At 56.0% G+C, this 57,671-nt stretch carries 53 protein-coding genes (2 of these 53 cut by a window edge); 20 read left to right on the forward strand and 33 right to left on the reverse strand.

The window, feature by feature from the left end; all coding sequences use genetic code 11:
* Together H7K52_RS16800 and H7K52_RS16805 are read left to right on the forward strand one after the other, a co-directional pair.
* Positions 1–301, forward strand: the end of a protein-coding gene (locus H7K52_RS16800) for a Tex family protein (RefSeq protein WP_182630242.1). 2,027 nt of this gene lie to the left of the window's left edge; only the last 301 of its 2,328 coding nucleotides appear in the window; its start codon lies beyond the left edge, outside the window; its stop codon occupies positions 299–301.
* 127 nt (positions 302–428) lie between these two features.
* Positions 429–2,114, forward strand: a complete 1,686-nt coding sequence (locus H7K52_RS16805; RefSeq protein ID WP_003853018.1) for an alpha-amylase family glycosyl hydrolase — start codon at positions 429–431, stop codon at positions 2,112–2,114.
* Here the strand turns inward: H7K52_RS16805 and H7K52_RS16810 are convergent, their stop codons facing one another.
* Together H7K52_RS16810 and bioH are read right to left on the reverse strand one after the other, a co-directional pair.
* Positions 2,115–2,384: a YdgH/BhsA/McbA-like domain containing protein gene (locus H7K52_RS16810; protein WP_003853019.1), complete on the reverse strand. Its 270-nt coding sequence runs from the start codon at positions 2,382–2,384 to the stop codon at positions 2,115–2,117.
* A gap of 171 nt (positions 2,385–2,555) precedes the next feature.
* Positions 2,556–3,332 (reverse strand): pimeloyl-ACP methyl ester esterase BioH, encoded by a 777-nt coding sequence (gene bioH / locus H7K52_RS16815; RefSeq protein ID WP_003853021.1) that lies wholly within the window; start codon positions 3,330–3,332, stop codon positions 2,556–2,558.
* Positions 3,333–3,366: 34 nt separating this feature from the next.
* On the opposite strand from bioH, the gene gntX reads away from it, so the two are divergent.
* Positions 3,367–4,047 (forward strand): DNA utilization protein GntX, encoded by a 681-nt coding sequence (gene gntX / locus H7K52_RS16820; RefSeq protein ID WP_182630243.1) that lies wholly within the window; start codon positions 3,367–3,369, stop codon positions 4,045–4,047.
* 58 nt (positions 4,048–4,105) lie between these two features.
* Complete coding sequence (nfuA, locus tag H7K52_RS16825; protein WP_003853024.1) at positions 4,106–4,681, forward strand: Fe-S biogenesis protein NfuA; 576 nt, start codon at positions 4,106–4,108, stop codon at positions 4,679–4,681.
* Positions 4,682–4,716: 35 nt separating this feature from the next.
* Here the strand turns inward: nfuA and malQ are convergent, their stop codons facing one another.
* The 5 genes from malQ to glpE form a co-directional block, all read right to left on the reverse strand.
* Positions 4,717–6,798: a 4-alpha-glucanotransferase gene (gene malQ / locus H7K52_RS16830; RefSeq protein WP_182630244.1), complete on the reverse strand. Its 2,082-nt coding sequence runs from the start codon at positions 6,796–6,798 to the stop codon at positions 4,717–4,719.
* Positions 6,799–6,807: 9 nt separating this feature from the next.
* Positions 6,808–9,213 carry a maltodextrin phosphorylase gene (gene malP, locus H7K52_RS16835; protein ID WP_182630245.1) on the reverse strand — a complete coding sequence of 802 codons (2,406 nt, stop codon included), beginning with the start codon at positions 9,211–9,213 and terminating at the stop codon, positions 6,808–6,810.
* 160 nt (positions 9,214–9,373) lie between these two features.
* Positions 9,374–10,132: a DeoR/GlpR family transcriptional regulator gene (locus tag H7K52_RS16840; protein WP_003853028.1), complete on the reverse strand. Its 759-nt coding sequence runs from the start codon at positions 10,130–10,132 to the stop codon at positions 9,374–9,376.
* 30 nt (positions 10,133–10,162) lie between these two features.
* Entirely contained in the window at positions 10,163–10,984 is an 822-nt protein-coding gene (gene glpG / locus H7K52_RS16845) for a rhomboid family intramembrane serine protease GlpG (RefSeq protein ID WP_033743324.1), read from the reverse strand.
* Positions 10,985–11,013: 29 nt separating this feature from the next.
* Entirely contained in the window at positions 11,014–11,340 is a 327-nt protein-coding gene (gene glpE, locus H7K52_RS16850) for a thiosulfate sulfurtransferase GlpE (RefSeq protein WP_039660831.1), read from the reverse strand.
* A 227-nt stretch (positions 11,341–11,567) separates the two neighbouring features.
* Between glpE and glpD the strand changes: the two genes are divergently transcribed.
* The 9 genes from glpD to mdcH all read left to right on the forward strand — a co-directional run bounded on the left by glpD (position 11,568) and on the right by mdcH (position 20,495).
* Entirely contained in the window at positions 11,568–13,073 is a 1,506-nt protein-coding gene (glpD, locus tag H7K52_RS16855) for a glycerol-3-phosphate dehydrogenase (protein ID WP_003853033.1), read from the forward strand.
* A 359-nt stretch (positions 13,074–13,432) separates the two neighbouring features.
* Positions 13,433–15,088 carry a malonate decarboxylase subunit alpha gene (gene mdcA / locus H7K52_RS16860; protein ID WP_003853034.1) on the forward strand — a complete coding sequence of 552 codons (1,656 nt, stop codon included), beginning with the start codon at positions 13,433–13,435 and terminating at the stop codon, positions 15,086–15,088.
* Entirely contained in the window at positions 15,088–15,948 is an 861-nt protein-coding gene (locus tag H7K52_RS16865; RefSeq protein WP_039660832.1) for a triphosphoribosyl-dephospho-CoA synthase, read from the forward strand. Before mdcA ends, H7K52_RS16865 begins: the two co-directional genes overlap by 1 nt.
* 8 nt (positions 15,949–15,956) lie before the next feature.
* Positions 15,957–16,256: a malonate decarboxylase acyl carrier protein gene (gene mdcC, locus H7K52_RS16870; RefSeq protein ID WP_008926277.1), complete on the forward strand. Its 300-nt coding sequence runs from the start codon at positions 15,957–15,959 to the stop codon at positions 16,254–16,256.
* Positions 16,249–17,082, forward strand: coding sequence for a biotin-independent malonate decarboxylase subunit beta (locus tag H7K52_RS16875; protein WP_078805134.1), 834 nt, complete (start codon positions 16,249–16,251; stop codon positions 17,080–17,082). The genes mdcC and H7K52_RS16875 overlap by 8 nt, the downstream gene beginning before the upstream one ends.
* Positions 17,082–17,882 (forward strand): biotin-independent malonate decarboxylase subunit gamma, encoded by an 801-nt coding sequence (gene mdcE / locus H7K52_RS16880; RefSeq protein WP_003853040.1) that lies wholly within the window; start codon positions 17,082–17,084, stop codon positions 17,880–17,882. The genes H7K52_RS16875 and mdcE overlap by 1 nt, the downstream gene beginning before the upstream one ends.
* 135 nt (positions 17,883–18,017) lie before the next feature.
* Complete coding sequence (locus H7K52_RS16885; RefSeq protein WP_182630246.1) at positions 18,018–18,977, forward strand: AEC family transporter; 960 nt, start codon at positions 18,018–18,020, stop codon at positions 18,975–18,977.
* Between the two features lies 1 nt (position 18,978).
* Positions 18,979–19,596 carry a malonate decarboxylase holo-ACP synthase gene (locus H7K52_RS16890; RefSeq protein WP_008926280.1) on the forward strand — a complete coding sequence of 206 codons (618 nt, stop codon included), beginning with the start codon at positions 18,979–18,981 and terminating at the stop codon, positions 19,594–19,596.
* Positions 19,593–20,495: a malonate decarboxylase subunit epsilon gene (gene mdcH / locus H7K52_RS16895; protein WP_008926281.1), complete on the forward strand. Its 903-nt coding sequence runs from the start codon at positions 19,593–19,595 to the stop codon at positions 20,493–20,495. The genes H7K52_RS16890 and mdcH overlap by 4 nt, the downstream gene beginning before the upstream one ends.
* Here the strand turns inward: mdcH and H7K52_RS16900 are convergent.
* The 7 genes from H7K52_RS16900 to asd all read right to left on the reverse strand — a co-directional run bounded on the left by H7K52_RS16900 (position 20,476) and on the right by asd (position 32,525).
* Complete coding sequence (locus H7K52_RS16900) at positions 20,476–21,411, reverse strand: LysR family transcriptional regulator (protein ID WP_008926282.1); 936 nt, start codon at positions 21,409–21,411, stop codon at positions 20,476–20,478. The genes mdcH and H7K52_RS16900 overlap by 20 nt on opposite strands.
* Before the next feature lie 215 nt (positions 21,412–21,626).
* The gene (gene glgP, locus H7K52_RS16905; RefSeq protein ID WP_008926283.1) at positions 21,627–24,074 is read right to left on the reverse strand and encodes a glycogen phosphorylase; all 2,448 of its coding nucleotides are present in this window, start codon (positions 24,072–24,074) and stop codon (positions 21,627–21,629) included.
* Between the two features lie 19 nt (positions 24,075–24,093).
* Positions 24,094–25,527, reverse strand: a complete 1,434-nt coding sequence (gene glgA / locus H7K52_RS16910) for a glycogen synthase GlgA (RefSeq protein WP_003853048.1) — start codon at positions 25,525–25,527, stop codon at positions 24,094–24,096.
* A gap of 63 nt (positions 25,528–25,590) precedes the next feature.
* On the reverse strand, positions 25,591–26,883 hold the full coding sequence (gene glgC / locus H7K52_RS16915) for a glucose-1-phosphate adenylyltransferase (RefSeq protein ID WP_003853050.1): 1,293 nt from the start codon (positions 26,881–26,883) through the stop codon (positions 25,591–25,593).
* Between the two features lie 10 nt (positions 26,884–26,893).
* Positions 26,894–28,876 (reverse strand): glycogen debranching protein GlgX, encoded by a 1,983-nt coding sequence (glgX, locus tag H7K52_RS16920; RefSeq protein WP_003853051.1) that lies wholly within the window; start codon positions 28,874–28,876, stop codon positions 26,894–26,896.
* Positions 28,873–31,056: a 1,4-alpha-glucan branching enzyme gene (gene glgB / locus H7K52_RS16925; RefSeq protein ID WP_003853052.1), complete on the reverse strand. Its 2,184-nt coding sequence runs from the start codon at positions 31,054–31,056 to the stop codon at positions 28,873–28,875. Before glgB ends, glgX begins: the two co-directional genes overlap by 4 nt.
* A gap of 359 nt (positions 31,057–31,415) precedes the next feature.
* Entirely contained in the window at positions 31,416–32,525 is a 1,110-nt protein-coding gene (gene asd, locus H7K52_RS16930; RefSeq protein WP_003853053.1) for an aspartate-semialdehyde dehydrogenase, read from the reverse strand.
* A gap of 217 nt (positions 32,526–32,742) precedes the next feature.
* Here asd and H7K52_RS16935 point away from each other — a divergent pair, with 217 nt between their 5' ends.
* Positions 32,743–33,336 carry a YhgN family NAAT transporter gene (locus H7K52_RS16935; protein WP_003853054.1) on the forward strand — a complete coding sequence of 198 codons (594 nt, stop codon included), beginning with the start codon at positions 32,743–32,745 and terminating at the stop codon, positions 33,334–33,336.
* Positions 33,337–33,614: 278 nt separating this feature from the next.
* Here H7K52_RS16935 and H7K52_RS18980 read toward each other — a convergent pair whose 3' ends face one another.
* A complete protein-coding gene (locus H7K52_RS18980; RefSeq protein WP_238329316.1) occupies positions 33,615–33,824 on the reverse strand; it encodes a hypothetical protein in 210 nt (69 codons plus the stop codon).
* Between H7K52_RS18980 and H7K52_RS16940 the strand changes: the two genes are divergently transcribed.
* Positions 33,777–33,992 carry a DUF805 domain-containing protein gene (locus H7K52_RS16940; protein ID WP_259400768.1) on the forward strand — a complete coding sequence of 72 codons (216 nt, stop codon included), beginning with the start codon at positions 33,777–33,779 and terminating at the stop codon, positions 33,990–33,992. The genes H7K52_RS18980 and H7K52_RS16940 overlap by 48 nt on opposite strands.
* Positions 33,993–34,016: 24 nt before the next feature.
* Here H7K52_RS16940 and gntU read toward each other — a convergent pair whose 3' ends face one another.
* From gntU to H7K52_RS16960, 4 genes are all read right to left on the reverse strand, one after another.
* A complete protein-coding gene (gene gntU / locus H7K52_RS16945; RefSeq protein ID WP_008926287.1) occupies positions 34,017–35,357 on the reverse strand; it encodes a gluconate transporter in 1,341 nt (446 codons plus the stop codon).
* A gap of 2 nt (positions 35,358–35,359) precedes the next feature.
* On the reverse strand, positions 35,360–35,896 hold the full coding sequence (gene gntK / locus H7K52_RS16950) for a gluconokinase (protein WP_003853059.1): 537 nt from the start codon (positions 35,894–35,896) through the stop codon (positions 35,360–35,362).
* A 140-nt stretch (positions 35,897–36,036) separates the two neighbouring features.
* On the reverse strand, positions 36,037–37,032 hold the full coding sequence (gene gntR / locus H7K52_RS16955) for a gluconate operon transcriptional repressor GntR (protein WP_003853061.1): 996 nt from the start codon (positions 37,030–37,032) through the stop codon (positions 36,037–36,039).
* 102 nt (positions 37,033–37,134) lie between these two features.
* Positions 37,135–37,830, reverse strand: a complete 696-nt coding sequence (locus tag H7K52_RS16960) for a pirin family protein (protein WP_003853063.1) — start codon at positions 37,828–37,830, stop codon at positions 37,135–37,137.
* A 498-nt stretch (positions 37,831–38,328) separates the two neighbouring features.
* Here H7K52_RS16960 and H7K52_RS16965 point away from each other — a divergent pair, with 498 nt between their 5' ends.
* Positions 38,329–39,612 carry an HAAAP family serine/threonine permease gene (locus H7K52_RS16965; protein WP_003853066.1) on the forward strand — a complete coding sequence of 428 codons (1,284 nt, stop codon included), beginning with the start codon at positions 38,329–38,331 and terminating at the stop codon, positions 39,610–39,612.
* 60 nt (positions 39,613–39,672) lie between these two features.
* Positions 39,673–41,040: an L-serine ammonia-lyase gene (locus H7K52_RS16970; protein WP_003853069.1), complete on the forward strand. Its 1,368-nt coding sequence runs from the start codon at positions 39,673–39,675 to the stop codon at positions 41,038–41,040.
* Positions 41,041–41,118: 78 nt separating this feature from the next.
* On the opposite strand, the gene H7K52_RS16975 is transcribed toward H7K52_RS16970, so the two are convergent.
* Complete coding sequence (locus H7K52_RS16975) at positions 41,119–41,562, reverse strand: helix-turn-helix domain-containing protein (RefSeq protein ID WP_003853070.1); 444 nt, start codon at positions 41,560–41,562, stop codon at positions 41,119–41,121.
* Between the two features lie 500 nt (positions 41,563–42,062).
* On the opposite strand from H7K52_RS16975, the gene H7K52_RS16980 reads away from it, so the two are divergent.
* Positions 42,063–42,557 (forward strand): GNAT family N-acetyltransferase, encoded by a 495-nt coding sequence (locus tag H7K52_RS16980; RefSeq protein WP_039660840.1) that lies wholly within the window; start codon positions 42,063–42,065, stop codon positions 42,555–42,557.
* A gap of 250 nt (positions 42,558–42,807) precedes the next feature.
* Here the strand turns inward: H7K52_RS16980 and ggt are convergent, their stop codons facing one another.
* Positions 42,808–44,559: a gamma-glutamyltransferase gene (ggt, locus tag H7K52_RS16985; protein ID WP_182630247.1), complete on the reverse strand. Its 1,752-nt coding sequence runs from the start codon at positions 44,557–44,559 to the stop codon at positions 42,808–42,810.
* A gap of 207 nt (positions 44,560–44,766) precedes the next feature.
* On the opposite strand from ggt, the gene H7K52_RS16990 reads away from it, so the two are divergent.
* Complete coding sequence (locus tag H7K52_RS16990) at positions 44,767–45,048, forward strand: DUF2756 domain-containing protein (protein ID WP_003852222.1); 282 nt, start codon at positions 44,767–44,769, stop codon at positions 45,046–45,048.
* Here H7K52_RS16990 and ugpQ read toward each other — a convergent pair.
* The 10 genes from ugpQ to H7K52_RS17040 all read right to left on the reverse strand — a co-directional run bounded on the left by ugpQ (position 45,045) and on the right by H7K52_RS17040 (position 55,448).
* On the reverse strand, positions 45,045–45,788 hold the full coding sequence (gene ugpQ, locus H7K52_RS16995) for a glycerophosphodiester phosphodiesterase (protein WP_003852221.1): 744 nt from the start codon (positions 45,786–45,788) through the stop codon (positions 45,045–45,047). The genes H7K52_RS16990 and ugpQ overlap by 4 nt on opposite strands.
* Positions 45,785–46,858, reverse strand: a complete 1,074-nt coding sequence (locus H7K52_RS17000) for a sn-glycerol-3-phosphate import ATP-binding protein UgpC (protein ID WP_003852219.1) — start codon at positions 46,856–46,858, stop codon at positions 45,785–45,787. The genes ugpQ and H7K52_RS17000 overlap by 4 nt, the downstream gene beginning before the upstream one ends.
* Position 46,859: 1 nt before the next feature.
* Positions 46,860–47,705: a sn-glycerol-3-phosphate ABC transporter permease UgpE gene (gene ugpE, locus H7K52_RS17005; RefSeq protein WP_078805121.1), complete on the reverse strand. Its 846-nt coding sequence runs from the start codon at positions 47,703–47,705 to the stop codon at positions 46,860–46,862.
* Entirely contained in the window at positions 47,702–48,589 is an 888-nt protein-coding gene (gene ugpA, locus H7K52_RS17010) for a sn-glycerol-3-phosphate ABC transporter permease UgpA (RefSeq protein WP_182630248.1), read from the reverse strand. Before ugpA ends, ugpE begins: the two co-directional genes overlap by 4 nt.
* 55 nt (positions 48,590–48,644) lie before the next feature.
* Positions 48,645–49,961: a sn-glycerol-3-phosphate ABC transporter substrate-binding protein UgpB gene (ugpB, locus tag H7K52_RS17015; RefSeq protein WP_003852214.1), complete on the reverse strand. Its 1,317-nt coding sequence runs from the start codon at positions 49,959–49,961 to the stop codon at positions 48,645–48,647.
* A gap of 614 nt (positions 49,962–50,575) precedes the next feature.
* Positions 50,576–51,289: a high-affinity branched-chain amino acid ABC transporter ATP-binding protein LivF gene (livF, locus tag H7K52_RS17020; RefSeq protein WP_008926291.1), complete on the reverse strand. Its 714-nt coding sequence runs from the start codon at positions 51,287–51,289 to the stop codon at positions 50,576–50,578.
* A 1-nt stretch (position 51,290) separates the two neighbouring features.
* Complete coding sequence (gene livG, locus H7K52_RS17025; protein WP_003852209.1) at positions 51,291–52,058, reverse strand: high-affinity branched-chain amino acid ABC transporter ATP-binding protein LivG; 768 nt, start codon at positions 52,056–52,058, stop codon at positions 51,291–51,293.
* Entirely contained in the window at positions 52,055–53,326 is a 1,272-nt protein-coding gene (locus tag H7K52_RS17030; protein ID WP_003852208.1) for a high-affinity branched-chain amino acid ABC transporter permease LivM, read from the reverse strand. The genes livG and H7K52_RS17030 overlap by 4 nt, the downstream gene beginning before the upstream one ends.
* Positions 53,323–54,249: a high-affinity branched-chain amino acid ABC transporter permease LivH gene (gene livH, locus H7K52_RS17035; RefSeq protein ID WP_008926292.1), complete on the reverse strand. Its 927-nt coding sequence runs from the start codon at positions 54,247–54,249 to the stop codon at positions 53,323–53,325. The genes H7K52_RS17030 and livH overlap by 4 nt, the downstream gene beginning before the upstream one ends.
* 71 nt (positions 54,250–54,320) lie before the next feature.
* Positions 54,321–55,448: a branched-chain amino acid ABC transporter substrate-binding protein gene (locus H7K52_RS17040; protein ID WP_003852205.1), complete on the reverse strand. Its 1,128-nt coding sequence runs from the start codon at positions 55,446–55,448 to the stop codon at positions 54,321–54,323.
* Between the two features lie 395 nt (positions 55,449–55,843).
* Here H7K52_RS17040 and panM point away from each other — a divergent pair, with 395 nt between their 5' ends.
* Complete coding sequence (panM, locus tag H7K52_RS17045; RefSeq protein WP_008926293.1) at positions 55,844–56,239, forward strand: aspartate 1-decarboxylase autocleavage activator PanM; 396 nt, start codon at positions 55,844–55,846, stop codon at positions 56,237–56,239.
* Between the two features lie 60 nt (positions 56,240–56,299).
* Here panM and rpoH read toward each other — a convergent pair whose 3' ends face one another.
* On the reverse strand, positions 56,300–57,157 hold the full coding sequence (gene rpoH, locus H7K52_RS17050; RefSeq protein ID WP_003852201.1) for an RNA polymerase sigma factor RpoH: 858 nt from the start codon (positions 57,155–57,157) through the stop codon (positions 56,300–56,302).
* 239 nt (positions 57,158–57,396) lie between these two features.
* Positions 57,397–57,671: the 3' portion of a permease-like cell division protein FtsX gene (gene ftsX / locus H7K52_RS17055; RefSeq protein WP_003852199.1), read on the reverse strand. 709 nt of this gene lie beyond the right edge of the window; only the last 275 of its 984 coding nucleotides appear in the window; its start codon lies beyond the right edge, outside the window; its stop codon occupies positions 57,397–57,399.

The raw sequence follows: 57,671 nt of genomic DNA on the forward strand, positions 1-57,671 counted from the left end.
GGTGCATATCTCGTCGCTTTCTGATCGCTTCGTGGAAGATCCCCATCAGGTGGTGAAAGCCGGCGATATCGTCAAAGTGAAAGTGATGGAAGTCGATCTCCAGCGTAAACGTATCGCCCTCACCATGCGTCTTGATGAGCAGCCAGGCGAAGGCAATGCACGGGGTGGCGCGAAGAATACCGCGCCGCGCGAAGAGAAACGTCCGGCTGCAGGTAAAGGCCGTCCGCGTCCAGCCAGCGCATCCGCAGGCAACAGTGCAATGGGTGATGCACTGGCTGCGGCATTCGGTAAAAAACGCTAAGCTTTTCAGGGGGCCACATCAGGCCCCCTCTTCACACGCTTTCCCCCGGTTGAAAATCCCCATCATCGCGCTACGCTAAAAAGAAGCCTGTCATAAAAACAACACCTGCTGTGGCACCCAATTCACGATGGAAACGATCACCGATCTGATTGATAAGATTTATGCTGGCACATTTCCGGAGGCGACCTTAGCGCGCCTTAAGGCTGACATTGCCACAGCCCGCGAGGCGATTAAGCTGCCGCGCAAGGCCCACTGGGATGAGCAGGATGTGGTGCTCATCACCTACGCCGACCAGTTTCGTGAAACCGATAAACCCACGCTCAACACCTTTTCCCGTTTCTATCAGCAGCACCTGCAATCCACCTTTCCGTTGGTTCACCTGCTACCTTTTTTCCCCTGGTCGTCCGACGACGGATTTTCGGTGATTAATTACCACGAGGTCGATCCGGTGTGCGGCGACTGGCAGGATATTTCGCGTTTGCATCAGGAAACCCGCCTGATGTTCGACTTCGTCTGCAACCATATGTCGGCAAAAAGCGCCTGGTTCAGCCACTTTCTGGCGCAGGATCCCGGCTGGGACGATTTCTTTATCAGCATGCCACCTGCCACGGATCTCAGCGCCGTGACGCGCCCACGTACCTCGCCGCTGCTGACACCGTTTAAGATGGCGGATGGTGATACCCGCTTCATCTGGACCACCTTCAGTGCCGACCAGATTGATCTTAACTTTGCCAATCCTGAGGTATTGTTGCGCATGGTCAACGTGTTGCTCGACTACCTGGTCCGTGGCGCCGACTATGTGCGCCTTGATGCGGTCGGCTATATGTGGAAAACGCCAGGCACGCGCTGTATTCATCTGGAAAAGACCCATCAACTGGTAAAGCTGTTCCGCGCGATTGCCAACCATGTCGCGCCAGGTACGGTGATTATTACCGAGACTAACGTGCCGCATCAGGACAACATCAGCTACCTGGGCAACGGGCACGATGAAGCGCAGATGGTTTATCAGTTTTCGCTGCCGCCACTGGTGCTGCATGCCATTCACACCGGCTCGGCGCGCGCGTTGCGGCAGTGGGCCAGCTCACTGGATCTCAGTAGTAATGACACCACTTTCTTCAACTTCCTGGCGTCACACGATGGTATCGGGCTGAATCCGGCGCGCGGCATCCTGTCTGAAGTGGAGATTGTGTCGCTGGTGCGCGACCTGGCGCTGGAGGGCGCGCTGGTCTCCTATAAAAATAACCCTGACGGTAGCACCAGCCCCTATGAAATTAATGTCACGTTTCTGGATGCGCTGAACCGTGAAGCGGATGATGATGCCACGCGGCTGAAACGCTTCCTGCTGGCCCATGCGATTCTGCTGGTCTTTCCTGGCGTGCCGGCCATCTATGTCCAGAGCATTCTGGGCGGTCGTAACCATTATGATGGCGTGCGGGCCGCCGGACATAACCGGGCGATTAACCGTCAGAAGTATGATTTACAGCAGATTGAAGCGGCCCTGGTGGGTGGTGACTGGCTGCGTCAGCAGATTTATACCCGACTCAGCCAGTTGATCCAGCTGCGTCGTCGTCAGCCCGCATTCCATCCCGATAATCCGATGACGATCTACGACAGCGAAAACGCCCTGCTGGTGCTCAGCCGTCATCAGCCAGAAAGCGGCGGCGGATTGCTATGCGTGTTTAATCTGAGTGGCCGGTCAGTGGAAACGCGATTGCCGGTGGCGCATACGTTGCAGGATGTGGTGAGCGGAGAGAAGATTGATGGCACCCAGCCGGTTAAGCTGGATGCCTGGCAGTTCATGTGGCTGCGTTAATTACTTGTAGACTTCAGCCGTTGCACTGAATTTACCGTGTTCGCGACCGGCGATCACCAGGTAGTATTTCCCGCCTTTTTCGTCAGCGAGCTTAGACAGTACTTTTTTAGCATCCATTGGCGAGGTGGTTTCCGCTGTGGTGTTAACGGTGCCAATTTTCTGCAGGTTCATTGTCTTAACTTCTTCTTTGGTGACTTCCTTCGCTGCCATCGCAGAAAATGAAATCGCGCCCATCATCATTGAAGCCACAACCCATTTAAAAACCTTCATTATGTTTACCCTCATTCATGATCCATTGTGAGATGTAAGCAGCCGCTAAACGCGTAAGGCAGTATGGAACGGCATAGTCATTTCCGTGACTAATCACATAAAATTGCAGCGGCCTTGCTCACAAAGAGAAGTATTGATGCTGTTAACGATTTTTGCCAACCCGTAGCACGACTATCCCTCTAAACTGCTGATAAAATTAATAATGTGCTGACAAAACATCTCTGGATGAGAAATAAAAGGTGCATGTGCTGCTTTTTCGATAATCACAGAGGGCGAGGCTGGCAACATTTCATCGATCTCAGCAGCAATCCGACGCGGCACCAGACCATCTAATGCCCCGTAGAGTCGCAAAAACGGCAATGTGATCTGCGGTAACGCGTCGCGCAGGTCGACCTGACGCAGGATGTCGAGCCCGCCATCCAGCACCGCCACCTCCGGCACGGGTTGTGACAGTACCACCTCTTTCAGCTGTCGCGCATCGGCACGCGCCGTTTCGGTGCCCAGCGTCTGCAGCGCCAGAAAGCGCTCCACCGTGCGCTGAAAATCATTACTGAGCATCTGCTGAAAGTTCTGCAGCGTTTCCGGTTTAATGCCGGGCCAGTGCTCTGTGGCGGTGAAACAGGGTGATGATGCAACGGTAATCAGGGCGTCCAGCTTTTCTGGCGCGGTCAGCGCAAGCTGCGTCGCGACCAGTCCGCCCAGCGACCAGCCCACCACAATGGCCTGCGGTGGCAGGAAAGGCATTATCTGCTCAGCCATCTGCTCCAGTGTCAGCGCGTCAACGTTCTGGCTGCGACCATAACCGGGCAGGTCGACCAGATGCAGACGGTAATGCGCGCTGAGTCGCGGAATAATGCTTTGCCAGACTTCGGCATTCAGTCCCCATCCGTGCAGCAGCACAAGATCGCGTTTTCCTTCTCCGCAGGTGTGCCAGTAGAGCGACGTCATCAGTTACTATCCCGAAAATGATAAGGAGGTCGCTATGCTAACAATGCCCGCCCTGTGTTGGCTATGCCGGATGCCGTTGCGGATAGCCCGGCACGGTATCTGCAGCTTATGTTTACGCAAATTACCGCCATTACCGCGGCTCTGCCCACGCTGTGGGTTACCGGCAGGATCAGAAAAGGTCGCCTGTGGCCGCTGCCAGCTTAAACCGCCCGCCTGGCAGGCGCTGGTCTGCGTTAATGACTATTGTCTGCCGTTCAGCCAGTGGGTTAATCAGCTTAAATTTTCTCACATAACCGCACTCAGGGTGATGCTGGCGCGGCTGATTTTGCTAAGCTGGCTTAATGTTTACCGACGCGGTGATGTGCCGCGTCCTGATCTGCTGCTGCCGGTTCCGCTGCACCAGCGACGACGCTGGCAGCGCGGCTTCAACCAGACTGTCCTGCTGGCCGCACCGCTGGCGCACTGGCTGGGATGTGAATGGCGTGAAGGGCTTTCCCGCACGCGCAGAGGCGCATTACAGCATCAGCTCAGCGCCCGCCAGCGCCGCACTAACTTACGCGGTGCTTTCCGCCTTGAAATGGCGGTGCAGGGACGCCATATCGCTTTGCTGGATGACGTCATTACCACCGGCAGTACCGTAGATGAAATCAGTCGTCTTTTACTGGCGCAGGGTGCTGCCAGCGTGCAGGTCTGGTGTCTGTGCCGTACCTTGTAGCGCGTCATTGATGGGCGTATTATAACCAACTAAATTAGTCAACTATTGAGCAATCGACATGATCCGAATTACTGACTCTGCCCAGGAACATTTTTCTAAACTGCTATCCAAACAAGAAGATGGCACCCAGATTCGCGTATTCGTGATTAACCCGGGTACGCCAACAGCCGAGTGTGGCGTCTCTTACTGTCCGCCCGATGCTGTTGAAGCCACCGATACTGAACTGAAGTTCGAGAAGCTCTCAGCGTATGTTGATGAACTGAGCAAACCTTATCTGGAAGATGCGGAAATCGACTTCGTGACTGATAATCTGGGTTCTCAGCTGACGCTGAAAGCGCCGAATGCCAAGATGCGCAAAGTCTCTGATGATGCGCCAATGGTTGAGCGCGTTGAGTACCTGCTGCAGGCGCAGATCAACCCACAGCTCGCTGGCCACGGCGGTCGCGTATCGCTGATGGAGATCACCGAAGATGGTTACGCCATTCTGCAGTTCGGCGGCGGCTGTAACGGCTGTTCGATGATCGATGTGACCCTGAAAGATGGTATCGAGAAAGAGCTGCTGGCTGCCTTCCCGGAACTGAAAGGCGTGCGGGATATTACCGAGCATCAGCGTGGTGAACACTCGTTCTACTGATGATAAAGCGCGGCAGCCTGACTGCCGCGCTATTTTTATTGCCCTTTCTGTCCTGACTGACGCTGCTCACTGACCACCTTCAGCAGCGTATTCACCTCCTTGTCCGCAAAGATTGCCTCCAGCGTTTTGCTCAGCTTGCGTCGCCAGTTAGGGTACTGATCTACCGTGCCCGGCACGTTGACCGGCGTGGTCATACCGAGCCAGTCCTCAGGCTGCAGTCCAAGCAGCGCACTGTCGGTATCCGCCAGGAAGCGATGGATGGCCCGGTTCAGCGCAGGTGTCATGTTCAGCTTCTCCGCCTTCTTCTGACTGCGGGCCGGTAAGGCACCCGCCTGATGCAGCGCATCCAGCAGCGCCTGTTTCTGCGCGGCACGCTGCTGATGCAGCGCTTTCACTGCATCGCCCGGATAAAGGCCCAGCTTCTCACCCAGATCCAGGTCGCCCTGCTCCCAGAAACCGGTCAGCGTCGGCAGATCATGGGTACTGGCGCTGGCGATAGACTGGCGTGGATAGTCCTGCGGCGCGCGATAACGCTGATCTTTCTCCTGCTCAAACCAGAGCACCTTCCATGAAAAGACACCGCTTTTACGCAGCAGGCTGATAATTTCCTGAGGCACGGTGCCCAGGTCTTCACCAATCACCATGCAGCGCAGCCGATGGCTCTCCAGCGCCAGGATGCCCAGCAGGTCATTGACCGGATAGGCGACATAGGCGCCTTTATCCGCTGTCTCCCCGGCCGGTACCCACCACAGACGCAGTAGAGACATCACATGGTCGATACGCAATGCGCCGCAGTCGCGCATGTTGGCGCGCAGCATGTCGATGAACGGCTGATAGCCCCGCGCCTGCATCACATGCGGGTCCATCGGCGGTAAGCCCCAGTTTTGTCCCAGCGGACCCAGACGATCGGGTGGCGCGCCCACTGAGGCTTTAAGGCGATAAAGCTCCGGGTCGTGCCAGGTTTCCGCACTGCCCTCTGCTACGCCCACCGCCAGATCACGATAAAGCCCCACACTCATGCCCAGCGCCTGACTGTGCGTCCAGCAGGCCGAGAACTGCTGCTGTGCCAGCCATTGTAGCCACTGCCAGAACGCGATCTCCTCTTCATGCTGCTCACACCACTGCTGCACCTCGGGCAACTGGCTGTTACGCCACGCTTCCGGCCACGCAGGCCAGCCGCCCTGCTGCGTCTTGTCCGCCTGCCGCTCCAGCTGGATACCGTCGTAGGCCGCCTGATAACGCAGGCTGTCGCCGCCTTGACGTACAAAAGCTGCCCAGGATTGATGCTCTTCGCTCTGGTTATCACGCGCCTGGAAGTGGGCCCAGGCGTGCCGCAGCGCAGTGAGCTTAAGCGCTATCACGGCCTCGTAGTCAACCCACTCTGCCTCTCGCGCTTTGGTCAGCGCCTTTTGGGTTTTGGCACTTTTCCACCACTTCTGTGCTGCCGCGCTTTGCTGAAAATCGGCGACCTGACTGACGTCGATATAAATCACATTCAGCCAGCGGCGGGATGACGGACTGTACGGGCTGGCGAAACCGGCGCTGGTGGGATAGAGCGCATGCAGCGGATTCAGCCCGACAAAATCGCCGCCGCGCTCAGCCAGTTGCACCAGCAGCTGGTCAAGGTCGCCGAAGTCGCCAATGCCCCAGTTCTGTTCAGATCGCACCGTGTAGAGCTGCACCAGCGCGCCCCAGCGTTTCTCTCCCGCCTCCAGCGCTGGCGGCAGATAGCAGCGGCGCGGCGCGACAATAATCCGCGTCTGCCAGCGCTTCTTTCCTTTAGTGAGCGTGAGCTGGTGATAACCCTGTGTCAGCGGCCCCGGCAGCGAAAAAGGCTCTCCGGCGGTTAACTCGCCGCTAAACTGCTTGCCCTTTTCGGTCTGCAACTGCCAGCTGTAGACGCCGCTGCCCTGTGGCGTCAATTGCCGTTTGCCACTGCCGCTGAACACCGCGACCGGCGGCAGCGGTGATTTTTTGGCATCCTGCGGATCGTCCATTACCGCCAGCAGCGCGCGTTTGGTCTCATCGCTGATCGCCGCTTTCTCGCCGTTAACGTTGATGTAATCCAGTGAAATTCCCGCGGCACGGGCGGCCTGATCGAGTGCATTTTGCTTCATTGCTGCTCCTTAGCGCGGTGCCTGCCAGATACGTTGCTGATAGTCACGAATGGAACGGTCCGAACTGAACATGCCGGTTCGGGCCGTATTGAGGATAGCGGCGCGGGTCCAGCCTTCCGGGTCACGCCACAGGGCTTCCACCCGTTGCTGTGCCTCGACATAGGCCTGAAAATCAGCCAGCACCAGCCAGGGATCGCCATTTTTGGTCAGGCTCTCCAGCATCAGGTCAAACGCATGTTTATCCCCGCCGCTGAATTTGCCTTTCTCCAGCGATTTCAGTAAATCGTCCAGCGGCTTGTTCTGCTTACGCACCTTTTTCGGGTTGTAGCCTTTCGCTTTGAGCGCCTTCACCTCATCCACGGTGTGACCGAAGATAAAGATATTCTCCTCGCCCACCTGTTCGGCAATCTCGACATTCGCACCATCCAGCGTGCCAATAGTCAGCGCGCCATTCAGCGCCAGCTTCATGTTGCCAGTGCCCGAGGCTTCATAACCGGCTGTAGAGATCTGCTCGGAGAGATCGGCCGCCGGGATCATCAGTTCAGCCACGGTGATGCGGTAGTCCGGGATAAACACCACTTTGAGCCTGTCACCCACCCGCGGGTCGTTGTTCACCACCTCCGCAACCTTGTTAATGGCGTAGATAATATTTTTTGCCAGGTAGTAACCCGGCGCGGCTTTGGCCCCGAACAGGAACACCCGCGGCGTGAAGGTGACATCTTCCGGGTTGTTCAGAAGCTTCTGATAGCAGTAGAGGATATGCAGCAGGCTGAGGTGCTGGCGCTTGTACTCATGCAGACGTTTGATCTGCACATCGAACAGCGCCGCCGGGTTCACGATGATGCCGGTATGGCGGGCGATATACTCTGTGAGCTGCGCTTTGTTCTGCTGTTTGATGCTGCGATAGCGCTGACGAAACGCCTGATCGTCGGCATACGGCTCCAGACCGGTTAACGCATCAAGGTTATTGGCCCACTCCGTTTTCAGCGTCTCATCAATCAGTGCCGCCAGCGCCGGATTACACTGCTTCAGCCAGCGACGCGGCGTAATGCCGTTGGTGACGTTGTGGAATTTTTGCGGCCAGAGCTGGTGATATTCCGGGAAGAGATCGCTGACCACCAGGCGGGAGTGCAGTGCCGCCACGCCGTTGACCGCAAAGCCACTCACCACACAGAGATTGGCCATGCGCACCTGTCCGTCCGCCACCACCGCCAGCTTGTGCCACATCGCTTTGTCATCCGGCCAGTGCTGTTTCACCTGCTTTTTCAGCCGCTGATTAATCTCTTTGATAATCAGCATATGGCGCGGCAGCAGGCTGCGCATCAGCTTCTCATCCCAGCGCTCCAGCGCCTCCGGCATCAGCGTGTGGTTGGTGTAAGCGAACAAGCGGCTGGTGATATGCCACGCCTCATCCCAGCTCAGCTGATGTTCATCCAGCAGCACACGCAGCATCTCGGGGATGGCGATGGTCGGATGGGTATCGTTGAGCTGGATCACCTCAAAGTCCGGCAGACTGTGAATGCTGCGGCCCGCCAGATGGTGACGGCGCAGGATGTCGGCTACGGCGCAGGCACACTGAAAATATTGCTGCATCAAACGCAGCCGCTTGCCGGCCTGATGGTTGTCATTGGGATAGAGCACTTTGGTGAGTTTTGCCGCCTCAATACCAGGCTGCTCCGCCTGAAGGAAATTGCCGTCGTTAAAGGCCGTCAGGTCAAACGGGTGCGCACTCACGGCCTGCCACAGGCGCAGCGGCAGTGTCACGCCGTTGCGGTAGCCGGTCACCGGCAAATCCCAGGCCTCACCACGCAGCGTAAAATCGGGAAGCCAGCGTACACCGCCATCCTCACGCTTTTCCACCCGGCCGCCCATCGCAACGTCCACATCCAGCGCCGCATTGTGACGAAACCACGGATAGCGTTCACGCTGCCAGTCATCGGGCGCTTCAATCTGCTTACCCTCCTCAAAAGACTGGCGGAACAGGCCATAATGATAATTCAGCCCGTGGCCGGTGGCGGACTGCCCCACCGTTGCCATCGAATCCATATAGCAGGCGGCGAGTCGCCCCAGCCCGCCGTTGCCGAGTGCCGGGTCGATCTCCTGCTCCAGCAATTCGGTTAAATCAAGTTGCTGCTCAGCCAGCGCCGCTTTGACCTCGTCATACCAGCCGAGATTCAGCAGATTGTTGCCGGTCAGACGACCAATGAGAAACTCCATCGACAGGTAATTTACGTGACGCTGCTGCTTAGCCGGACGCGGTGCCGGCTGGGTATCGAGCAGTTCTGCCAGTGCCGCACTGACCGCCTGCCACGCCTGGTGCGAGGTCATCTGTTGGGCGGAATGGAGACTCAACTGTTGCCACTGTCGGGTCAGGGCAGCGGTAAAACGGGCTTTATTAAATTTTTGCTGCGGCATATCACTCCCTTCTGTTACGCAATGAGGTGAAGCAAAACAAAAATAGAAAGCGCACGGGCTGGCAACCGGGTGCCAGCAACCGTTAAGTTAAGACGTGAGTGGGGGAAAAAGCGACAACAATCAAAGAAAAACGCCAGCCGGGTGGCTGGCGTCGCAGGAATCAGCAGAGTTCGAGGTGAACCTCATGCTGCTCAATCACTTTCATGACGCTGGCTGGCGGCATTTTATCGGTGTAGAGATAATCCAGCAGACTCATGTTGCCAAGGTTAACCATGGCATTTCGGCCAAATTTCGAGTGATCCACCACCAGCATCGCGCAGCGTGAATTTTCTATAATCGCGCGTTTGGTGCGGACTTCGTGATAGTCGAACTCCAGCAGCGACCCATCCATGTCGATGCCGCTGATCCCCAGGATGCCGTAATCGAGCCGGAACTGAGAAATAAAGTCGAGCGTCGCTTCCCCCATCACGGCGCCATCGCGGGTGCGCACTTCACCGCCCGCGATAATCACCCGGAAATCGGGTTTGCCCATTAACAGCATCGCGACGTTAAGGTTATTGGTCACCACACGTAAATTGCTGTGGTTGAGCAGCGCATGCGCCACCGCTTCCGGCGTGGTGCCAATATCAATAAACAGCGTAGCGCCATCCGGGATCTGGCTGGCAACACGCTGCGCAATCCGCGCTTTTTCCGCTGACCACATCATTTTGCGATCGTGCCAGGCGGTATTCTCAGAGCTGGAAGGAAGCGCCGCGCCGCCGTGGTGGCGCTGAATTTTGTTTTGATCGGCCAAATCGTTGAGGTCGCGACGAATGGTCTGCGGGCTGACCTCAAAATGATCTACCAGCTCCTCAGTACTGACATATCCCTGACGACGGACTAAATCGATAATCGCGTCATGACGTTGCGTCTGCTTCACGTTCCTCTCCTGTTAACCCGCTAAACCTGTCTATCGACGCGTGACGTTACGCGTATCGACCAGCGCCATCGCCAGCCCGACCACCAGACCAGCAACGTGCGCCGCGTTGGCAATCGCCAGACCAAAGACGCCGAACCAGCCAATCACCAGCCAGACCACCGCAAAACCGATCAATCCCCGTTCAAGATAGACGCCGCTGTCGGGATCGCGCTCACCGCGTAGCCAGCAGTAACCCATCAGGGCATAGACCACGCCCGACAGACCACCAAACCAGATGCCACTGAACTTCGCCTGCAGCCAGCCGCTGAGCAGCGCCGAAATCAGCATAATTACAAACAGTTTGCCGCTGCCCAGACGCTTTTCAACCGCGCCGCCGAGATACCACCACCACATCAGATTAAACAGGATGTGCAGCAGTGAAAAGTGCAGCAGCGCATGACTGAACCAGCGCCAGACCTGAAGATGCTGGTCGGCATCCGGCCAGGAGAGCCACGCCATCACGGCCTGATCGCCCATGACCTGCATCAGAATAAAGACCGCGATGCAGAGCACCATCAGGGTCATGGTCAGCGGACCGGCACGCTCGCGGATGTTCGCCCAGATATTGCTACGCTCATAGCGCAAACCGCTGTCAGTCTTGCCGCTGTGCCAGCTGGCGGCCTGATAGCGCGGATGGTTAGGGTCATGCAGAAACTGCTGAAGTTCGTTTTCGACCACTGCAATCTTGCTCTCATCATCCAGCATGATGACGTAGTGATTTTCATGCTCAATACGCAACGTGATGCCCTGCGTCGCCATGTAGTCAACAAACGCCTGCGCCATGCGCGGCTGATTAAATTGGGTAATGCGCATCATTAACTCTCCATGTGACGAGCAGCAAGCTATTCACTGCCAGAGGCAACCTGCTGAGGGAAGGCGGCACGCCAGGCATCAAAGCCGCCATCAATGCTGTACGCCGCGCTGAAGCCCTGTCCCAGAAGATACTGCGCCGCACTTTTGCTGCTATTACCGTGATAGCACATCACCAGCACGGGCAGGCTTTGATCCGCGCCACTGACAAACTCGCTGAGGTTGGCGTTGGTCAGATGCAGCGCGCCCGCCGCATGGCCAAGGACATAACTTTGCGGATCACGGATATCCACCAGCAGCGCACCCTGCGCCAGACGCGCCTGCGCCTGCTGCACATCAATACATTCAAACGTTTCCATGGGATCTCTCATAACAGCATCACAATAGCGCGTAGTGTAACCCGATAATCCGCGCCGATAACCTGACAATCGTTACGGCTATCTGTTTTTTTGGTGGGCAGAATGTTAGCTATATCACGCAAAAATGTTTTTACCGGGTTAAAGACTGGCGTAAATGTTGGTTTGCGATTATGATTATGCTCGAAAACGAACATAAGAGAACTATTCCGAACATCGGAGGAGATGACGTGGAAACCAAAGACCTGATCGTGATCGGCGGCGGCATCAACGGTGCCGGCATTGCAGCAGACGCTGCAGGACGCGGACTGTCGGTGTTAATGCTGGAGGCGCGGGATTTGGCTTGCGCGACCTCTTCAGCCAGCTCAAAACTGATTCATGGCGGCTTGCGCTACCTTGAACATTACGAATTCCGCCTGGTCAGTGAAGCACTGGCCGAGCGCGAAGTCCTGCTGAAAATGGCGCCGCACCTGGCGTTTCCGATGCGCTTCCGCTTGCCGCACCGTCCGCATCTGCGTCCGGCGTGGATGATTCGTACCGGCCTGTTCATGTATGACCATCTTGGCAAGCGTACCAGCCTGCCAGGCAGCAAAAGTTTGCGATTTGGCGCGGATTCGGCCCTGAAGCCAGAAATCACGCGCGGATTCGAATACTCCGACTGCTGGGTAGATGATGCCCGCATGGTCGTTCTGAATGCGCAGGAAGTGGTTAAGCATGGTGGCGAAGTGCGTACCCGTACTCGTGTCACCCGCGCCTGGCGTGAAGGTGGCCTGTGGATGGTCGAAGCCGAAGATGTTGATACCGGCAAAACCTTTACCTGGCAGGCGAAAGGTCTGGTCAACGCGGCAGGCCCGTGGGTCAAACAGCTGTTCGACGACAGCCTGAAGCTGAAATCGCCTTACGGTATCCGCCTGATTAAAGGCAGCCATATTGTGGTGCCGCGCGTCCATACCGAGAAACAGGCTTATATCCTGCAGAACGAAGATAACCGCATCGTGTTTGTCATTCCCTGGATGGATGAGTTCTCAATCATCGGCACCACCGATGTGGAATACAAAGGCGATCCGAAAAGCGTCCATATCGATGACAGCGAGACCGAGTACCTGCTGAAAGTGTTCAACGGACACTTTAAAAAGCAGCTGACCGCCGACGATATCGTCTGGTCTTACTCAGGTGTCCGTCCGCTGTGTGATGACGAATCTGATTCGCCGCAGGCGATCACTCGCGATTACACGCTGGATGTGCGCGATGATAACGGTCAGGCACCGCTGCTTTCCGTGTTTGGTGGCAAGCTGACCACTTATCGCAAGCTGGCAGAACATGCGCTGGAGAAACTGGCGAAGTACTATCCGAAAGCCGGCCCAGCCTGGACCAAAAACTGCGTGTTGCCGGGCGGTAATATCAACGGCACCAGCGATGATTACGCGGTCAGCCTGCGTCGTCGTTATCCGTTCATCACTGAAAACATGGCGCGCCACTTCTCACGCACTTACGGCAGCAGCACTGAAACCCTGCTGGCGGGTGCGAAAAGTCTGGACGATCTGGGTGAGAACTTCGGTCACGACTTCTATGAGGCGGAGTTACGCTACCTGGTGCAGCATGAATGGGTACGTGAGCTTGACGATGCTATCTGGCGTCGTACCAAACAGGGTATGTGGCTGACCAAAGAGCAGCAGGCCCGTGTGGCAGAGTGGCTGGCGGCGAAAGCCAAACCGGCACTGTCGCTGGCGTCATAAGCGAGCAATACAACAACAGAAAGCAGGCTTCGGCCTGCTTTTTTTATTGGCTGCTTATTCGGTTAATATTCAGGCCAGCCGCATCCTCACACCTCATCAGAAGAAACGCCTGTCAGCGAGCAAACCGGTATGACTGGCTTTGTTCATCATGAATACCGATTCAGGCTTTTGCCCCCTGCAACCTTTTCTTCATGCTTCCCCGCGTAAACTCAACGCATCCTGACTGCGTATCCCCCTTTTCGCCATTGTTACCTTAAATCTAACGTTCCGTTTTTTTGCTTAATTGAACACCGTTTTAAGAAAGCTCAGACTTCCCTCAGCATAAACGTCAACAGAGCGATTCAAATCCGGAGGTTGAAATGAACACAGGCCAAACGCCTGCCCGGGAGTGGAACACACGCCGCAGTGAAAAAGCGCGTCGTCTGGCCTCCTTTCCCCTTGATGGCAAAGTTATTCCTGCTGAAAGAGCCGTTGAAGCATTTGAACAGTTAATCGCACCAGGCGACCGCGTGGTACTGGAAGGCAACAACCAGAAGCAGGCTGACTTTTTATCCCGCACCCTGGCGGCGGTGAATCCGGCGAAAATTCACGACCTGCATATGATTATGCCCAGCGTCGGCCGCAGCGAACATCTCGATATTTTTGAAAAAGGCATTGCCCGTAAACTCGACTTCTCCTTCTCCGGTCCCCAGAGCCTGCGCATGTCTCAGCTGTTGCAGGATGGTCAGCTGGAAATCGGCGCGATTCACACCTATATCGAACTCTATTCCCGTCTCTACGTTGACCTCAGTCCGAATGTGGCGCTGATTGCCGGCTATAAAGCCGACCGCAAAGGCAACCTTTATACCGGCCCGAGTACCGAAGATACCCCGGCGCTGGTGGAAGCCGCCGCATTTCGTGACGGTATCGTGATAGCCCAGGTCAACGAACTGGTCGATGACGAAACCGACCTGCCACGCGTCGATATTCCTGGCTCCTGGATTGACTACATCGTGGTGGCAGATAAACCGTTCTTTATCGAACCGCTGTTTACCCGCGATCCGCGCCTGATTAAGCAGGAGCATATCCTGATGGCGATGATGGCGATTAAAGGCATCTACGCCGAGCATCAGGTGCAGTCGCTTAACCACGGTATCGGTTTTAACACCGCCGCGATCGAACTGCTGCTGCCCACCTACGGCGAACAGCTCGGTCTGAAAGGCAAAATCTGTAAGCACTGGGCGCTGAACCCGCATCCGACGCTGATCCCGGCCATCGAGAGCGGCTGGGTGGAGAGCGTGCACTGTTTCGGCGGCGAGCTGGGGATGGAAGAGTATATCCGCGCCCGTCCCGACATCTTCTTTACCGGCAGCGACGGTTCAATGCGCTCTAACCGTGCGTTCTGTCAGCTGGCAGGTCAGTACGCGGTCGATATGTTTATCGGTGCCACCCTACAGGTTGATGGCCTGGCCAACTCCTCTACCGTCACCCGTGGTCGTCTTTCCGGCTTCGGTGGCGCGCCAAACATGGGTCACGATCCCCATGGCCGCCGCCACGCAACACCCGCCTGGCTGAATATGATCACCGAGCCAGACCCGATGCAGCGCGGTAAAAAACTGGTGGTGCAGATGGTCGAGACCTTTCAGGCCGGTGCAAAACCAACCTTCGTTGAAACCCTCGATGCGGTTGAGGTGGCGAAATCCTCCGGTATGCCGCTGGCGCCGGTGATGATCTATGGCGATGACGTGACGCACGTGCTGACCGAGGAAGGTATCGCCTATCTCTATCGGGCAGAAAGCCTTGAGGAACGTCGCGCCATGGTCGCCGCAGTCGCCGGAATTACCGATATCGGTCTGGGTGTGGATGCAGCACGCGTCGCTGCACTGCGTAAAAGCGGCAAAGTGGTTTACCCGGAGGATATGGGTATCCGTCGCTCCGATGCCACCCGTTCACTGCTTGCCGCTGGCAGCGTCGCTGACCTGGTTGAATGGTCAGATGGCCTGTACAACCCGCCTGCTAAATTCCGGAGCTGGTAATGAAACTCCTGTCACAGACTCATGCCGAGGCGCAGGCCAGTCATCTGGCGACGATTGCGCGCGATTGCCTGATTGATGAAGCACGCCTGAGCCCCAAGCCGGGTCTGGTGGACAGTCGGGGAAACGGCGCACATCGGGATCTGACGCTGGCGCTGATGGAGCGTTCTGCCCACAGCCTGATGCCCACCTTTCTGGCGCTGGCCCGTCACAGCTGGCTTCGTCCCGCCGACATCGCCCTGCGCGAAACAGTCGGTCGGCTCGGCCGCGATGGCGAACAGCAGATGATGGCAGCAACCGGCGGCGTGAACACCCATCGGGGCGCGATCTGGGCGCTGGGATTGCTGGTCAGTGCCGCTGCCATGCAGGGTGGCACAGCCACGGCTGACACGCTGGCCCGCACCGCTGCCGCGCTGGCGAGCCTGCCCGACAGCCACGCCCCCAGAGTGTTCAGCAAAGGGTTAAAAGCGACGCACCGCTATCAGGTACCCGGCGCACGCGAAGAGGCGCAACAGGCATTTCCTCACGTGATGAAGCTGGCGCTGCCGCAGTTGCTGATCAGCCGTGCGGTGGGTGCCAGTGAGAGCGAAGCCCGGCTGGATGCGCTGATGGCAATCATGACTTCACTCAGCGATACCTGCGTGCTGTCACGTGCAGGCATGACCGGACTCGACGCCATGCAACAGGGCGCACGCGCCGTGCTGCTGGCAGGCGGCTGCCGTACAGCGGCGGGTCAGAGGGCGCTTCAGCAGCTTGACCGCCGGATGCTGGCGCTCAACGCCTCGCCGGGCGGAGCCGCCGATTTGCTGGCCGCAACGCTGTTTATCGATCGGGTCTGTTCGCCTGAACATTCTTATTTTTAGAGGCCATTATGGAACACATCACATTATCTCTACCTGCTAACCGCCTGCTCAGTGGCAGAGCGCTGGCCGGGGTCGTTGGTTCCGGTGATATGGAAGTGCTGTACACCGCAACTGAAGGCCAGACACTGAACGTCAATATCACCACCTCACTGGATAACAGCGACGCCCGCTGGAAAGCGCTGTTTGACCGCCTGAACTTAATCAACGGTCTGCCCGCCGGAGAGATGATTATCCACGATTTCGGTGCGACACCCGGCGTGGCGCGTATTCGTATTGAACAGGTTTTTGAGGAGGTGAGTCATGCGTAACGATGCCAGTTTTATTGAATTACGTGCCCGCGAACGTGCGCATGCGCTGCTGGATGCGGGCAGCTACCGCGAACTGCTGGATCCTTTTGAGGGCATCATGTCGCCCTGGCTGGCTCCGCAGGGCGTGGTGCCCCAGTCCGATGATGGCATGGTCGTGGCACGCGGCACGCTGAACGGTCAGTCTGCGGTGGTGATCGCCATCGAAGGCACCTTCCAGGGCGGCAGCATGGGCGAAGTCTCCGGGGCGAAAATGGCGGCGGCGCTGGAGCTGGCGGCAGAAGACAATCGCAATGGCATCCCGACACAGGCGGTGCTCTGCCTTGAGACCGGTGGCGTGAGGTTACAGGAAGCGAACCTGGGGCTGGCAGCGATTGCCGATATTCATGCGGCGATTGTCGACCTGCGCCGCTACACCCCGGTGATCGGCATCGTCAGCGGCACCGTTGGCTGCTTCGGTGGGATGTCTATCGCCGCCGCGCTCTGCAGCTACCTGATTGTGACCCGTGAAGCCCGTCTGGGCCTGAACGGCCCACAGGTGATTGAGCAGGAAGCGGGAATTGAAGAGTACGACTCTCGCGATCGTCCGTTTATCTGGAGCATGACCGGCGGCGAAATCCGCTACGCCAGTGGCCTGGTCGATGCGCTGGTGAATGACGGTATCAATGCCGTGAAAACCGCGATGCATGATTTTATTGCCAGGGGCGTTCCGGCGCAGAACCGCAGTGATAAGTATGACGACTTCCTGTCACGTCTGACGCAGTTCGATACCCGCCAGCAGGCGGACACCGCGCAGATTAAACAGCTTTTCGCCCGGGAGGAGAAATAATGACGCAGACAAGCAGCCGTGGTGCAACCTGGCTGGAAAAACTTGCACCTGATGCACAGCGCCTGAGCGGTCTGTGCGCCTCTGTTCAGGTGGCTGACGGCCAGCTTAATGGCGAAGATGTCCGCTTTATCGCCGTCGTGCCCGATGCCCAAAACCACTATCCGCGCGCCGCGCAGGGCGAAGTGGGTCTGCTGGAAGGCTGGACGCTGGCGAAAGTGGTGAATGAAACGCGGGAAGCTGACAAAAACAGCGCTGTGAAACGTCCGATTGTGGCGGTGATCGACGTCCCCAGTCAGGCCTACGGTCGCCGCGAAGAGGCGTTTGGCATTCACCAGGCGCTGGCAGGTGCAGCAGGCGCCTATGCGAATGCGCGCCTTGACGGTCATCCGGTGATTGGTCTGATTGTGGGTAAAGCAATGTCCGGTGCGTTCCTGGCACACGGATATCAGGCCAACCGCCTGATTGCGCTCAACGATCAGGGCGTGCTGGTCCATGCCATGGGCAAAGCGTCAGCGGCGCGCATCACACTGCGTTCGGTAGAGGCGCTGGAGAAACTGGCCGCCACCATTCCCCCAATGGCATATGACGTGAATAACTTCGCCACGCTGGGTCTGCTCTCTGATCTGCTGAACGTTGCTAATCCTGATGCGCCGTCTGACGCTGATGTGGCGATGGTCGAAATTGCATTACAGAAGGCGATCAGTGACGCGCGTCAGGATCCTACCCTGAAAAACCGCCTTGGCGCCTCTAATCGTCAAAGCTCCTCCCTGGTTCGCGAACGTATGCGCGCGACCTGGTAATGACATAAAAAAAACCAACCTGCCGAAACCGGTCTGACGGGGCGCATCGCGACGTGCGCCCCGGAGCAGTGGCCGTGTTCAGAATTATAAACATCGCTGTTTTTAAAGAATTTTTCTCTTAATTACAGGTGATTTATGATTTACATAATTGTTCATGCCCTTGCTCCAATTTTTATCACTATGCTGTTAGGTTTCTGGGCCGGTAAGGCCGGAATGGTCAATAACAGAGATGTCTCCCTGCTCAATATTTTCGTGATGGATTTTGCGCTGCCCGCTGCGCTGTTCAGTGCCACCGTACAGACACCCTGGTCGGGTATCGTGGCGCAGTCGCCGTTGATTGTGGTCTTAACCGGGGCGATGTGGATAACCTATGTGGCACTCTATTTCCTGGCGACCCGCCTGTTTAAAAAGTCGCCTCAGGATGCTGCGGTATTAACGCTGACTGTCGCCCTGCCCAATTACGCCGCGCTGGGGCTGCCGATTCTGGGCAGCGTACTGGGAGAAGGTTCAGCAACTTCACTTTCTGTTGCGGTTTCAATTGCCTGCGGCTCGGTGCTGATGACACCCTTCTGCCTGCTGATTCTGGAACGGGAAAAAGCGCGCATTGCCGGTGAGAATGTGGGTTCGACAGTGACCATGCTGCCGGTGCTGATGTGGCGCTCGCTCAAAAAGCCGATCGTTCTTGGCCCGCTGCTGGGTGTGGTGTTGTCGGCGCTGGGCTTCAGAATGCCGGAGCTGGTCATCTCAGCGATTAAGCCGCTGGGGCTGGCAGCCACCGCCGCCGCGCTGTTCCTGACCGGCGTGATCCTCTCCGCACGTCAGCTGAAACTCAACGCCATCGTCGGCGTCGGGACGGTTGCCAAACTGCTGATTCAGCCCTTTATCGCCTGGGGTCTGGTGCTGGCGCTGGGACTTCACGGGTCAGTGGCAATCACCGCTATTCTGATGATAGCGCTGTCAGCCGGTTTCTTTGGCGTGGTGTTCGGCAACCGCTTTGGCGTGCAGTCACCCGATGCTGAGGCCGTGCTGCTGCTAAGCTCAATTCTGTGTATTTTATCTTTACCGTTGTTCATTACGCTGACATCAGGAATGTAATATGCGTGCGCCGCGTCCCCACGATTTGCTCTGGCTGCGACACAGCAGTGCTTTAGCCACGATTCAGGAGAGCTGGGTCAGCCCGTTCTGGCATCCCGACATGCCGGTGGTGGTGCGGCGCGATCGCCATGAATCCGGTTTGATCCCGATTGGCGTGCGCGGTGAGCGACGTGAGCGACGCGCCGCTGGCTGGATCACGTCAGACACTATTATCCGCGTGGTGACGCCAGAATGGCTGGCTGAACGCACACGGCTGCTGGATTCGCCCTTTACGGCTTATGCGCCTGTCAGCGCGGCGATTTCGCTCAGCGAGACCGCCTGGCCGTGGCGCTGGGGCATTACCGGCAGCACCGGTTATGCGCTGGCAACGCAATGCCCTGTGTTGCACGCCGCCAGCGATCTGGATGTCATCATCCGCGCCCCGCAGCCACTGCCACGCGATGCGCTGCAACGCTGGCAGACAGCAACCGACGCGCTGAGCTGCCGGGTGGATACGCAGGTGGAAACGCCGTCTGGCGCCTTTGCCCTGAACGAGTGGCTACGCGAGGAGCGCGTGCTGTTAAAAACCGACACCGGACCGATACTGACCGCTTCACCCTGGAGCAGGGAGAATCCATGAAAATACTCTTTACCTTCCCCGGCCAGGGCACCCAGCGTGCCGGGATGCTGCAACATCTGCCTGAGGGGGATGCGCTGAAAAGCCGCGTGCGTGCGGTGCTGGGCGACGAAGCTGACCGGCTCGACAGTGCCGATGCACTGCGCCACACCCGAGCCGTGCAGCTCTGTCTGCTGATTTCAGGTGTTGCCTGGGCGCGCGAACTGATCCGCCGTGGGGTGAAACCCGATATCGTCAGCGGTTTATCGATTGGCGCGTTTCCTGCGGCGGTGATTTCCGGCGCGCTGGATTTCAGCGACGCCCTGCGGCTGGTTGCGCTGCGCGGCGATCTGATGGAGCAGGCGTATCCGCAGGGATATGGCCTGACCGCGATCACTGGCTTAACGCTGAGCCAGCTGGAGAAACTGCTGCCCGGCAGTAACACCTACATCGCGAACCTCAATGCGGAAACGCAGATTGTGATTGCTGGCCGCGACGAGGATATGGCAGTGGTCGCGCAGAGGGCGCTGGATGCGGGAGCCAGTAAAGCGATTAAGCTCGCGGTGAGCGTGCCATCGCACTGCGCGCTGCTGGATAAACCCGCCGCCGAACTGGCTCGCGCCTTTGCGTCCGTCACCCTCTCCCGCCCCGATTGTGCCTACCTCAGCGGCTCAACCGCGCGGGTGATTTGGGAGCCGGAGAAAATTGCCGACGATCTTGCCTTTAATATGGCGCGCACAGTGCAGTGGAATGATGCGATGGTTGCAGCGAATCAGCGTGACGCCCGACTGGCCATTGAGATGCCGCCTGGCAGTGTGCTGACCGGTCTGACGCGTCAGGCGAACTGGCAGGGCGAAGCGATTTGTCTGGAACGTAACAGCGTGGAGGTGGCACTGCATCTCGTTAAACGGTTACATCAGTAAGGCTGCGGGCGTACATTCGCCCTTCTGCCGCCAGGGCCAGCAGGTCATTGTCACGTTCGCGGTGATGTGAGTAGACAATCGAGATCTGCTGACGCATCTGGTAAGGCTCAGCCAGCCTCAGCAGCTGGATGTTATTTTCATACACCTTCTTCATCCGTCCCGGAATCAGCGCCAGACCCACGCCCGCCTGCACCAGGCTTATCATCGAGAAGATGTCATTTACCTGGGTAACCATGCGCGGTTCAAATCCGGCAATCTGAAATGCCTCCTGTGAACCGGCATAAGTGGCGAATCCCTCTGCCAGTGAGACAAAATCACGGTCAGCATAATCACGCAGATCCACCGGTCCGGTTGCGCTCTGCGATTCTCCAGCCGGCATGGCCAGAAAGATGCTGTCTGTGAACAGCGGAATCACTTCAAATTGCGCATCACTGAGTTCGCCCTCATCGGTGGCGATCAGAATCGCATCCAGCGCGTCATCTTCCAGCATATTGAGCAGCATCTGATTCGACCCCATAGTCAGGTCAAGCTCCAGGGCTGGACGACGCAGCTTCATGCCCATGATCAGGCGGGGAATGGTTTCAAGCGTCAGCGAGTAGAGTGTGCCAAGCCGCAGGCGACCCCCGCCGATACCCGCCACTTTGCGCGCCTCTTCAATGCCTTTGCCCATCAGTGTGGTCACGTCGCGACAATAGTCCAGCAGCGTCCAGGCAGCCGGCAGCGGCACCAGGTTGCGGCCTTTATGAATAAACAGCGGGCAGTCGATGCCCTCTTCCAGCGTGTGCAGGGCGCGATGCACGCTGACGCTGCTCAGCTCCAGCGCTTCCGCCGTGCGGGCGATATTGCCTTTGCTCATAAACATCATGAAGACGCTGAGCTTACGGAAGGTAATTTCCTGGTTAATGTTGTCACTCATTGGCTGCGGTTGCCTGTAGGGTCGTTTTGCATGTCCGCATAGTAACGATTCTTCACCAGGGTGTAATGATCACGCTCGCACAACGGGCATTTACAGGCCTGGAGTCGATAAGCGGCTGAATTTTTTAGAGGTGTGTGGCGTGGGAAAAAAGCAGAAAGAGGAAGAGTGCGGTCGATCCCTCGGCCGCAGAGAAAACAAAATTTACTGCAGGAGCCTTACAACCTTACCGGCGAGATATTCCAGATCTCGTCAGCGTACTCCTGAATAGTACGGTCCGACGAGAAGTAGCCCATTCCGGCGATGTTTTTCGCCGCGCGGCGCTGCCACTCATCCGGCTTACGGTAGAGCGCATCCACCTTATCCTGGGTATCTACGTAGCTGCGATAATCCGCCAGTAACTGATAGTGATCGCCGAAGTTAACCAGTGAATCGAACAGATTGCGGTAGCGGCCCGGATCCTGCGGACTAAACAGACCTGAAGCAATCTGGGTCAGCACCTGGTGCAGTTCCTCATCGCCTTCGTAATAGTCACGCGGGTTATAGCCGTTCTTACGCAGCGCTTCGACCTGTGGCGTGGTATTCCCGAAGATAAAGATGTTCTCTTCACCAACGTGATCCAGCATCTCAACGTTAGCCCCATCCAGCGTACCGATAGTCAGCGCGCCATTCAGCGCAAACTTCATGTTACTGGTGCCGGAGGCTTCAGTGCCTGCGGTGGAGATCTGTTCAGAAAGATCGGCCGCCGGAATGATGATCTGCGCCAGACTCACGCTGTAGTTCGGGATGAAAACGACCTTCAGCTTGTTCTTCACCTGCGGATCATTGTTGATCACATTCGCGACATCGTTGATCAGGTGAATAATGTGCTTGGCAACGTAATACGCTGATGCCGCTTTACCGGCAAAGATATTCACGCGCGGCACCCAGTTCGCCTGCGGATCGGCCTTGATTCGGTTGTAGCGGGTGATCACATGCAGCACATTGAGTAACTGGCGTTTGTACTCGTGAATACGCTTGATCTGCACATCGAATAGCGCGTTCGGGTCGAGCACCACGTCCAGATTCTTCGCGACCCAGTCAGCCAGGCGGCGCTTATTCTGATGCTTGGCGACCGCCACTTTTTCAATAAACGCCGGATAGTCGATCTGCGCTTTCAGTTCGCTCAGCTGACTGAGATCGGTGCGCCAGTTACGACCAATCTCCTCATCCAGCACCTCTGACAGCGCCGGGTTGGCCAGCGCCAGCCAGCGACGTGGCGTCACACCGTTGGTTTTGTTACAGAAACGCCCTGGGAAGAGGCGCGAGAAATCGGCAAACAGAGACTGCACCATCAGATTGGAGTGCAGCTCAGACACGCCGTTCACTTTGTGACTGACCACAACCGCCAGCCAGCCCATGCGAATCCGGCGGCCGTCGTTCTCATCAATGATCGAAATGCGCGACAGCAGATCCAAATCATCCGGGTAGTGATCCTGAATGGTCTTGAGGAAGAAGTCGTTAATCTCGAAAATAATGCTGAGGTGACGCGGCAGGATCTTACCGATCATATCAACCGGCCAGGTCTCCAGCGCTTCGGTCATCAGCGTATGGTTGGTATAGGAGAAGACCTGACAGCAGACATCAAAGGCGCTGTCCCAGCTGAACTTATGGTCGTCAATCAGCAGGCGCATCAGTTCAGGGATCGCCAATACCGGATGGGTATCGTTGAGGTGAATGGCGATTTTGTCCGCCAGGTTGTCCCAGGTCTGATGCATCCGCCAGTGACGATTCAGGATGTCCTGCACCGTCGCGGAGACCAGGAAATATTCCTGACGCAGACGCAGTTCACGGCCGGAATAGGTAGAGTCATCCGGATAGAGCACGCGCGACACGTTCTCAGAGTGGTTTTTATCTTCCACTGCCGCGAAATAATCACCCTGGTTAAACTTACCGAGGTTGATTTCGTTGCTGGCCTGCGCACCCCACAGTCGTAAGGTGTTGGTGGCGTCGGTGTCGAAGCCCGGGATGATCTGGTCATAAGCCATCGCCAGAATCTCTTCGGTCTCCAGCCAGCGCACTTTCGTGCCTTCATGCTGCACGCGACCGCCGAAACGCACTTTGTAACGGGTATTGAAACGCTGGAATTCCCACGGATTACCATACTCAAGCCAGTAATCCGGAGACTCTTTCTGCTCACCTTCCACGATGTTCTGTTTGAACATGCCGTAGTCATAGCGGATGCCGTAGCCACGGCCCGGCATGCCCAGCGTCGCCAGCGAATCGAGGAAACAGGCCGCCAGGCGACCGAGACCGCCGTTGCCCAGTCCCGGATCGTTCTCCTCTTCCATCAGCTCGGCCAGATCCAGCCCCATCTCATCCAGCGCCTGGTTGAGATCGTCATAAATCCCCATCGCCAGCAGCGCATTCCCCAGCGTGCGGCCCATCAGGAACTCCATCGACAGGTAATAAACCTGGCGGACATCCTGAGAGAGCTGGGCACGGCTGGAACGCAGCCAGCGCTCAACCATCCGATCACGCACCGCCAGCAGCGAGGCGTTGAGCCACTCGTGCTTGTTGGCGATAGAGGGATCTTTGCCAATGGTAAACATCAGTTTGTAGGCAATCGAATGCTTTAAGGCATCAACCGTCAACGTTGGTGAGGCGTAAGTGAAAGGTGCGTTCATATCCAGTTTTCCCAATCCGTTACATCAAACGTTGGTAGAGATCACGGTAGGCTGTTGCTGCCACCTGCCAGCTAAAGTCCATTGCCATCGCCTGGCGCTGAACATAGCGCCATAACGAAGGACGGGACCACAATACGAACGCACGTCGGATGGCCCGTAACAGCGACCAGGCATTGGCATCTTCGAAACTGAATCCACTGGCGATACCGTCGGCCAGATTCTCTAACGAGCTGTCATTAACGGTATCGGCCAGTCCACCCGTACGTCGCACTAACGGCAACGTACCATACTTCAGGCCATAAAGTTGTGTCAGACCGCAGGGCTCAAAGCGACTCGGCACCACAATGACGTCCGCCCCACCCACAATGCGGTGTGAAAATGCTTCGTGATAGCCAATCTGCACGCCTACACTTCCGGGATGTTCCGCCGCCGCCGCCAGGAATCCCTGTTGCAGTTCGGCATCGCCCTGACCCAGCAGCACCAGCTGTCCGCCCTGCGCCAGCAAGCCAGGCAGCGCCTCTAAAACCAGGTCCAGACCTTTCTGTTTAGTCAGGCGGCTGATCACGCAGAACACCGGCGCTTTATCATCCACTTTCAGGCCCATCGCAACCTGCAGCTGACGTTTATTTTCTGCTTTTGCTTCCAGCGTGTCGCGGTTATAGCGTGCGCTCAGCAGCAGGTCGTGCGCCGGATCCCAGATAGAGGGATCAACGCCATTAAGAATCCCGCTAAGACGACCTTCCCGCATCCGCTGCGCCAGCAGGGTTTCCATGCCGTAAGCATATTCAGCAGAGGTAATTTCATGGGCGTAAGTCGGACTGACCGCCGTGATATGGTCGGCGTAAAAGAGTCCCGCTTTCAGGAAAGAGATCTGACCGAAGAACTCCAGCCCATGCATGTTAAAGAATGACCATGGCAGGCCAATCTCATCCATATGATGCGCCATGAACAGGCCCTGATACGCCAGGTTGTGCACCGTGAACACCGACTTAGCCGGACGTCCTCGTGCTTCCAGATAGGCGCAGGTCAGGCCTGCATGCCAGTCGTGCGCGTGCACGATATCGGGACGCCACATGGAATCCATGCCACACGCCAGTTCGCAGCCAACCCAGCCCAGCAGCGCAAAGCGCAGATAGTTGTCGACATACGCAAACTGCGACTCATCATGATAAGGACTACCAGGACGATCGTAGAGGCCGGGCGCATCAATTAAGTAGATGCCCACACCGTTAAATTCACCAAATAACAGACGTATATGACCAGCAAATGTCTCTCGCTCCGTCACTACCTGGAGATCAGGTATGCCTTTGCGCAATGCGGGAAAAGCAGGCAACAGCACCCGCGTATCCGTACCGCCCGCAATTTGCGCCTGAGGTAATGCCCCGACTACATCAGCCAGTCCGCCCGTTTTCAGCAGCGGGAAAAGTTCTGAACAGACATGTAAAACCTGCATCCTCGACCTCATTAAGTTATCCGGCACGCTCCGCGTGCCGATTGCGTAAGTTCCGCTTATCGCTTACAGCCCCGCTTTGGCCAGTCTGGCCAGCATGGCGCGGGTTACCAGTACGATCCCTTCATCCGAACGATGAAACCGGCGACTGTCTTCATCGGGGTTTTCGCCAATCACCATGCCTTCCGGCAGTTCGCAGGCGCGATCAATCACGCAGCGACGCAGACGACACGATCGGCCAACGACCACATCAGGCAGCAGTACAGTTGAATCGATATTGCAAAACGAGTTAACGCGTACCCGTGGGAACAGCACCGAGTTGACCACCACCGAACCGGAGATGATGCAGCCGCCTGAAACCAATGAATTCATGGTCATCCCGTGACTGCCGGAACGATCCTGAACAAATTTGGCTGGCGGCAGCGGCTCCATATGGGTACGAATCGGCCAGGTGACGTCATACATATCGAGTTCCGGCATCACCGATGCCAGGTCGAGATTGGCGCGCCAGTAGGCTTCCAGCGTCCCGACATCACGCCAGTAAGGTGGCGCGTTGTCGTCGTTCTGAACGCAGGAGAGCGCGAAAGAGTGTGCATAGCCTTCGCCACTTGCCACAATTTTCGGCAGAATATCTTTGCCAAAGTCATGGTTAGAGCCTGGCGTCTGCAGATCTTCCTCCAGCAACGCATAGAGATAGTCCGCGTTAAAAACGTAGATCCCCATGCTGGCCAGCGCCTGCGTGTCATCACCTGGCATGGTAGGCGGCTTCGCAGGTTTTTCCACGAAGTCGATCACCATGTTCTCTTCGTTCACCGCCATCACACCAAACGCCGTGGCTTCATGTACCGGCACGGGCAAACAGGCAATGGTACATTTCGCCTCGTTGACCACGTGATCCAGCAGCATGCGTGAATAATCCATCTTATAAATGTGGTCCCCGGCAAGGATCACGATGTACTGCGCCTGATAGCGGCGAATCACATCAAGGTTTTGCGTCACGGCATCGGCCGTACCGCGATACCACTGTTCGGTCGAAAAGCGCTGCTGCGCTGGCAGCAAATCGACAAACTCATTCATCTCTTCATTGAAGATGGACCAGCCACGCTGGATATGCTGAGTCAGGGTATGGGACTGATACTGCGTAATTACGCCAATCCGTCGGATACCGGAGTTAACGCAGTTGGAGAGGGCAAAGTCGATAATGCGGAACTTGCCGCCGAAATGCACCGCAGGTTTGGCACGCTTAGCCGTTAAATCGACCAGTCGCGTGCCGCGTCCGCCGGCGAGGATCAGAGCAACCGTCTGTGTAGGGAGCTGGCGGGCCAGCATCAGGTGATCTGTTCTATCTAACTTAACCATGTCTGACTCCTTATGATTGCTTTTGGAACACGCACACACCGTGTGCGGGACCATGCCAGACAGTTAACAGGATGGGGTTGTCGTCCCCGGCGAAAGGAGGAAGGGCACGCCATTCTCCGTCTGGTAACACGATGTCATTCACCGTATCCGTGGCGTTTATTGTTATTAACCAGCGGCCGGACAGCAGGATCTGCAATCTGTGCATTCCCTGTGCCCATTCATCGTGTTGCAGTGGCTGGCCACCGGCATTGAGCCACTGCACATTGCCGTCACCGTCCTGCCACCAGCGATCTGCGGTCAGCGCCGGAATGCGCTGGCGCAGAGCAATCAGTGCTGCGGTGAATCCGACTAATCCTTTCTCATCCGCCTGCCAGTCAAGCCAGCTCAGCGCGTTGTCCTGACAGTAAGCGTTGTTATTACCGCGCTGGGTGTGGCCACGCTCGTCACCTGCCAGCAGCATCGGCGTGCCCTGTGACAGCAGCAGCGTCGTCAGCAGTGCCCGTACGCTGCGGCGACGGCGTTCAATGACGTCAAAGCTGACGTTCAGCCCCTCTTTGCCGTGGTTGTGACTGTAGTTATCACCATGGCCATCGCGGTTATCTTCCCCGTTCGCCTCATTGTGTTTACGTTCAAAGCTCACCACATCCCACAGCGTAAAGCCGTCGTGGGCGGTGATGAGATTAACCGTGGCGTGTGGCGGCCGGTCGTCGTGCTGGTAGAGATCGCTGGAGGCGGCAAAGCGGCGAACGAACTCGCCATTGCTTAAGCCACCATGGAGCCAGTATTGACGCGCGGTGTCGCGAAACTTATCGTTCCATTCGGCAAACGGTGGCGGAAAGCGGCCAACCTGATAGCCGTCAGGGCCGATATCCCAGGGTTCCGCAATCAGCTTGACCTGAGAGAGCAGCGGACAGGCGCGTATCGCGTCAAAAAAGGGCGCATCACGCTGGTAATCGGGCGTGCGGCCCAGCACCGGCGCAAGGTCAAAGCGGAAGCCGTCGACGTGGCAGACCCGCACCCAGTAGCGCAGCGCCTCCAGGGCCCACGTCATCACCTGCGGATGGTGGATATTCAGTGTGTTGCCGCAGCCGGTCCAGTTCTGATACTCACCCTGCTCATCCAGCCAGTAGTAGCTGGCGTTATCGATGCCGCGCATTGAAATCGTCGGGCCAATCACATCCAGTTCGGCTGTGTGGTTAAACACCACATCCAGCACCACTTCGATACCCGCAGCATGCAGGTTTTTAACCGCCTGCTGGAACTCCTGAAGCGGCGTTACGCCCGGCTGACCGGAGGCGTACCGGGGATCCACCGCCCAAAGTGCAAAGGGGTTGTAGCCCCAGTAGTTACTCAGGCCAAGCTGCAGCAGTCGCGGTTCACTGGCGAAATGGGCAACCGGCAGCAGCTCAAGAGTGGTAATCCCCAGATCGCGCAGGTAATTCACCATAACAGGATGACCCAGCGCCGCGTAAGTCCCGCGTAACGTTTCCGGAATTTCCGGATGCTGCTGCGTCAGGCCGCGCACGTGGGCTTCATAAATCACTGTGTTACCCCACGGGATACGTGGTGCGACATCGCCCTGCCAGTCAAAATCCTCCGCGACGACCCGGGACTTCGGCGCAATCGCCGCGTTGTCATGCGGATCGGGCTGCGCTTCACCGCCATGAAACAGCGGATCATCAGGCACATCGCCTTCCACGGCGCGGGCGCAGGGGTCAACCAGCAACTTCGCCGGATTAAAACGGTGTCCCTGCTGCGGCGCCCAGGGGCCATGCACCCGGTAGCCATAGCGCTGTCCCGGTTTTAACGCCGGAACATAACCGTGCCAGATATCCCCACTGCGGCCAGGCAGGTCAAGACGCTGTTCCGCGCCCTGTTCATCAAACAGGCAGAGCTCTACGCGCTCTGCATGCTGTGAGAACAGGGTGAAGTTAACGCCTTTGCCATCGTAACTGGCACCCAGCGGTTCGGGATCGCCGGCAGTGATGGTCATTCAGCCTCCCGCACCAGCCATACTGTTGCCAGCGGTGGCAGATTGAGACTCAGCGACTGCGGTCGTCCGTGGCTCTCCTGCTCATCGGTATGTACCCGCTGATTTCGCACGTCACTGCCGTGATAATCATGCTGGTCGGTATTCAGCACCTCGCGCCAGTAGCCCGGCTGGTTGACGCCAAAGCGATAACCCGGGCGCGGCACCGGCGTAAAGTTACTGACCACGATCACTTCGTTGCCTTCACGATCGCGGCGCACAAAGGCGAAGACGGAATGCTCTGCGTCGTCTACCACTAACCACTCAAAGCCTGCCGGATCGAAGTCGAGCTGATGCAGCGGCGTGTAGTATTGATAGGTATGGTTGAGATCACGCACCAGACGCTGAACGCCGTTGTGCCAGTTATCCTCCCCTTCCAGCAAATGCCAGTCGAGACTGACGTCATGGTTCCACTCACGGCCCTGGGCAAATTCATTGCCCATAAACAGCAATTTTTTGCCCGGGAAGGCCCACATCCAGCCGTAGTAGGCACGCAGGTTGGCGAACTTCTGCCAGGCATCGCCCGGCATACGATCCAGAATCGAGCGTTTACCGTGCACCACTTCATCATGCGATAGCGGCAGCACAAAGTTTTCAGTGTAGTTGTACATCATGCCGAAGCTCATCAAATTGTGATGATGCTTGCGGTAAATGGGATCGACTTTCATGTAGTCGAGGGTGTCGTGCATCCAGCCCAGATTCCATTTGAACCAGAAGCCCAGCCCGCCACCTTCAGTTGGACGCGTCACGCCAGGATAGTCTGTAGACTCTTCAGCCATTGTCACCGACCCGGATGCTACCGTGCCGAGCGTGCGGTTGGTGTAGCGCAGGAACTCAATCGCTTCCAGGTTCTCACGGCCACCGTACTGATTTGGCACCCACTCCCCTTCACTGCGGCTGTAGTCGCGGTAAATCATCGACGCGACCGCATCCACACGCAGGCCATCGATGCCAAAGCGCTCCGTCCAGTAGAGCGCATTACCCGACAGGTAGTTGCTCACTTCGCGGCGGCCAAAGTTGTAGATCAGGGTGTTCCAGTCCTGGTGGAAGCCTTCACGCGGATCGCTGTGCTCATAGAGCTCTGTTCCGTCGTACTTCGCCAGACCGAAATCATCGCTGGGGAAATGGCCTGGCACCCAGTCGAGCAGCACGTTGAGGCCCGCTTCATGGGCAGCGTCAATGAAGGCGCGAAACTCGTCACGCGTACCAAAACGGCGGGTCGGCGCATACATGCCCAGCGGCTGATAGCCCCAGCTGCCGTCAAACGGATGTTCGTTAACGGGCAGCAGTTCGATATGGGTAAAGCCCATCTCTTTAACGTAAGGCACCAGCTGTTCAGCCAGCTCTTTGTAGCTCAGCCAGAAGTTGTTGTCGGTGTGACGACGCCAGGAACCCAGGTGGACTTCATAGATTGAGATGGGCGCGTCGAAAGCGTTGGCGGCCTTGCGCTCCTCTTTCATCTCAACCGGCTCCGGCAGACCACAAATCATCGACGCCGTCTGCGGACGCATCTGTGCCTCAAAGGCGTACGGGTCCGCTTTGATGCGCAGCTCACCATTGGCATCGATAATTTCATATTTGTAGAGCTGGCCATTAACAGCACCTGGCACAAACAGCTCCCAGATACCTAACTCCTGACGCAGACGCATCGGATGACGGCGGCCATCCCAGAAGTTGAAATCGCCAACCACGGAAACGCGACGGGCATTGGGTGCCCAGACGCAGAAGCGGGTGCCGAAGACGCCATCAATCACGTCGCCGTGCGCGCCCAGCGTCTCATAAGGGCGCAGATGCGTCCCTTCCGCCAGCAGCCACAGATCCATCTCCTGCAGCAGAGGCCCGAAACGATAGGCATCATCGACAAGGTTTTGCTGACCATGCCAGTTGACCGCCAGTTGATAACGGAATGGATTTTTACGGCGTGGAATGACGCCACTGAAGAAGCCGCGTGCATCTTCACACACCAGCTGAGCCAGTTTACGCCCGGTGGAGGTTTCAATGACCCACACTTCAAGCGCTTCGGGGAGCAATGCCCTGACCTCAAGGCCTTGCTGAGTTCGGTGCATCCCTAGTAACGAAAAAGGGTCGGCATAATTACCCGCAAACAGGGCATTGATCGCATCGCGATCGGGAAGCTCTGACATGACTTTCTTCCTGTGATAATTGGCAGCCGAAATGAACGCAACATAGCCTGTCGCGCTTCACCTGCGCTGCTCTTCATTGAGCCATACGTACAACGACAAAGCAGTCAGGCCATTCCATGGGAAAAGTGTTTTTGTCGCGTACCACAACCATTTAATCCGGAAAGCACAAGGGTTACCTGTGGCACATCATGGTTAAATCATAGCTTGGTCACGGCAGTTGCCATGGACTTAAGCAAAATATTCTTTAACGGCTGGCAAAAAAGGGAAGCTGATCACTGAGTAAGCGAAACGGCAGGTTGTTTTGCATACGACAAAAACAAAAAAGGCCGGGTAAATCCGGCCTTTGGTGCTATTTCTGTTTAGCTGATTAACAACCGCAGCATGCGACGTAGCGGTTCGGCTGCGCCCCATAACAACTGGTCGCCCACCGTGAAGGCCGAGAGATATTCCGGCCCCATATTGAGTTTCCGTAACCGGCCAACGGGTGTGGTGAGCGTGCCGGTGACAGCGGCAGGCGTCAGTTCACGCATCGTCAGCTCACGGTCATTTGGCACCACCTTGACCCACTCATTGTGAGAGGCCAGCAGCTGTTCGATTTCCGCCAGCGGCAGATCGCGTTTCAGTTTCAGCGTAAAGGCCTGGCTGTGACAGCGCAGCGCACCGACACGTACGCACAAGCCATCAACCGGGATGACTTTAGAGGTGGCAAGGATTTTGTTGGTCTCTGCCTGGCCTTTCCACTCTTCGCGGCTCTGGCCGTTGTCCAGCTGCTTATCAATCCACGGAATCAGGCTGCCCGCCAGCGGTACGCCGAAGTTGTCGGTCGGTAACGTGCCGGAACGGGTGAAGTCGGTCACGCTACGCTCAATGTCGAGAATGGCGGAAGCCGGGTTCTGCAATGCAGGCGCAACGTGATCGTGCAGCATGCCCATCTGGGTCAGCAATTCGCGCATGTGGCGCGCACCGCCACCCGAGGCTGCCTGATAGGTGGCAACTGAGGCCCACTCAACCAGATCCTGAGCAAACAAACCGCCCAGTGACATCAGCATCAGGCTGACGGTACAGTTACCGCCAACAAAGGTTTTGATGCCACGGTCGATGCCGTCACGAATAACCGCGTGGTTAACCGGATCGAGGATGATGATGGCATCCTCTTTCATGCGCAGCGTGGAGGCCGCATCAATCCAGTATCCCTGCCAGCCGCTGGCGCGCAGCTTAGGATAGACGTCACTGGTGTAGTCGCCACCCTGGCAGGTAATAATGATATCCAGCGCGCGCAGCGCCTCAATATCAAACGCATCCTGCAGTGTGCCCTGCTGTTTGCCCGCGAACGCGGGTGCCGCCTGACCATGCTGCGACGTCGAGAAGAAGACCGGATTGATTGCATCAAAATCACGCTCTTCACTCATGCGGGACATCAGCACTGAGCCGACCATGCCGCGCCAACCAACAAAACCTACATTCTTCATGTCGTGTCCGTCTAAGGCAGTTACACCTGCTTTTCATTTCAGAGGAGAGAGCGGCGTGCTATTTTCACGCCGCTCTGCGTAATAATAAGATTTACCTGTGTCCCCTCACTCTACAAAATGCAGGCCGGGTAGCAAGTGAATTAATTCGATTACGCTAACTTTTTCAGCAGCGTAACTAATAACTCTGCTTTTTCGCGAACAACATGGCGTAAAACCGATGACTGAAATGATTTCGGCGACAATATTATTGTTGTTAATTATGGATCCGCTGGGCAATCTGCCGATTTTTATGTCGGTTTTAAAGCATCTGGAGCCGAAAAGGCGGCGGGTTGTGCTAATCCGTGAAATGCTGATTGCCCTGATCATCATGCTGCTGTTCCTGTTTACCGGCGAACGCATTCTGGCATTTTTAAATCTGCGCACCGAAACGGTATCGATTTCTGGCGGGATCATTCTGTTTCTGATCGCCATCAAAATGATTTTTCCGTCGGCGGAAAGCAGCAGTTCAGGCTTACCGGCGGGTGAAGAGCCATTCCTGGTACCACTGGCGATTCCGCTGGTCGCCGGGCCATCGCTGCTGGCAACGCTGATGCTGCTATCGCATCAGTATCCACATCAGATGTCGCATCTGGTCGGTGCGCTGTTGATCGCCTGGGGCGTGACGGTCGGCATTCTGCTGATGTCAGGACTGTTCCTGCGTCTGCTGGGTGATAAAGGCGTGAATGCGCTGGAGCGGCTGATGGGATTGATACTGATTATGCTGGCCACCCAGATGTTCCTGGATGGCATTCGGGCTTATCTGAAGTTGTAAGCGCACCTGTGTCCTTTTATCCTGGCAGGCGAGCAGGCTGCCGCCTTCATTCAGCCGGCTTATCACAACGTTACGGCATTGAAATGAATAATAATATTTATATAATGCCGCAAAAAGAGATATCCATGGCAGGCAGTATCGAAAATTAGATGCAGCGTCTGAAAACGCGGGGGAAATGTAATGAGGTTGGGCCTGACCGTACTATCCTTCCCGGGCCAGAAAGCGGCGCTGAATGACGCGCAGCTGATGCAGGTTGACGTTACTGATTTTGCCTGGGTTTACTTATCTGCCGCCGCCATCACGCTGGTTCTTTTTGCTCTGATAAGAAGAAAATGGGCATGAACAGTCTGCTGCAGATCATCAAAAGCTGTTTTTTGCGCACCTTTAATTATCAAGGGCGTGAAGGCAGGACGAGCTATTTTATTTTCCTGCTGTTCCAGCTGGCCTGGTTCTGCAGTTATCTGCAATGGTTTACCGGGCCATTGCATGAAATTGGCTTAATCGCGCTGCTGCTGTTTATTCTGCCTGTTTTTTCCTGCGGGGTGAGAAGAATAAATGACGCTGGCTATTCATCCGGCGTCATTGTCCTTTTGGTAGTGGCGCCTTATCTGCTGTTCCCTTTTTTACTCTTCCCGCGCTCGCGGGAAAAAAACTGACGGGCAGTTAGCCCGTCAGGTTGGTCAGGAAAGCAGTTCGAAAGCAATCATCCCGACCACCGCGCCAACGGTACCGAGAATGGTCTCCATCAGCGTCCAGGTCTTCAGCGTTTCCGCTTCGCTGGCCCCGGTGAAGCGGCCAAACAGCCAGAAGCCGGCATCGTTCACATGGCTGATAATGATTGAGCCACCGCCGATGCAGATCGACAGCGCTGCCAGCTGAGCACCGCTGTAGTGCAGCGGTTCAATCACCGGCATGATTAGCCCGACGGTGGTCAGACAGGCGACCGTCGCCGACCCCTGAATAACCCGCACCGCGCCCGACAGGATAAAGCAGGCCAGCGCAATCGGCAGTCCTGCGCCGGTCAGCGCATTGCCCAGCACCGGACCGACGCCAGAATCCACCAGTACCTGCTTAAACACACCGCCTGCACCAATTACCAGCAGGATAATCCCGGCCGGTTGCAGCGCGCTGCCACACACCTGCATCACCCGCTCTTTATCCATACCCTGACGGTAAGCCAGGCCATAAATCGCCACCAGCAGCGCCAGCAGGATCGCAGTGAAAGGATGGCCGATAAATTCCAGCCATTCATACAGCGTGGTGCCTTCGGTTGTGAAGCGTGCGCCGATGGTTTTCAGGCCAACCAGCACCAGCGGGAAGAGGATCAGTGAGAGGCTGAAACCAAATGACGGCAGCTTGCTCTCATCGACATCCGGCTGATGATCTTCCGGCGGCGCGCTGAACGTGACGTGGTTGCCGATAAAGTTGCCAAACAGTGGCCCGGCAATCAGCATGCCGGGAATCGCCGCACACAGACCCAGCAGGATCATCCAGCCAAAGTCCGCGTGCATCTGCGAGGCCAGCAGCATCGGGGCCGGTCCGGGCAGCAGGAAGGCCGCCGACGCCGCAACGCCCGCAAACAGCGGGATCACCAGTTTCACCAGATTGCCGCCGGTACGCCGCGCCACCGCAAACGCGATGCTGATCAGCAGCACCACGGCAACTTCAAAGAAGAGCGGCAGCGCGCAGATCAGACCGGCAATGCCCATCGCATAATGGGCACGACTCTGACCAAAGGTTTTCAGCATCCGGATAGCAATCTGATCGACGGCGCCGGTTTCATGCAGGATTTTGCCGAACATCGCGCCCAGCGCAACCACAATGGCAAGGAAACCGAGCGTGCCGCCCATCCCCTTTTGCATGGTTTCCGCGATTTTGTTGAGTGGCATGCCGGAGAAAAGTCCGGCACCAATGGAGACTAACATCAGCGCGACAAAAGCGTGCATGCGCGCCTTCATCACCAGAAAAAGCAGCAGCAGGACAGAGCCTGCTGCGGTCAAAACGAGTGTTGCGGTATTCATCTCTAACCCTGGCTGATAGCGTCCTGGATAGTGGCAACCGTAGCTGCCACCACATCGTCCAGTGAATGCGCGATATCCACCACCAGTACATCCGACTCATCGCTGCCTGGCTCTTCCAGCGTGGCAAACTGAGTTACCAGCATCTGCGGCTTGAAGAAGTGGCCTTTACGCGCTTTCAGACGGGCTTCGATAGTGTCGAAATCGCCTTTCAGGTAAACAAAACGCAGGTTGTCATTTCCCTGACGCAGAATGTCGCGATAACTTTTCTTCAGGGCTGAACAGACAATGATAGAGATCGCCTGGGTGCGCTGCATGGCAAACGCGGCATCGTTCAGCGCCTGTAACCACGGCTGACGATCGCTGTCATCCAGTGGATGACCATCGGCCATTTTCAGGATGTTGGCACGCGGGTGGAGAAAATCACCGTCAAGAAAGGCCGTGTTGAGCTGGTGAGAAACCTGGTTGGCGACGGCAGACTTTCCGCTGCCTGAAACGCCCATCAGGATGAAGACGTGATGTGACGGGGATTGCGTTGTCATTTTTCTGCTCCGGCAGGTGAGAATTTGCCAATGTTACCGATAACAATGTCGTTTCTCATTCTCCTGGCCGGTTAACAGCCTGGCAACCTTTTTACCAGGAAAAGCATGAAAGTGTGAGCTGACTCATAAAAACGCCACAATCAGATGCTGCCACCTTCACTGATTTCAAAACCGACATCCAGCAGCCGATTATCGCTGCTTTCACCGGCAATGCGCGCCAGTAGCCGCGTCGCCGCTTCACGCCCCATGCGGTCACGTGGCGTGAGCACGGTCGCCAGTTGTGGCGTCACCACCTGGCTGATGTCATGGCCGTGGAAACCGGCAATGGCCATCTGCGAGGGCACCTGTAATCCCTGCCGCTGGCACTCAAACATCGCCCCGACCGCCAGATCGTCATTGGTACAGAACAGGCTATCCGTTTCAGGATAAAGACGCTGCGCCTCACGCAGCAGATCGCCACCGGCGCTGAATGAAGAAGCCTCTTCCATCATCACGCTGCGTGGCGTCAGTCCCGCTTCGCGCATGGCGATTTCATAACCCTGCTGCTTCTGCAACGTACGTTCATCAAGGCGTGCGCCGAGGTAGACAGTGTGACGATGGCCTTTACTCAGGATAGTCCGCGTCATCTGCCGGGCTGCTTCAACGTTATCAAAGCCGACGGCCATATCCAGGCAGGGTGTGACGCTGTCCATCATCTCTATCACCGGAATACCGGCCACTTCCAGCATGCGCAGCGTGCCTGGCGTATGGGTACGTTCGGTGAGAATCACGCCATCGATGTTCCAGCCCAGCAGCGAGCGCAGTTGCCGCTCCTCTTTTTGCGGGTTGTAACCAAAGTGGGCGACCAGCGTCTGATAGTTCGCTTCGTCGGTGACGGCTTCAATGCCGCGCAATACGTCGGCGAAAACCTGGTTGGTGAGTGACGGCAGCAGCACGCCAATGGCGCGACTGGTGGCGTTAGAAAGCATATCGGGGGCGCGATTGGGGATATAACCCAGCTCATCCAGTGCCACTGCAATCTTGTCCCGCAGGGCAACAGAGACCTGCTCAGGATTACGCAGGTAACGGCTGACGGTCATTTTAGTAATGCCGACGCGATCGGCAACATCCTGTAATACCGGTCTTTTCTTCTTCATCGTAGCGCCTGGGATCGCCCTGAAAGCTAAAGTACGATGAGTCTATCACTTTTCTGTCACAAAATTGCCAACCGGGCGCGATGATGCGCGCCCGTAATCTGCTTAGACCGGTGGCAGATCAAACAGCAGGACTTCTGCAGCCGTGCTGGCTTCAATCGTCAGCGCGCTTTCGTCCCAGATCGCCAGGGCGTCACTGGTTGTCACCGCGTTACCGTTAACAGTCACATTGCCTTTGACCACCTGAATCCAGATACGACGTCCTGCCTCAACGGCGACATTGTCCTGCTCACCAGCAGCCAGTACCCAGCGCGATAAGGTCATGTCCTGATAAACTTTCAGCGACCCTTCACGGGCATCCGGGCTTAACACCAGCTGACGCCCTGTAACATCCGGGAAGCGGCGCTGATCGTAGCGTGGCTCAATGCCGGTACGCTCAGGAATGATCCAGATCTGATAAAGGTGCAATGGCTCGCTTTCACTGGCGTTGTACTCAGAGTGACGTACACCCGTGCCGGCGCTCATGATCTGGAACTCCCCTGCCGGGATCTGCTCTTTGTTACCCATGCTGTCCTGATGCTCAACGGTACCGGAAAGCACGTAGGTCAGGATTTCCATATCTTTATGAGGATGGGTGCCAAACCCCTGACCACCATCGATCACATCTTCATTGATGACACGCAGCGCGGAGAAACCCATGAAGTTCGCATCGTGATAGCTGGCGAAAGAGAAGGTATGCCAGCTATCCAGCCAGCCATGGTTTGCGTGACCGCGTTCTTCAGCTTTGCGTACATAGATCATGTTTAATTCTCCTCAATGTTTTTTATAGTGTGTTCCCGAGGCGGTATGATTGATAGCTGAAAAACTTCACTTCTCTGTTCAAATTCGTTGAACAAAATCGGGCTTCTCACTGAAACAGATCGAAGGAAAAGGAGGTGATGCAGGAATGAAAGATATTAAGGGAAAGCCTGAAATAAAGGTTAATCTGATAAACCCGTAAAATAATGAAAGCCGGATAATCCGCGGTTACTTTATTTTCCGTGTCATCACCCCAGGCTAATTTAGCCTCTGGATTTGACACACACAACGTGATTAACGCATTAAAAATGATACCTTAAAAAATAGAGTCAATAAGGTATTACTTTTGATGCTTTAAAACTTCACCTGTAAATTAAAGAATGTGATCGCCGTAAATAACCCACCTTCATAAATCCCACTAAAATAGCCGATAAATAAAAACCTTTCGTTTTAAACACCCTCCGATTCATTTTATTTTAAATTATTATCAGGAGCCCGATTATGGATGCCGTTCAAAATACGCTGATATCAGATGAAACGCCACGCTGGAGAAGAAGTGATACCGTCTGGATGCTGGGATTATATGGAACTGCAATTGGTGCTGGCGTTTTGTTTTTGCCGATAAATGCAGGCACTGGCGGTTTGCTGCCGTTAATCATTATGGCTGTGCTGGCTTTTCCGATGACATTCTTTGCCCATCGCGGGCTCACCCGTTTTGTTCTTTCCGGCAAAAATCCGGGGGGAGATATTACTGAAGTGGTGGAAGAACATTTTGGTATCGGCGCGGGAAAACTCATCACTCTGCTCTACTTTTTTGCTATATACCCTATCCTGCTGGTGTATAGCGTCGCGATTACCAACACCGTCGACAGTTTTCTCACCCACCAGCTTCATCTGATATCGCCGCCGCGTGCGGTACTGGCTTTCATTCTTATTGTCGGCATGATGGCTATCGTACGCTTCGGCGAAAAAGCTATCGTGAAGGCGATGAGTATTCTGGTGTTTCCGTTCGTGGCCGCACTGATGCTGCTCGCGCTGTATCTGATTCCACAATGGAACGGCGCTATTCTGGATACGCTCTCAATGAGGGGTTCTGAAACGACCGGTAGCGGATTATGGCTCACACTATGGCTGGCTATTCCCGTCATGGTCTTCTCCTTTAATCATTCTCCCATTATTTCATCATTTGCAGTAGCCAAGCGTCAGGAGTACGGCGATCAGGCGGCGTCAAAATGTTCACGCATTCTGGCCTGTGCTCATATCATGATGGTGCTCACCGTCATGTTTTTCGTTTTCAGTTGTGTGCTGAGTCTCTCTCCGGAACACCTGGCGGAGGCAAAGGCGCAGAATATTTCTATCCTTTCCTACCTCGCTAACCATTTTAACGCGCCGTTAATTGCCTGGATGGCCCCCATCATCGCAATTATCGCGATCACCAAATCTTTTCTCGGCCACTATCTGGGGGCGCGTGAAGGTTTCAATGGCATGGTGATCAAATCGCTTCGCAGCAAAGGCAAGTCGATAGAAATCAATAAACTGAACCGCATCACCGCCCTTTTTATGCTGATCACCACCTGGATTGTCGCCACCCTAAACCCCAGCATTCTGGGCATGATTGAAACCCTGGGCGGACCGGTTATCGCCATGATCCTGTTCCTGATGCCGATGTACGCCATTAATAAAGTCCCGGCGATGCGTAAATATAGCGGTCATTTGAGCAATCTTTTCGTCGTCATCATTGGCCTGATTGCTATCTCCGCCATCGCCTTTTCTTTACTTAACTGATGCCGTCGCTTGCCATACTGGTCAGCGCCTCTTTCATATTGCAATCCGCATGGGTGAATCATGATTAGCGTTTTCGATATTTTTAAAATCAGCATCGGGCCATCCAGTTCGCATACGGTGGGCCCCATGAAAGCGGGTAAACATTTTGTTGATACGCTAAAGGAAAAAGGCCTGCTGGATAGTGTGAGCCGGCTGGTCGTGGATATTTATGGCTCTCTTTCCCTGACGGGAAAAGGCCACCATACAGATATTGCGATTATTCTCGGCCTGAGTGGTTATCTGCCTGACACGGTAAATATCGATCAGATCCCCGCCATCATTCGCGACGTGAATACGCAGCAACAGTTACGTATCGAAGAAGGGCACCGGGAGATTGCCTTCCCGGTGGCAGAGTGCATACGCTTTCACAGCGAGTTTCTGCCGTTACATGAAAATGGCATGAGCATAACCGCCTTTTGTGATGGAAAAAGCGTTTACACCCAGACCTATTATTCTGTCGGAGGCGGCTTTATTGTCACCGAAGACGATTTTGGTAAAAGCCTGGATAGCGAAATCGATATTCCCTTCCCCTTCTATTCCGCCCGTAACCTGCTGGCACATTGCCATAGCAATAACCTTTCGGTTTCGGCCGTCATGATGAAGAACGAGATAGCGCGTCATGGTCGCCGTGAGGTCGAAGAGAACATGGCACAACTGTGGCAAACCATGCGCAATGCGATAACACGTGGCATCAGCACTGAGGGCGTCTTACCCGGTCCGCTGAAGGTGCCACGGCGGGCTTCTTCCCTGCATCGCATCCTGGCGCCACTGAGCCAGTCCATTAATCCCCTGAGTGCCATGGATTGGGTGAATATGTTCGCGATGGCAGTGAGTGAAGAGAATGCCGCTGGAGGACGTGTGGTCACCGCACCCACCAATGGCGCATGCGGGATTATTCCGGCGGTACTGGCTTATTATGATCGCTTCATCAAGCCGGTAACGCCTGAACTCTATATGCGCTATTTCCTCACAGCAGGCGCAATCGGCATTCTTTATAAGATGAATGCGTCGATTTCTGGCGCTGAAGTCGGCTGTCAGGGAGAGGTCGGCGTGGCCTGTTCCATGGCGGCGGCGGGACTGGCTGAACTGCTGGGGGCCGATGCGGAGAAAGTCTGCATCGCCGCTGAAATTGGCATGGAGCATAATCTTGGTCTGACCTGCGATCCCGTAGCGGGTCAGGTCCAGGTGCCCTGTATTGAGCGGAATGCGATTGCTGCCGTCAAAGCCATTAACTCAACCAGTATGGCGATGTACCGCACCAGCGATCCCAAAGTGTCACTGGATAAGATTATCGAAACCATGTTTGAAACCGGCAAAGACATGAACGCCAAATACCGTGAAACCGCCCGCGGCGGTCTGGCGATCAAAGTGGCGATATGTGAATCGTAACGATCTGAAAACCGCTGGCTGTGAGGCTGGCGGTTTCTTCATTGCTCCGGTTTTGCTGAAGATGGGCTTTGAGCAGGATTATTTTGATTCGTTTTCGCGGGGCAGACTGGACCAGACCATACTCCGCATTTCAGAGGAGGTGTACCACTCATTTATCGTTGCGCTGACAGACTGCTCAGCAACAGCTTCAGTGTTATTCGCCGCCGGTGACTGGCTGCGCTGTTTTTTTCGGATGCGAATACGTGCAGGTGGCGAGTCGGTAAACTGCGCATTAAAGGTTCGCATATGAGAATCGGACAAAATGGACTCCAGCTGATGCAACCGTCCAAGACCCCGCAATATTCCTATTAAGGTGCTCAGCGTAACGGACTCACCTAACTCTGCCCGTTTAATGGTGGCCGTACCAACGCGTGCACGTTCAGCCAGTTCAATCTGAGAGATCCCAAGCTGCATACGGGTTTCTTTAATTCTGCAGCACAATTCAGCAATTATTGCGCCATCGGAAAGAGTATTAAAACGCATAGCAATATCTCATTGCGGGATATACAGAATAAATTATTGATTAAACCCGCCGGCAAATAAAGAAGATAATTTTAAAATAACAGCACCTGCATCAAAGTAAGTTATTTATTAACAACGTAAGCGATGAAATATAACCTTCAGGCTTTATTTTTATTGAATTATGGCTATGTCTGAAAAGGGGCGAAAAGGGAAACCTGTTCCGTTGTCGGTCAGGCTCATATTACCGGCTTAAAACCAAATGATGAGTGAGCTTACCGCCTCTCTTTTCCAGTCAGTGAGTGGCAGGCAAAAAAAAGCCAGCGGATAAGCTGGCTAAATAATACTGGAAGCAATGTGAGCAATGTCGTGCTTTCTCAGACTGTCGATGACTGCCCGGGAACGCATGACAATAATAATCATTATCATTCGTATCTGTAAAGCTGTTTTCACGTTTTTTTCGCTTGATTATTGTGGTGAATACCTTGATGTTTAAAGGGTTTTTATCGGCAAAAGGAGAGCACATGAGTGACATCGTTATCCGCCACGTTACGCCAGAAGATGCCGCTGCACTGCACAGAATTTATGGTCAGCCAGATACTCAGGCCAGCACATTGCATCTGCCTCACGCATCCCTGCAGATGTGGCATGCCCGTCTCGCTACGCCACAGCCCAATGCGCATCTGCTGGTCGCCTGTATCGACGAAGAGGTTGTTGGTCAGTGTGCGCTGCACGTAGAAGATCGCGCCAGACGCCGTCACGCTGCCTCTTTAGGGATGGGCGTGGATGATCGCTACCGGCAGCGCGGCGTCGGCACGGCGCTGATGCGTGAAATGGTCTCGTTGTGCGACAACTGGCTGCAGGTGAGCCGGATGGAGCTGACGGTGTTTGTCGATAATGGCCCGGCCATCGCCCTTTATCAGCGTTTCGGTTTTGAGATTGAGGGAACGGCTAAAGGCTTCGCTATGCGACACGGTGAACTGATCGACGCGCATTATATGGCGCGGGTTAAAGCCTGACGATTGGAAGCATAAAGGGCACCGAAGGTGCCCTTTATGCTGATAAACCTGCCAGGATTCGCTGTCAGTTAGCGCCTGCGCAGGAAACAGGGTCAGATCGGAAAGATGCAAAAGCTGTCATCCATGACACGCTCGGCCCGCGCCGTCCTGCCGCGGGACGCTTTCCTCTTCTGACCCAGTTCCCTGCACATTGAGCTTATTTATTGCTGTCAGATTCACCTGGGTTTAGGTTTGTCAGCAGTCCTGGAAATTAATAACCCGCACTCAAATCATCAATGCTACGCGGATCAGACGCGCCATACAGCATGCCATCCGGCCCAATCATGATGCTCTGCGTACTGCCCATCGATGGCAGCACCTTCACATGCTGACCTTTGGCTTCCAGCAGACGCAACGTATCAGGACTGAAGCCCTTCTCCACTCGCAGCTGGTCCGGCAGCCACTGATGATGGAAGCGCGGCGCGTTAGTGGCTTCCGCCACATTCATCCCGAAATCGATACTATTTACCACCATCTGCAACACCGTAGTGATAATGCGGCTGCCGCCAGGACTGCCGGTGACCAGCCAGGTTTTGCCGCCTTTGGCGACGATGGTTGGTGACATCGATGACAACGGACGCTTCGCCGGTTGCACCGCATTCGCCTCACCGCCCACCAGTCCGTAGACATTTGGCGTGCCTGGCTTGGCAGAGAAGTCATCCATCTCGTTATTCATCAGGATGCCGCTTTTGCCCGCCACAATTCCGCTGCCGAAATAGGTGTTCAGCGTGTAAGTCACCGCAACCGCATTTCCCTGCTTGTCGACCACCGAGAAATGGGTCGTCTGATTGCTTTCATAAGGTTCGAGCTTGCCGGGTTTGATCTCACTGGAAGGCCGCGCCTTCGCCACATCGATCTGCTGCGCCAGGCTTTTAGCATAGGCTTTACTGGTCAGCGCCTGCCACGGCACCTTCACGAAATCGGGATCGCCGAGATATTCCGAGCGGTCCGCGTAGGCATATTTTTCCGCTTCAGCCATCACCTGCATGGCGTCAGCACTGCCAAAGCCCATCTTCGCCAGATCGAAGTTCTCCAGGATATTCAGAATCTGCACGATATGGATACCACCGGATGAGGGAGGCGGCATTGAGAAGACTTCATAGCCACGGTATGTCCCGCTGACGGGCTTACGCTCGACCGCGCGATAGGCTGCCAGGTCAGCTTTGTTGATCAGGCCGCCGTGTTGCGCCATCTCTCCGGCAATCTCATCTGCAATTTCACCTTTGTAAAAGGCATCCGGTCCCTGACGGGCAATCAATTGCAGGCTGTGCGCCAGGTTCTTCTGCACCAGCCGGTCACCCTTCTGCCACGGTGTGCCGTCCGGTTTATAGAAGATCGCTTTGCTGTTGGGATGGGTAATCAGGACCTCTTTGCCGTAGGTTTTCAGGTCATCCGCCAGTGCGTCATTGACCGGAATACCGTCACGCGCCAGTTTGATCGCCGGTGCCAGCAGAGTGCTCAGCGGCAGGGTGCCATATTTCTGCGCAGCCAGCGCCAGTCCGGCCACAGTGCCCGGCGTACCTGAGGCAAGATGTGATGTCAGCGACAGCTTACTGTCGGCATTACCCTGCTTATCCAGGAACATATCGCGCGACGCGTGGCCCGGTGCCATTTCACGGAAATCAATAGCCGTCGCGCGTCCCGATGCGGTGCGCAGCAGCATAAACCCGCCGCCGCCCAGATTGCCTGCCTGCGGATGGGTCACGGCCAGCGCAAAGCCCACAGCGACCGCGGCATCCACTGCATTCCCGCCCTGACGCAGGATCTCCACGCCGACCTGGGTTGCCATCGCATCCACCGACGCCACCATGCCGTGCTGCGCTTTTACCGGATGAAAGGTGTCACTGTCCACGCCGTAAGAGACCGGCGGTGCCTGAGTGGGTGCGGCGTTCGCCCCTGCCACCACGGTTAAACTCATCACCAGCGACCAGCTAAGCTGACGCACTGTTTGCTGCATTTTCATCCTGCCACCATCCCGTATAGTTATTTACATTTTTTTATCATTTCTGCAAGTCTCTACAAATACAGCAAAATAACCGGGGTTAAGTCAAATCAGGAATACATCTGAAAGTAAGGTCTGTGATATCGGGTAAACTTATGGATGCGACCCTGATATCGGGGTGCGCGATTGTGCACCCAAAACCCTGTCGCGTTTACGGAAGGAGGAGTGATGAAAAAGTGGATAATTGTTTTAGCGGCCCTGCTGCCATTCGCCAGCCAGGCGAACACGCTCAACAGCACCAATGATCCCAATAAACCGGGCTATAACCCGAGCCAGCAGCGGATGCAGTCGCAGATGCAGACCGATCAGCAGCAGCAGCAGCTGAAGCTGCGCCAGGATCAGCAGCGTCAGACGCAGGATATGCAGCGCAAAATGCAGGAACAGCGAAATAGCGCCCAGCAGCGGGTTATTACCTCGCAGCCGGGCCAGCAGAATCAAAACCAGAACTAATGAAAATCGGGGCCAATGATGTCGATGCTGTCAGTACAGATGGCATCGACGCCCCATTTCAGCAATTCCCGCGCCCGATCCGGGTTGTTCACGGTATAAACCAGAATTTTCAGTCCGGCCGCTTTCAGTTCGGCGACCCGCTCAGCGGTCAGCACCTTGTGATTCAGATGGATCGAGACGCAGGCCAGCGCTGTTGTTTTTGCCTGCCACTCGGGATCCCAGCTGTGCGACAACAGACCACGCGGCAGTTGTGGTTCGGCCTGCATTGCTGCCTCCAGCGCCTCAAACGAGAATGAAGAGAGCAACGGCGCGGTCTGTCCCTGCCACAGGATTGCGGCTGCCTGCGCCACCGCACGTCCGGTTTCGGCATCACTGCCGGTGGTCGGTTTGATTTCGATGTTTGCCATCATCTGATGCTGACGGCAGCGTGCTGCCACCTCATCCAGCCGCGCCAGCTTCTCGCCGGTAAACGCCTTATCAAACCAGCTGCCTGCATCGAGCTGCGACAGCTTCTCCCAGGGCAACTGACCTGCCACGCCCCAGCCGTTGCTGGTGCGATCCAGTGTGTCGTCATGCAGCAGGAAGATTTGGGCATCCATTGATAATTTGGCATCAAACTCAATCATTTGATGGCCATATTTCGCACCCGTGTCGATGGCTGCCAGGGTATTTTCCGGTGCCAGTTTACCGCCGCCGCGATGAGCGACGATGCGGGGATAAGGCCAGTGTTGTGTGCTCATTCCAGACGCTTTCCATGGGTTGAATCGAAGAAGTGTAACGCATCTGACGGCAGATGCAGCCACAGCGTACTGCCTGGCTGCGGCCGTTCGCTGTGGGCTAAGCGTACCACCAGTGGCGTCTCCCCGATGCGACCATGTGCCAGATTATCGGCACCCAGCATCTCCAGTGTATCGACCCGCAAAGGCACGCCGCCCTGCTCGCGGCTACTGAGTTGAATATGCTCTGGCCGGATGCCCAGCACCACCGGGCGGTTAGCCCATTTCGCTTTTGTGTCGCTGAGTGGCAGCGCGTGTGAGGCATCAAGCTGGAAGCGCGAGCCGTCACTGCTGAACTGTCCTTTCAGCAGGTTCATGGCGGGCGCACCGATAAACGAGGCCACAAACTGGCTGGCAGGACGTTCATATACGTCGACCGGCGTGCCAAGCTGCTCGACCACGCCTTTGTTCATCACCATCACCCGCTGTGCCAGCGTCATCGCCTCGACCTGATCGTGCGTCACATAGAGACTGGTGGTCTGTAAGCGGCGGTGCAGCTGCTGCAGCTCCAGCCGCATCTGCACCCGCAGGCGGGCATCAAGATTCGACAGCGGCTCATCGAACAGAAACACCGCCGGTTCACGTACGATGGCGCGACCCATCGCCACGCGCTGGCGCTGACCGCCCGAGAGTTCGCGAGGCCGACGCATCAGCAGGTGATCCAGTTCCAGGCTGCGCGCTGCGTCCAGCACCCGCTGGCGAATCTGCTCTTTGCCCATGCCGCGGATTTTCAGGCCATAGGCCATGTTCTCCTCCACCGACATGTGGGGATAAAGCGCGTAATTCTGGAACACCATCGCAATGCCGCGATCTTTTGGCTCTTCCTGAGTGACGCGCCGGTTGTCGATGTAGATATCACCGGAGCTGACGCGCTCCAGTCCGGCTACCATGCGCAGCAGCGTCGATTTACCGCAGCCGGATGGCCCCACCATCACCATAAACTCGCCGTCATTGATGGTGACGTTCAGCGGCTGAATGATCTGATTTTTGCCATCGTAGGACTTGGTTACTGCCTGAAGGGTTACGCCTGCCATCTTATTTCTCACTCTCAACCAGACCGCGCACAAAGGCACGCTGCATGACTAACACCACCACCAACGGCGGGATCAGGGTTAATAACATTGCCGCCATCACTTCATTCCACTGGGTCGGCGATCCACTGGTGGAGATCATACTTTTGATCCCCGCCACCGCTGTGCCGAGGCTGGCGTCATTGATGATCAGCAGCGGCCAGAGATACTGGTTCCAGCCGTAGATAAAGGTGATGACAAACAGCGCCGCCAGATTGGTTTTCGACAGCGGCAGAACAATGTCGATAAAGAAGCGCATTGCGCTGGCACCGTCGATACGCGCCGCTTCTACCAGCTCATCCGGCAGCGACATAAAAAACTGACGGAACAGGAAAGTCGCGGTGGCCGACGCCATCAGCGGCAGGGTTAATCCGCTGTAGCTGTCGAGCATATTAAGGTCGGCTATCACCTGCACCGTGGGGAAGATACGCACCTCAACCGGCAGCATCAGGGTGATGAAGATCAGCCAGAAAAAGAGCGACCGCAGCGGAAAGCGAAACCAGACCAGCGCAAACGCCGACAGCATCGACACCGTAATTTTGCCGAAGGTGATGCCCAGCGCCATGATCATGCTGTTGAGCAGCATCAGGCCAAACGCTGGTCCGCTGCCGTTGACGCCCTGCGTCCAGATGCGCGAGATGTTCTCCCACAGGTGCGTGCCGGGCACCAGGGTCATCGGCACCTGATAGACCGCCTCGTTATCCAGCGTTGCCGCCACAAAGGCGACATAGAGCGGAAAGAGGATAGTGAGCACGCCCAGCACCAGCACGATGTGGCTGAAGATATCCAGCCCGCGTCGATTCTCAATCATTGGTATTGCACCTTACGTTCAACAAAGCGGAACTGAAGCACCGTCAGCCCGATCACCAGCAACATCAGCACCACCGACTGCGCCGCGGAAGAGGAGAGATCCAGACCGGTAAAGCCTTCGCGATAGATTTTGTAGATCAGCGTGGTGGTCGCCTGCACCGGCCCGCCGCCGGTTGCGGCATCGATCACCGGGAAGGTATCGAAGAAGGCGTAGATCAGGTTCACCACCAGCAGGAAGAAGCTGACCGGCGTGATCAGCGGCAGTGAGAGGTTGAAGAAGCGACGCACCGGTCCGGCTCCGTCGATGGCAGCGGCTTCCACCAGCGATTTAGGGATAGATTGCAGTGCGGCAAAGAAAAACAGGAAGTTGTAGCTCATCTGCTGCCAGATCGAGGCCAGCACCACCAGGAACATCGCCTGACCGCTGTTCTGCGCGAAGTTCCAGTTGTAGCCGACGTGGTTCAGCAGGTAGCTGAACAGACCCAGGCCAGGGTTAAACAGAAACATCCACAGCACCGCAGCCACCACCGGCGCAACGGCGTAAGGCAGTAGCAGCAGGGTCTGATAGAGGCGGCGGAGTCGTACCACATAATCCACCAGCGCCGCCAGCAGCAGCGAGAAGACCATGCCGAACACCGTGACCATGCCGCTGAATTTGATGGTGGTCCAGAACGAATCCAGATAGTAAGGATCGGCAAATAGCCGTCTGAAATTTTCCAGCCCGACAAAGCTGCTGGAGATGCCAAAGGGATCGAGGCTTTGCAGCGAGTACCACAACGCTTCACCCGCAGACCAGAGAAAGAAGATGGCGGTAATCAGCAGTTGCGGCAGTACCAGAAGATAGGGCAACAGGCTGGTGCGAAAGACCGGACGGGATGAAGACATGGCATACCTGGCGTCAGAAAGAGCGGGCCAGCCTGAGCGGGCCCGCAGGAAGAGATTACTTCACCTGCTGCTGAAAGCGGCGCAACAGCTCGTTGCCGCGTTTCACGGCGTTATCCAGTGCGCTTTGTGGCGACTGTTTGCCGGTCCAGACACTTTCCAGCTCTTCGTCGATCACGGTACGAATCTGCGGCATATTGCCCAGACGCATGCCTTTAGTGAAGGGCAATGGCGGCTTGTTCATCATCTGGCGGGTCGCGATATCCGCACCCGGATTTTTGTCGTAGAAGCCCTGCTGTTTCGTCAGCTCGTAGGCGGCGGTCGTAATCGGCAGATAGCCAGTTTTCTGGTGCCATTCCGCAGCGATTTCCGGTTTAGCCAGGAACTGCATGAACTCAGCTACGCCTTTGTACGTTGCTGCATCTTTGCCTTTCATTACCCACAGGCTGGCTCCGCCAATCAGGGCGTTCTGCGGCGCATTCGGTACGGTGTCGTCATACGGCATCATGCCAACGCCGAAGTTGAATTTGGCGTAGTGACGGATATCGGCCAGCGAACCGGATGAGGCGGTGGTGATACCGCAATCGCCGTTATAGAACTTGGCGGTGGATTCATCTTTGCGGCCAAAGTAGGTGAAGTCCCCTTTCTTGTTCATCGCTTCCAGCAGTTCGATATGACGAACCTGCACCGGCTTGTTGAACTCCAGCACCGCATCGAGTCCGTCAAATCCGTTGTTTTCCGTCGCGACCGGCAGAGCATGCCAGGCACTGAAGTTTTCAATCTGGATCCAGCCCTGCCAGCCGCTGGCGTAGCCACAGCTCATGCCCGATTTACGCAGTGCGGCGGCATCTGTCGCCAGCTCCTGCCAGGTTTTAGGCGGCTGGTCCGGGTTCAGGCCCGCTTTTTTAAAGGCGTCTTTGTTGTAGTAGAGCACCGGCGTCGAGCTGTTGAACGGCTGAGAGATCAGCTGACCTTTGCTGTCGCTGTAGTAGCCCGCCACCGTTGGCACGAACTGTTTTTCATCGAAGGGAATGCCGGCGTCTTTGAATACCTGATGCACCGGCACAATCGCCTTTGAGGCCATCATGGTCGCCGTACCGACTTCATAGACCTGCAGCACCGCTGGCGCTTTGCCGCTGCGCACGGCCGCAATCCCTGCTGCCAGGCTCTGCTCGTAGTTACCTTTGTAGGTCGGAACAATTTTGTAATCGGGATGCGTCTCGTTAAAACGCTGTGCCAGCGAATCCACTTCTTTGCCAAGCTCGCCTTCCATGGAGTGCCAGAAAGGGATCTCAGTGGCGGCCATGGCATGGCTGCTGAGCGTCAGACCGAGCAGCGCGCTCATCAGGCTACGACGAAAGGTAACGACGGACATAGAATTTTCCTGTGCAGGTAAATACGCGTGAAATCACGGATTTCTGTTTCGCGAAGTAACATGACACGGAGAAATGACGGATTAATAACAGGGAGATGACAGCCGGATGACAGGCGAAAAAGAGGAAAAGCGGAGCAGCTAACTATTGTTGAGATTGTTGACAAAGTCTGGCTTGCTTTAAGACTGTGCCCTGCACAGAGAACACGGTCAGATCGGAAAGACGCAAAAACCGTCATCCATGACACGCTCGGCCCGCACCGTCCATGGCGCGGGACGCTTTCCTCTTCTGCCCGTGTTCCCTGCGCGTTAAGTTTATGTGTTGCGGCCAGATTCACCTGATTTGAGTTTGTCAGCAGCCTGAGCTGCTATACATCATTATTACGTCGAATTTATTACCAGAAGCTGCAACGGCCTCTGGCAATGGCAGAACTTGCCCCTACTTTCAGGCAAATTTGAAGGCCGTAGGCACCACCACCCACACCGACACTCAAGGCCGTCGGCGTCGCAGGCAGTTCGGCACCGGCCAGCGCACAGCATCCGGAGCGTACTGAAGTACGTGAGGAATGCGAGCACTGCCCGGTGTCGAAATGGCAAGTAAGCCAGGCCTCTAAACCTTAAGCGCCGAGGTAAGCGCTGCGGACGGCTTCGTTGGAGAGTAGCGCTGCACCTGTGTCTTCGAGCACCACATGCCCGTTCTCCAGCACATAGCCCCTGTCCGCCAGCTTCAGCGCCTGGTTCGCATTCTGCTCCACCAGGAAGATCGTCATCCCCTCGCTACGCAGTTGCTCAATAGTGTCGAAGATCTGCTGAATAATGATCGGTGCCAGCCCCAGTGACGGCTCATCCAGCAGCAGCAGTCGCGGCTGGCTCATCAGTGCACGGCCAATTGCCAGCATCTGCTGTTCGCCGCCTGACATGGTGCCAGCGCGCTGGATTTTACGCTCTTCCAGACGCGGGAAGAGTTCATAAACGCGTTTGATCCGCGTCAGATAATCCGGACGGCTGGCAAAAAAACCGCCCATCGCCAGGTTCTCTTCCACCGTCATGCGTGAAAACACCCGCCGGCCTTCCGGCACGATGGCAATCGCTTCACGCATAATGCGCGCCGTTTGCCAGTCAGTGATGGCTTTGCCATCAAAGGTAATGGTGCCCTGCGTGGCGCGTGGCTCACCGCACAGCGTGCCCAGCAGCGTGGTTTTTCCGGCGCCGTTAGCGCCAATCAGGGTAACGATTTCGCCCTGATTGATATAGAGGCTGACATTGTGCAGCGCCTGAATTTTGCCGTAGTGGGCGCTGACGTTCTCAATGGTTAACATCGCATTTGCCATCTCAGGCCTCTCCTAAATAGGCACGGATGACATCCGGATTATTACGAATCTCTTCCGGCGTTCCGTTAGCCAGCGGCGTTCCCTGATTAACCACATAAATACGGTCAGAAATGCCCATCACCAGCTTCATATCATGTTCAATCAGCAGCACTGATACCTTATGTTCGCCACGCAGCTCCGCAATCAGCGCATCCAGCTCGTGGGTCTCTTTAGGGTTAAGGCCTGCTGCCGGTTCATCCAGCATCAGGATCTCCGGGCGCGTCACCATGCAGCGTGCAATCTCCAGCCGACGCTGCTGACCATAGGCCAGATTGCCCGCCTGACGGTTAGCCAGCTCCAGCAGACCGACCCGCTCCAGCCAGGTCGCCGCGCGATCCAGCGCCTCGCTCTCACTACGGCGAAACGCAGGTGTTTTCAGCAGGCCGGAAAACACGCCGCTTTTCAGGTGCTGATGCTGAGCGACCAGCAGGTTTTCAATTACCGTCATCTCACGGAACAGACGCACATGCTGGAAAGTACGCACAATGCCCATCTGCGCAATCTTCTGACCCGTCAATCCTTCCAGATGCTGTTCACGCAGTTTAATCGTGCCGCCAGTGGGCTTATAAAAACCGGTCAGGCAGTTAAACACGGTGGTTTTACCGGCACCGTTAGGGCCAATCAGCGAAACGATCTCCTGCGGACGCAGCTCCAGCGCCACATTGTTCACGGCTAACAAACCGCCGAAGCGCATCATCAGGCCTTCAACGGCTAATAAAGGCTGGATCATGCCTGCTCTCCTTTTTTACCGGTTCTGAGCTTCAGATGCGGACGCTTCATCGGCAATAATCCCTGCGGACGCCAGATCATCATCAGCACCATCAGGCCACCCAGCACCAGCATGCTGTATTCATTCAGATCACGCATCAGCTCGCGCGACACCACCAGCAGAATGGCCGCCAGAATCACTGCAAACTGCGAACCCATTCCGCCCAGAACCACAATCGCCAGCACAAAAGCCGATTCGACAAAGGTAAAGGACTCCGGGCTGACAAAGCCCTGGCGCGCAGCAAACAGCGTGCCCGCGAAACCAGCAAACGCGGCACTGATGGTAAAGGCGGTCAGCTTGATGCGGGTCGGGCTCAGGCCCAGTGAACGGCAGGCAATCTCATCCTCACGCAATGCTTCCCAGGCACGGCCCAGCGGCATCCGCAGCAGCCGGTTGATCACGAACAGCGTCAGCACCACCAGCAGCAGCGCCACCAGGTAGAGATAAATCACGCGGTCGCTGGGATCGTATTTCAGGCCAAAGAAATCGTGGAAGGTGTTCCAGCCCCCTTCAGAGACTTTGCGGCCAAACTCAAGGCCGAACAGTGACGGTTTGGGGATCTGCGCAATGCCGTTGGGACCGCCGGTAATCGCCGTGTTATTCAGCAGCAAAATACGCACAATCTCGCCGAAGCCCAGCGTGACGATCGCCAGATAGTCTCCGCGCAGGCGCAGCACCGGAAAGCCGAGCAGCAGCCCGAACAGCGCCGAGACAATGCCCGCCAGCGGCAGACACTCCCAGAAGCCGAGACCAAAATAGTGGTTCAGAAGAGCAAAGGTGTAAGCGCCAATGGCATAGAAGCCACCATAGCCGAGCACCAGCAGCCCCGACAGGCCGACCACCACATTCAGGCCCAGACCGAGCATCACGTAGATCAGCGTCAGCGTGGCGATGTCTACCGTGCCGCGCGACACGAAAAAGGGCCAGGCCACAGCGACCAGGATCAGCGCCAGCATAAACAGCTTCTGCTTCGGCGTTGAGCCGTCGATGCCAGGCAGCACCAGCGCCGGACCGGAAATCTTTTTCAGACCGCGCTGCCAGAACGGACGCAGCAGCTGAAACAGAAAGACCACGGCACAGCCGACGAAAATCCAGTTCCAGCGCACGTCACCCGCGCTCTGCACCACCAGTCGGGTGCCGTCGAGGCCGAGACGCATGCCCATAAAGAAGCTGGCCAGCACCAGCAGCATGACAGAAGAGAGCAGCGCGTTGATAAAGGAAGATTTCATACTTTCTCAACCTCCGGGCGACCCAGAATCCCGGTCGGCATTACCAGCAACACCACGATCAGCAGAGCAAACGACACCACATCTTTGTATTCCGTGCTGAGATATGCGGAGGTCAGTGCTTCAGCAATGCCCAGAACCAGGCCGCCAATCATCGCGCCCGGAATACTGCCAATGCCGCCCAGCACGGCAGCGGTAAAGGCTTTCATGCCCGCCATAAAGCCGATGAAGGGGTTGATGGAGCCGTAGAACTGGCCCAGCAGCACGCCCGCTACCGCCGCCATGGCAGCACCAATCACAAAGGTCAGCGAGATGACGCGGTCGGTGTTAATTCCCAGCAGGCTGGCCATTTTCAGGTCTTCAGCGCAGGCGCGACAGGCGCGGCCCATGCGGGAATAACGGATAAAGGTGGTCAGCGCCAGCATCGCCAGGAACGTCACCACCCAGATCACAACCTGCATGGTAGAAATTGTGGCGGCAAAACCGTTGCTCTCGCCTACCGTCCACTGTCCGGTGATCAGGCTCGGCAGCGCCAGGTCGCGTGAACCCTGCGTCAGGCTGACGTAGTTTTGCAGAAAGATCGACATGCCGATGGCGGAGATCAGTGCGATCAGACGCTTCGACGATCGCACCGGCTTATAGGCGACGCGCTCTATGCTCCAGCCGTAGGCGCTGGAGATCAGTATCGCCATCACGAAGCCAGCGGCAATCATCAGCCAGCCCGTGTCGATACCCATCATCATCAGGGCGGCAATCACGATAAAAGAGACATAGCTGCCGATCATATAGACTTCGCCGTGGGCGAAGTTGATCATGCCGATAATGCCGTAAACCATGGTGTAACCAATGGCGATCAGCGCGTAGGTGCTGCCGAGAGTGACCCCGTTAAGCATCTGCTGAATGAAATAAAGAAACTGCTCGGACATAGTGAAGACCTGCATGAGAACGGGAAAATCCTCTGCCGACGCGGCAGAGGATTGGTCTGTCGATGGAACGATTACTTAACTGCGGTAGACGAACCGTCTTTGTGCCATTTGAATACGCCGAACTCGAAGCCTTTCAGATCGCCTTTCTGATCCCAGCTCAGGTTGCCCATCACTGTTGGTACCGGCTCACCGGTTTTCAGGTTTTTCGCGATCGCGTCTGGCTCGTCGCTCTTACTGCGTTCGATACCCGCTACCAGCGACTGGATTGCCGCATAAGTGGTCCAGACGAACGGACCGGTCGGATCCTTGCGATTCTGTGCGCTGTTGGTTTTGATGGCCTCAACAATCGCCTTGTTCTCCGGCAACTGGTCGTAGCGCTTCGGCAGCGTCACATAGATACCTTCTGATGCATCACCCGCGATATTGGAGAGTGAAGCGTTACCCACGCCTTCCGGTCCCATAAAGCCCGCTTTCAGGCCAGCCGCTTTCGCCTGACGCAGAATCTGACCCATTTCCGGGTAGTAGCCACCGTAATAAACGAAGTCGACGTTCTCTTTCTTCAGGCGCGTAATCAGCGTAGAGAAATCTTTATCGCCTGCAGTGATGCCTTCAAACAGCACCACGTTGCCGCCTTTCGCTTTCAGCGTTTTCTGTACTGATTCCGCCAGACCCTGACCATACTGCTGCTTGTCATGCACCACGGCGATACGCTTAGGCTTGATCTGATCAAGAATATAGTTCGCGGCAGTCGGGCCCTGATCGGAGTCCAGGCCGGTTGTACGCATAATGGTTTCGTAACCGCGTGCCGTCAGCTCCGGTGCCGTGGCTGCCGGGGTAATCATCAGCACACCTTCATCGTTATAGATGTCGGACGCAGGCTGGGTAGAAGAGGAGCAAAGATGGCCGATAACGTATTTAATGCCGTCGTTAACAACCTTGTTTGCCACCGCCACGGCCTGTTTCGGATCGCAGGCATCGTCATACTCTACGCCGACCAGCTTGTTGCCGTTTATGCCGCCTTTGGCGTTAATGTCCTTAATCGCCTGCGCGGCACCAGTGAACTGCATATCACCGTACTGCGCGACCGGGCCAGTTACGGCACCAACGATAGCGATTTTAATGTCGGCAGCCAGGGCGGCGTGGCTCATTGCCAGCGCAACGCAACCCGCCAGTAATGCGCGGCCTTTACTCATTTTCATGCGGACTTCCCCATCTTGTTGTGACTGTGAGTTGTGGTTTGCTGTTGCTACCGGATAAAGCCGAAAAATGATGTTTATGAATGGTTTAGCGCACTTTTCCGGTATTTTTTGATAATAAGGCTTTATTTTTCAGGTTATTAAACAGGAATTTTCTTCTTTAAATCAACTGACATATTCAGAATTGACTGAGTGAAACAGCATAATACACTGGAGGCAATGGCCGGTTTTTCACCATTTTGCCAGCGCGTTGTGCTGGATTGATCGTCTGATTTCCCTGTTTACAACTATCATCCTGGCATCCAGGCCATCTTTTGACCTGTTTTATTGATGAAAATGTGGTGGCACTCTGGTTGTATACTTTCGCTGCACTTTCCCCTATTACAGAGGTTTTTGTTATGAAGCTCACTATTCAGCGTTTAACCACGCTGACCGCGCAGGACCGCATCGATCTGGGCAAAGTCTGGCCGGATCTGGAGATTGAAAAACTGGAGCAGCACCTGGATGAGCGTCATCGTCTTTATGCCGCACGCTTTAACGATCGGCTGCTGGCGGGTCTGCAGCTGGAAATCTCAGGGATGCATGGCAAGGTCCACCGGCTGACGGTGCGCGATGTCACCCGGCGACGCGGTGTGGGACAATATTTGCTTGAGGAGACGATCAGGCAGAACGGGTCGATATCAGACTGGTGGATTGCCGATGATGGCAGTGACGATCAGCAGGTGCGGGCGGCATTTATGCAGGCGTGTGGTTTCAGGGCGCAGAGTGATGGGTGGATACTGGCGGTAGAGTAGCCTGACGCAGAAAACAAAAAGGGCGACATCATCTGTCGCCCCTTGAGGTGTCGAAGTGCGTTACGCTTCGATCGCCATACGCAGTTTCTTCATGGCGTTCTTTTCCAGCTGCCGGACACGTTCCGCTGATACGCCGTATTGATCGGCCAGCTCCTGTAGCGTGGTTTTGTTGTCTTCATCCAGCCAGCGGGCGCGAATGATGTGCTGACTGCGCTCATCCAGACCTTCCATCGCATAGCTCAGCTTGTCAGCGGCATGCGCGTCCCAGTTATCCTCTTCAATGCCGTCAGCAAAGTCAGAGGTTTTATCCTGGAGATAAAGCACCGGCGCCATCGAACGGCCTTCGCTGCTCTCATCGTCGGCAGACATATCAAAGGTCATGTCCTGCGCGGCCATACGCGATTCCATTTCACGCACATCTTTGCTGCTTACGCCCAGCTCACGCGCAACCATCTCGACTTCGTCCTGATTGAACCAGCCCAGACGCTGCTTGGTTTTACGCAGGTTAAAGAACAGCTTACGCTGTGCTTTGGTGGTCGCGACTTTCACGATACGCCAGTTACGCAGCACGTATTCGTGAATCTCCGCTTTAATCCAGTGCACGGCAAATGAAACCAGACGCACGCCCACTTCAGGATTGAAGCGACGCACCGCTTTCATCAGACCGATGTTGCCTTCCTGGACCAGGTCAGCCTGTGGCAGACCGTAGCCGGAGTAATTACGAGCGATATGAACTACAAAGCGTAGGTGAGACAGGATCAGCGTCTTTGCTGCTTCCAGATCGCCCTGGTAATGCAGCCGTTCAGCCAACGCTTTTTCCTCTTCAGCCGAGAGCATCGGCCAGGTATTCGCAGCCCGGACGTAAGACTCCAGGTTGCCAAGAGGAGCAATAGCTAAAGTTTGCATTTCTTTGGTCATTCAAACCCTCACAAATTTAGTGGAATTGCCGCACATTTCCCTGCGCAGACGATACATTACGTCAACGTCGCGCGAAATCCGAAAGCAATCTGTGCTACTTAGAGTGCTAAAGTTATCCACAAGTTCAATTATAGCGGTGAATATTTTACACACAGATGACAGGAAGGGAAGAGGGAGAAATCCTCTGCACCCACCATCGGTAGCAGAGGACCATTATAACAAAAAAATGTTGCAGGCGTTTACTGCGGCGTAAATCGACGTAAATGTTGTACCGTTGCCAGCCACGCAGCCACCCAGCCGATGATTGCTGCAATCAGTAACAGCAGCAGCGCCTCATCCCAGGAGAAGCCTTCCAGCGAGAAAGTGGTACCAAATACGGTCGCCACACTGGCGACGACAGACTGGAGACGCAGCACCAGCACTTCCGACAGCAGCAGCGACAGCACCGCGCCGCTGAACCCCAGCAGCGCCCCGCCGTAGAGGAAAGGACGCAGGATAAAGCCGTCAGTCGCAC

Source organism: Pantoea hericii, from assembly GCF_014155795.1.
GTDB lineage: Bacteria > Pseudomonadota > Gammaproteobacteria > Enterobacterales > Enterobacteriaceae > Pantoea > Pantoea eucalypti.

Coding starts and splice junctions, on each gene's coding strand:
- H7K52_RS16805 (WP_003853018.1), top strand. CDS start 429: ATGGAAACGATCACCGATCTGATTGATAAGATTTATGCTGGCACATTT.
- H7K52_RS16810 (WP_003853019.1), bottom strand. CDS start 2,384: ATGAAGGTTTTTAAATGGGTTGTGGCTTCAATGATGATGGGCGCGATT.
- bioH (WP_003853021.1), bottom strand. CDS start 3,332: ATGACGTCGCTCTACTGGCACACCTGCGGAGAAGGAAAACGCGATCTT.
- gntX (WP_182630243.1), top strand. CDS start 3,367: ATGCTAACAATGCCCGCCCTGTGTTGGCTATGCCGGATGCCGTTGCGG.
- nfuA (WP_003853024.1), top strand. CDS start 4,106: ATGATCCGAATTACTGACTCTGCCCAGGAACATTTTTCTAAACTGCTA.
- malQ (WP_182630244.1), bottom strand. CDS start 6,798: ATGAAGCAAAATGCACTCGATCAGGCCGCCCGTGCCGCGGGAATTTCA.
- malP (WP_182630245.1), bottom strand. CDS start 9,213: ATGCCGCAGCAAAAATTTAATAAAGCCCGTTTTACCGCTGCCCTGACC.
- glpG (WP_033743324.1), bottom strand. CDS start 10,984: ATGCGCATTACCCAATTTAATCAGCCGCGCATGGCGCAGGCGTTTGTT.
- glpE (WP_039660831.1), bottom strand. CDS start 11,340: ATGGAAACGTTTGAATGTATTGATGTGCAGCAGGCGCAGGCGCGTCTG.
- mdcA (WP_003853034.1), top strand. CDS start 13,433: ATGAACACAGGCCAAACGCCTGCCCGGGAGTGGAACACACGCCGCAGT.
- H7K52_RS16865 (WP_039660832.1), top strand. CDS start 15,088: ATGAAACTCCTGTCACAGACTCATGCCGAGGCGCAGGCCAGTCATCTG.
- mdcC (WP_008926277.1), top strand. CDS start 15,957: ATGGAACACATCACATTATCTCTACCTGCTAACCGCCTGCTCAGTGGC.
- H7K52_RS16875 (WP_078805134.1), top strand. CDS start 16,249: ATGCGTAACGATGCCAGTTTTATTGAATTACGTGCCCGCGAACGTGCG.
- mdcE (WP_003853040.1), top strand. CDS start 17,082: ATGACGCAGACAAGCAGCCGTGGTGCAACCTGGCTGGAAAAACTTGCA.
- H7K52_RS16885 (WP_182630246.1), top strand. CDS start 18,018: ATGATTTACATAATTGTTCATGCCCTTGCTCCAATTTTTATCACTATG.
- H7K52_RS16890 (WP_008926280.1), top strand. CDS start 18,979: ATGCGTGCGCCGCGTCCCCACGATTTGCTCTGGCTGCGACACAGCAGT.
- mdcH (WP_008926281.1), top strand. CDS start 19,593: ATGAAAATACTCTTTACCTTCCCCGGCCAGGGCACCCAGCGTGCCGGG.
- H7K52_RS16900 (WP_008926282.1), bottom strand. CDS start 21,411: ATGAGTGACAACATTAACCAGGAAATTACCTTCCGTAAGCTCAGCGTC.
- glgP (WP_008926283.1), bottom strand. CDS start 24,074: ATGAACGCACCTTTCACTTACGCCTCACCAACGTTGACGGTTGATGCC.
- glgA (WP_003853048.1), bottom strand. CDS start 25,527: ATGCAGGTTTTACATGTCTGTTCAGAACTTTTCCCGCTGCTGAAAACG.
- glgC (WP_003853050.1), bottom strand. CDS start 26,883: ATGGTTAAGTTAGATAGAACAGATCACCTGATGCTGGCCCGCCAGCTC.
- glgX (WP_003853051.1), bottom strand. CDS start 28,876: ATGACCATCACTGCCGGCGATCCCGAACCGCTGGGTGCCAGTTACGAT.
- glgB (WP_003853052.1), bottom strand. CDS start 31,056: ATGTCAGAGCTTCCCGATCGCGATGCGATCAATGCCCTGTTTGCGGGT.
- asd (WP_003853053.1), bottom strand. CDS start 32,525: ATGAAGAATGTAGGTTTTGTTGGTTGGCGCGGCATGGTCGGCTCAGTG.
- H7K52_RS16935 (WP_003853054.1), top strand. CDS start 32,743: ATGACTGAAATGATTTCGGCGACAATATTATTGTTGTTAATTATGGAT.
- H7K52_RS18980 (WP_238329316.1), bottom strand. CDS start 33,824: ATGCAATGGCCCGGTAAACCATTGCAGATAACTGCAGAACCAGGCCAG.
- gntU (WP_008926287.1), bottom strand. CDS start 35,357: ATGAATACCGCAACACTCGTTTTGACCGCAGCAGGCTCTGTCCTGCTG.
- gntK (WP_003853059.1), bottom strand. CDS start 35,896: ATGACAACGCAATCCCCGTCACATCACGTCTTCATCCTGATGGGCGTT.
- gntR (WP_003853061.1), bottom strand. CDS start 37,032: ATGAAGAAGAAAAGACCGGTATTACAGGATGTTGCCGATCGCGTCGGC.
- H7K52_RS16960 (WP_003853063.1), bottom strand. CDS start 37,830: ATGATCTATGTACGCAAAGCTGAAGAACGCGGTCACGCAAACCATGGC.
- H7K52_RS16965 (WP_003853066.1), top strand. CDS start 38,329: ATGGATGCCGTTCAAAATACGCTGATATCAGATGAAACGCCACGCTGG.
- H7K52_RS16970 (WP_003853069.1), top strand. CDS start 39,673: ATGATTAGCGTTTTCGATATTTTTAAAATCAGCATCGGGCCATCCAGT.
- H7K52_RS16975 (WP_003853070.1), bottom strand. CDS start 41,562: ATGCGTTTTAATACTCTTTCCGATGGCGCAATAATTGCTGAATTGTGC.
- H7K52_RS16980 (WP_039660840.1), top strand. CDS start 42,063: ATGAGTGACATCGTTATCCGCCACGTTACGCCAGAAGATGCCGCTGCA.
- ggt (WP_182630247.1), bottom strand. CDS start 44,559: ATGAAAATGCAGCAAACAGTGCGTCAGCTTAGCTGGTCGCTGGTGATG.
- H7K52_RS16990 (WP_003852222.1), top strand. CDS start 44,767: ATGAAAAAGTGGATAATTGTTTTAGCGGCCCTGCTGCCATTCGCCAGC.
- ugpQ (WP_003852221.1), bottom strand. CDS start 45,788: ATGAGCACACAACACTGGCCTTATCCCCGCATCGTCGCTCATCGCGGC.
- H7K52_RS17000 (WP_003852219.1), bottom strand. CDS start 46,858: ATGGCAGGCGTAACCCTTCAGGCAGTAACCAAGTCCTACGATGGCAAA.
- ugpE (WP_078805121.1), bottom strand. CDS start 47,705: ATGATTGAGAATCGACGCGGGCTGGATATCTTCAGCCACATCGTGCTG.
- ugpA (WP_182630248.1), bottom strand. CDS start 48,589: ATGTCTTCATCCCGTCCGGTCTTTCGCACCAGCCTGTTGCCCTATCTT.
- ugpB (WP_003852214.1), bottom strand. CDS start 49,961: ATGTCCGTCGTTACCTTTCGTCGTAGCCTGATGAGCGCGCTGCTCGGT.
- livF (WP_008926291.1), bottom strand. CDS start 51,289: ATGGCAAATGCGATGTTAACCATTGAGAACGTCAGCGCCCACTACGGC.
- livG (WP_003852209.1), bottom strand. CDS start 52,058: ATGATCCAGCCTTTATTAGCCGTTGAAGGCCTGATGATGCGCTTCGGC.
- H7K52_RS17030 (WP_003852208.1), bottom strand. CDS start 53,326: ATGAAATCTTCCTTTATCAACGCGCTGCTCTCTTCTGTCATGCTGCTG.
- livH (WP_008926292.1), bottom strand. CDS start 54,249: ATGTCCGAGCAGTTTCTTTATTTCATTCAGCAGATGCTTAACGGGGTC.
- H7K52_RS17040 (WP_003852205.1), bottom strand. CDS start 55,448: ATGAAAATGAGTAAAGGCCGCGCATTACTGGCGGGTTGCGTTGCGCTG.
- panM (WP_008926293.1), top strand. CDS start 55,844: ATGAAGCTCACTATTCAGCGTTTAACCACGCTGACCGCGCAGGACCGC.
- rpoH (WP_003852201.1), bottom strand. CDS start 57,157: ATGACCAAAGAAATGCAAACTTTAGCTATTGCTCCTCTTGGCAACCTG.